The following is a 57387-nucleotide window of genomic DNA, read 5'->3' as shown; positions in this document are numbered from 1 at the left end:
AGCAGAAAGAGGGCTATCCTCAAACGATGATACTTAAGTTATTACGTTAGAGGAAATAGTTATGAAAAGTTCTTTAGTCCCAATGGCTACCGTCATCGGAATCACGATGGCCTTAGGAGCCACACCCTCTATTGCAGACGAAGTCGAGGCCTACCGGGAAACAACATTAGGTCTCTATGCCACGGCCATTGAGGCTCATAACCTCATGCAAGATAACGATCGTGCTGTACTCATCGACGTACGCGACCCCATTGAGATCAAGTTTACTGGCTTCGCCGAGCCCACCGATATCCATGTGCCCTGGGTGCTAGCCGAGCGCGATAATTTCGATGAAGAAGCGAAGACTTGGCCAATGGTCAAAAATGCTGACTTCGAAGAGCAAGTAAGAGCAAAAATAGACGCTCTAGGCGTAAACAAAGAAGATCCGATCATTGTCATGTGTCGCTCCGGTGCCACCCGCAGCGCTCCCGCTGCCGATGTGATCGCCGAGATGGGATACAGCGAAGTCTATTCCATGACCGACGGTTTCGAGGGTGAAAAGCTCAAGGAGGGTAATTCCCAGGGCGTAAGAGCGCAGGATGGTTGGCGCAATTCGGGCCTTCCATGGAGCTATGACATTAACCCTGATGTGGCATGGCGCCCTGCCCACTAAGATTCAAATAAATGGGCCACTGCTTGATAACCAGCAGGGCCAAGATATTGATCAAACCCAACGAGGTGGCCGCATGACTACAACACATAAGACCAGCAATACGATCTTGGTACTGGCAGTTGCTACTGCTGCTATCGGTTTCTCAAGTCTCCCAATGGCTGATAGCCATGGCAGAAACGAAGCTGAAGATCAGGCCTTAGTTATCCTTACTAGCGATTCACTGCAGACCCAAGGCATGGCCATGATTCTATCCAACGCCATGCAGCAGCAAGGTACCCACCTGCATATACTGCTTTGTGATGCTGCTGGTGATTTGGCCGTCGGGGGATACGCAAGTGCGGAAGCTATCAACACGCCACCGAGCAACCCGGCAGGCCAAGTCAAGCCGGAAGACATGCTTAATATGCTTTTAGAGAGTGGCGCAACGGTGGATGTATGTGCCATTTACCTGCCCAACAGCGAAAACGAAGAAGACGACCTTCTTGAAGGCGTGGGTGTGGCGGCACCTGGCCCCATAGCGGAAATGATGCGCGATCCGTCCATTCCTGTTTACAGTTTTTGAGTACCCAAATTGAAATTAAGGAGTCAATTATGAGTCGCAATGTCGGTGGTATCGATAAAATCTTACGCATCCTGATTGGGATTGCACTGATCGTACTGGCCCTAACAGGCACTATCGGGGTGTGGGGCTGGATCGGCGTATTGCCGCTAGCCACCGGGCTATTTAACTTCTGCCCAGCTTATAGATTAATAGGCTTCAATACCTGCAAAACCAAATAGTGCCTATTAAGCAAACAAGACCATAGAAATAGCGCTTGCCATGTTTATTAGAGCAAGCGCTTTTTTATATATGTGCGCTAAAAATTACCCTTGTCGCCATTCAATTGTTTAATGCTAAATGAAACTCCGCATACAGAACAAACACTTAGCCATTTAACATTAAGGGAGCATTAAGAGATACACCCTAACCCATTGACACGTATCAATTTTTTCCTTTAACAAAAGGCGTAACCTAAGCGTATTCCGACCATTCGCCCATGCGAATGCCGTTTAATTCGCCAAGGAGGCACTATGGACGCAATACGCCGTTCGCTCTTGGGTCAAATGGTACGTTTAAGCGCCGGCGCTGCGCTGATACCGTTTTCAAGCCTTGCCCAAGCTGGCATCAATCAGCAGCCTGCCCGCCATGAAGGCGACCCCACTAAACGCTACGGCATGCTTGTCGATTTACGCCAGTGCATTGGCTGCCAGGCCTGTACGGTGTCGTGTCATATCGAAAACGCTGCACCGCTGGGCCAATTCCGCACCACGGTTTCCCAGTATGAAGTACAGCACCAGGAAAGCGGCGAGCTAGCCACCTTTATGCTGCCACGGCTGTGTAACCACTGTGAAAACCCGCCCTGCGTCCCGGTCTGCCCCGTAGAAGCCACTTACCAGCAGCGGGATGGCATTGTGGTGGTCGATAGTGACCGCTGCGTGGGATGTGCCTATTGCGTTAACGCCTGCCCCTACGATGCTCGCTTTATTAACCAACGCACTCAAACCGCCGACAAGTGCACCTTCTGTGCCCATCGTCTAGAAGCCGGTCTATTGCCCGCTTGCGTTGAGAGCTGCGTAGGTGGTGCCCGCGTGATTGGAGATATGCGCGATCCTCAAAGCCAAATCAGCCGCATGATTCACGAACATCGCGATGCATTGATGGTGCTACAACCCGAAAAACACACCCTTCCTCAGGTGTTCTACCTAGGCATGGATGAGCGCTTCACCACGCGTCCTACGGCAGAACCCGTCGCGCTCGAAGTACTCGATCCCCACGGTCAGGAGATGGGCTATGAATTCCACCATTGAGCTACTGGCACCGCGCTATGACATCGCCTGGTACCCGTGGGCGGTGCAGTACTTTTTTATGATTGCGGTTTCCTACGCCAGCCTGTGGCTAGCCGCCCCAGCACTGGTACTCGGCAAAAAAGCCTGGCTGCCTACCGCGCGTCTGGCGCTAATCGCTTGCGTTAGCACTACGCTGGTCGCGCCCGTTGCGCTACTCGCGGATTTGCACCAGCCGCTGCGGTTCTGGCACTTCTACGCTTACGCCAATAGCCACTCGTGGATGTCGATTGGCAGCGTTGTTCTGCCGCTTTATTTGGTTAGTGTGCTTGGCCTTGCTTGGCTGGCATGGCGACCCGCGCTGCAGGCGCAGCGCAGCACACCAGGACTCAGCGGCATGATAGCTACTTGGCTTTCACTGGGCAGTGGCATTACGCCACGAGCACTGGTCGCCGTGGTAGGTCTGGCTGCGCTGGGGCTTTCCAGCGGCATTATGCTTTACACCGGTGCGGAGCTGGCAATTGTAAAAGCCCGCCCGCTTTGGAACACCGTATGGCTACCGCCTATGCTAGCGACCACCGGGTTTATCGCTGCCTCCGGGCTGGTATTAGTGCTGAACCGGGTTAGTAGGCTTTGCTCGCAAACCGCTATACGACAGATGCTGTATGTGCTGCTAGTGACCTGTGCGCTAGCAGGCTTGATTGCGATTAGCTGGTTTTTGGATGGCGTGAATGCACACGTAGGCTCAGTTGCCGCCGCATTGGAATCCGTGAGCCATAGCGACTCGTGGCGCAATACCGCCCTATGGGGAGGGATTACTGGCTTAGCGCTATTTGCCGCCGTGTTGTTTTTACTGACTCGCCCTACCCTGCGCCAGAAGCATGCGCGCGTTGTCCTAACCTCTAGCCAGCCAGCACTGTTTGCCTGGGCATGGTTGCTAGGCCTCGTAGCCATACACATGGGCTGGATGTTCCGCTGGGTGGTGCTGATGGATGTTCAGCATGTGGCCCGCAACAGCGCAGGCTTTCATCACTACGGCATTCCCGCGGGCTCTTCCGGTATTTTAGGCATTGTTGGCACCTTCGGCCTCTGGCTCGCCGCTATTCTACTGATTGAACTGTTTATTCCCTGGCGGCAGGCCCAACAGGGCGGCCTTATAGCAACGCCCACTCACGCTACCCAAGATGCTTCTACTCATTCTCTCACCGCGAAAAAAGGAGCGTCTAGTCATGCCTAAGTCTACTCAAGATCCGTCACGCCGCCGTTTTCTAAAAGGCGCTGCCGCCGCTGGTGGTGCAGCCACCTTTGCCGTGGGCTATGCCGACCCATTGGCAAAAATGGCTAAGGGCATTACTGGTAGCGCGGGTGAAAAACCCAGACACAATATTCATGGCAACTCGCTGACCCCAGAATACCGAGTCGATTTAGACACTGGCGAACTCACTTTGACCCCCGACCAGCGGGTCGCCTTCACTATTTGCTACGGTTGTACGACCCGATGCGGCGTGAGAGTAAGGGTCGATGACACCCTTGGCGAAGTACTGCGGGTATCAGGCAATCCCTACCACCCGCTGTCCGCCGACGACCATTTACCCATGCGTACACCGGTGGCGGATGCACTGCGCAGTGTTAGCGCCTATGGCGGACAGGGCCAGATAAACCGCTCCACCGCCTGCGCCCGTGGCAATGCCATGATGAGCCAAATTACCAACCCTTTCCGTGTCGACCACTGTTTAAAACGAGTAGGCAAACGTGGCAGCCGTCAATGGCAGAAAATCTCCTTTGAGAAACTCATTGAAGAAATCTGCGAAGGCGGCGACCTGTTTAGCGAAGGCCACGTTGATGGACTGCGCGATATTCGCGATCACGACACACTGATCGACCCTGACAATCCTGAATATGGCCCCAAGGCCAACCAATTAATGGTGATGGAAGCCACTGACTACGGGCGCTCAGATCTACTCAAGCGCTTTACCCTCAATGCCTTTGCTACCCGCAATTATGGTCACCATGGCGCTTACTGCGGGTTGGCTTTCCGCATGGGATCTGGCGCGGTGATGAACAATATCGTCACCAACGCCCACGTTAAGCCAGATATCCAAAACGCACGTTTCATCATGTATATCGGCTGTGCGCCCAGCCAAGCGGGCAACCCGTTTAAGCGCCAAGGCCGCTTGATTGCCCAAGCCCGTGCAGCCGGTACATTGGATTACGTGGTGGTCGACCCAGCGCTCAATGCTGCCACCTCCCACGCAGCTGACAACAACCGCTGGGTGCCTATTCGTCCTGGGACAGACAGCGCTTTTGCCATGGCAATCATTCAGTGGCTACTTGACAACCAGGGCTATGCTAGCAACTTCCTAGCCCTGCCCGGCAAAGCCGCCGCCGATGCAGCGGGCGAAACCACCCACTCCAACGCCACTCATTTGGTAATTGACACTTATGAACACCCGCGCAGAGGTTATTTTCTTCGCGCCAGCGACCTGGGCCTAGCGGAAGCGGGTAGCGATGCTGACTCGCCGGTGGTAGTGACCAATGGCGAACTCGCGCTAAGCGAAGAGGTGATGACCGCCGAGCTCTTAGCCGAACGTCCGGTTGAGCTTGTCGATGGCACCACCGTGACCGTCAAAAGTAGTCTGACGTTGCTAAGCGAATCTGCCCACGAGTACGACCTAGATACCTACGCAGAACATTGTGGCATTCCAAAGGCGACGATTATTGAATTGGCCAGCCGCTATGCCAGCCATGGCAGAAAAGCCGCTGTTAACTGTCACGGCGGCATGATGTCGGGTAACGGTTTCTACGCCGCGTTTAGCGTGCAAATGCTGAACCTACTGGCGGGCAACTACAACATGAAGGGTGGCAGCGCCGTGGGCGGCGGCACTTACAGCGGTACCGGCGAGGGCCCACGCTACGATTTAGCCAACTTTCCTGGTAAGCGCGCGCCGCAGGGGGTATTTCTATCCCGCTCGCGCTTCCCCTACGAAAAGTCTTCCGAGTATCAGCGCAAAGTCGCCGCAGGCGAAAACCCTTACCCGGCTAGAGCGCCGTGGCGCTCGTTGGCGCCGCCGACGCTCACAGAGCACCTACCCTCGGCACTAGATGGCTATCCTTACCCCATCAAAGCGGTGATTGGCTGTATGGCTAACCCGATTTATGGTCAGGCTGGCCTAAAAGGCGTCATTGTCGATAAGCTGAAAGACCCCAAACGGCTGGGACTCTTTGTTGCCGTGGATGGCTTTATCAATGAAACCAACCGCTACGCCGACTACATCGTCCCTGATTCTGTGATGTATGAGGTGTGGGGCTTTACCGGCGCGTGGAAAGGCACCCTGGGCAAGCTGACCACCGCCTGCTGGCCCGTGGTGGAGCCGCGCCAGCAAAAAACCGCTGAGGGCGAATCGGTGTCTATGGACAGCTTTTTTATCGCTGTGGCCAAACGGCTTGGCCTGCCCGGCTTTGGCGACAACGCAATTCCCGATGCCCAGGGCAATCTGCACCCGCTCAATCGCGCAGAGGATTATTATCTGCGGGCCGCGGCCAATATCGCTTTTCAAGAAGAACCCTTGCCAGAAGCCGACGATGCTGATGTTGCCCATGGAGGCATTGCCCCACTGGTGCCTAAAATCGCACGAACGCTAAAAACTGATGAACGCGCTCGAGTAGCCTATCTGTATGCCCGGGGTGGACGCTTTGAAGATGCCAGCGAGCACTTCATAGGTGAAAAATTGAAATACCAGTGGAAGCAAACGCTATGTGTTTACAACGAATCAGTCGGCACCAGCATTGATACCACTAATGGCCTGCCCAATAGCGGCGTCCCCTGCCATAAGCTACCTCAGATGGCGAACAAGCAACCCATGCGCGAGGTGTTTTCGGAGCAAGAGTGGCCGCTGTTGGCGTTCTCGTTCAAATCCAACCTGATGAACTCTTACGCTATCGGCAGTGAGCGGCTGCGTATGATCAAGCCTTACAACCCGATACAGATGCACCGCCAAGACGCAGAGCGCTTTGGTATCCAGCACGGCGATACCATTCGCATAGAAAGCCCTGGCGGAAGCGTGGTCGGGTTGGCGCTAGTCAGTGAAAGCGTAATACCTGGTGCCTTGGGCATTGAGCACGGCTATGGCCACCGGGATTTAGGCGCAACGCCACATATTATCGACGGTGAATCTCAACCGGATATGCCTTGGATGCGCGCGGGTATCAATATCAACGATCTAGGCTTTAAAGACCCCACGAGGAATGTGGATGGCACTTGGCTTGAGCCCATCAGCGGGGCCAGCGTGCGCCAGGGTTTGCCGGTAAGGGTTAGTCGAGTTTAGCTGATAATCGTTTTTCAGAGCTGATGGATCATTCGGTGGGAATTGCTGCAGAGCTTCCTACCGAATGAGTGATGAAGCTCATTGATACATTTTCAAAATCTACTTCTGACTGTTTATAAAGGGCATTTCTGTTAAGTAAGACAAAATGTTTATGGCTTTCTTACGCAAAAAGCACATAATGGAATAAGTATATTCCCAAAAGAAATATATCAGCACGCGTTGAAGGAGTCTTCCATGCAAAAATCACCGTTATTGACACGAAGAGAGTTATTGAAAGTTGGCTCTGGGCTGAGTGTGGGCAGCTTACTACCGTTCAGCGGGTTATCTGCTAGCACTCTGCGAACACAAGCACATATCGTGATTGTTGGTGGCGGTGCAGCAGGCATGGCAATGGTGAACCGACTCGCCAGACGCCTACAGGGAGGAACTATCACACTCGTGGAACCTCGCGAAACTCACCACTACCAACCGGGCTGGACAATGGTAGCTTCTGGGATATGGGCTGCAGAAAAAACAATGCGCCTTAATGCACAGTTTCTTCCACGAGGAGTCAAATGGTTGCGTGACTACGCAGACAGCATTGATGCTGACAGCAAGCGTATAACTCTCGTCGGTGGCGAAACGCTGGAATACGATTTCTTAATTGTGGCCTCTGGGATTCAGCTCAATTACCACTTGATCGATGGTATGACACCAGCGTTGGTTGGGCAGCACGGGATTGGCAGTGTGTATGCAGGTATCGAGGGAGCATCACGCACTAACCAAGCAATTCAAACGTGGCTCCAGAGCGGTCATGGAAGAGGGATATTTACCGCGGCCCCAACACCCGTAAAGTGCGCCGGGGCACCGCTAAAAATGACATTCACAACACTAAGTCGTTTAGAAGACACCGGGCGACGTGACGCTTTTGATGTGGACTATATGGCTCCCGGCGCTAGTCTTTTCTCTCAACCCTGGGTCGATGAGTTCGTTAAACAGCGCTTTGATAGCCAAGGTGTTAACCGACGTCACCACTATCGACTCTCCGCCATTGACCCTCAAGCCAAACAGGCTGAATTTGCTTTTGTAGGGCCTGAAAGCGAGTTCACATCCCACCACCAACTTCGAGAAGCTGAATTCAGACGCGATGACCAGCCAACAGTCATCGCAGACTACGACTTTCTTCATGTCGTGCCTCCCATGAGTGCCCATGATTTTGTCAAACAGAGTGCTCTCATCGCACAAGACGGCCCGTTTAGGGGCGAGTGGTTAGATGTTGATATCCACACGCTGCAGCACAACCGTTACCCCGAGGTATTTGGGATTGGCGATGTGATTGGTGCCCCAATTAATAAAACAGCCGCCAGCGTTAAAGCGCAAGCACCGGTAGTCGAAGGGAACCTACTTGCCGTGATGCAAGGGAATGCGCTTCCTGCAAGCCATAGCGGTTATACCTCGTGCCCCATGATTACCGGCATAGGCAAGGCCATGCTGGTAGAGTTTGGTTACGCCGATAACTTCGCATTTATGCCTTCATTCCCTTTCATTGATCCCACTGAAGAGTCCTGGGCCGTATGGGTAATGAAAGACCGCATGCTTCAGCCCGCTTACTATGCTGTGCTTGAAGGCAAAGCATAAGGAGAGCTGACATGTCCATTGACGGTATGCTGACCATATTGATGTACGCCTTAGCACCCTTTAAGTGGCTGCTCATAATGGGATTAATCGTTATCATCGCCCTGCACCTGCTCACTTATCTACGCGGCTATAAGATCACTCACCACCGTAGCCGTCTCACCAACCTATTAGCCCTATTAATCGGGCTAACAGCAATACTCTGGGTTCCTTGGCTCACTCACTCGACGCTTGGCTATGTAGCAACAGTATTTGACTGGATAGCGCTGTTAGGTGCTGCCACTGCCACGAGTGTTATTGCATTTATCATACTGCATCCCTTGAGCTATTTGATTAGCTTTCGGGACAAGGAATGACCTTACCAATGACAGCACGTGAAAGATTAGCGTTTGCTAACCCCAGTCAAACGGCTCATATAGAGTGATGCACCGTACCTTCGCGCCTCATGATGAGACAATACGCCATCACTCTTCCTTCTACTAATGCCATGTTACACATAGTGCCATGGGCACGACTTAACACCAAGCCTGGCACAGTACAGCGATGAATTGATTGCCTTTTTACAGAGATCTCTCGACTCGCAAAGAACAATATACCTCCCTTTTTAAGCTTTCAGTTCATCACCGTCTTGACGATATAGTATCTATCTCTACCGTATTACTGCAGTTATTATTCTATGGACTCAGGAATCAAGAAATACTGCTAGCGAATTCAAATCCCGAACCCGTCTAATGCTTTCCATGCATGGGGGTTGTCAGTCGCTCCTCAAGAACAACCAATTGCTGGCCCAGCTTCACAAGCTCGGTACCCGCCCAAATGATCAGTGCCACCAGCAGCACTTGGATTCCTGTCTGCATATGCCGCTCGAATACGGATGGTTTCACGTCGCGCTCCTGGGGCATTACGCCGCCCTCCGTAACTTGTCGCGCTCGTACCAGGTCTGGTCGTTAGCACACAGCTCACCTTGGGCGCGCTTAAACTCCAGCAGCAGGCGCTCTAATGAATGCTCATGTTGGCCGTAGCCTGCATCTGGCAGCGATGCCCAGATATTTCGGCACCGATGAATAGCCTCTGCAATCTCGCCTGCTTGAATGAGGGGCAAGGCGCGCTGTTCGCGGATTTGCTGAATGGCACAACGGTCTTGGCTGATTGGCCCGAAATCAGGCAAGCCAAGCTGGTCGCGGTAGTGAGGCCAAAAGCGGCTTAACTGCTGGTATCGGCTTGCTGCTGTTGAGTGCAGGCCTTTACGCACCTTCACGCTTAGGCGCGGGTGGTCGGTGTAATCATCTAGCAGGATCAACTTGCTAGGGATAGAGCCCACAATAACGCGGTAACCATCATCGCTGCGTGGGTCTTGCAGCATCGGCTTACCGATCTCGGCAAACGCCAACACATCGAGAAACGCGCAGACGTTCTTGCCGCCAGCGGCTTGGGGAGTAATACGGGGCATACGGACACCTGCTGTCTCACGACAGTAGAAAATAAAAGGCCCCACCAGAGTCTGGCAGGGCCTATTGGAAAATACTGCTGTTAGCTAAATTCAGTGCCGTGGCATCGAGGGCAAGGAGGCATCGTATCAGAGTGGTCATCTAGAGTGACTTTCTCATTACAATTCTTGCAAGTGTATGTACCTTTGCCAGGTTTTTCACCAGTAGTAGGCATAGATAGTGCTCCTCATCTTTTGGCTGTGAACCCCTGGGTGGGGTATTTTAATCCTAGATCACCAAATTAGATGTAGCCAACTTATAAAGCAAAACGCCCTGTCAAAGCCGAGGCGAAAATGGGATAGTGGGAATATACTAGCTATTCATGCATAGAGATCAAAACTATAAGTAAAGTTTTACCTCTACAGCCGCATCATAATCATCATCTAAGACATGAGTAACCCTCACTACTTCAAACTCTATTTCCTTAACACGTATATTCTCTTTAAACATAGGTACTCGTGACATTTCAAATGTAGTGTCTGCGCTTGAAAATGCTTCTTCGAAGCTATTTTTCGTCATCTCTGTGTCAATATTATGGTAGAACCGAATTTTTGGCATATATATCCTCTCCCTGAGTAAGCAAGTATTAAGTAGAAGTATTAGAAATAACGACATTTTTGTATTGTGTATTGAGGGTTGCCCAGTGAGAAATAAAATCGCCTAACAACGCCCCGACGAGCGTACCAACAACGGTACCGGTTATGGTCTACCAATTGTGGGTATTGGCGACATCGCTTGGAATATGTGGGTTTAAAAAAACCTGGCAGCAACGGCGGCGCTCGCAGGGCCTTATAGCAAAACGCCCCGGCTCAAAGCCAGGGCGTAGATGTAGATGATGTTTTTGCTTTAAACCAAAATGATGCAGGTTGCAAATCATACCAATTGCTTGCCGATGACGATTGCAAACGAGCTAGGCGATCTCTCCATTTGATACATAGGTAGACCAATTTGTTGACATATCTCTATAAGCTCTTTCTTAGTGCTTTCATTTGCGTTACAACCTAACAGTAGCCTCTTCGGTTTGAACGCTTTAAGATGTCTGCTCTCCTCGTTGCAGAGCAAGCAATAGCGCCATTCATCCTCATACTCCCATCGCTTTGACTTTACGATAGCACTTCCAATCACTGCTTTGCTTGCATTTTTACCGTCTGGAAAAGAGTCTTTCATAAACCCCGTCACGAACAGCGGCTTCTCCCGATATACTACAGGAAGAAGGAGGCCACCTTTTTGAGGGTGAATGTCTGGTTGCCCATATTCTAAGCAATATCCTTGGTGAGAGTATGTATAATGAGCCCACATAAGTTCATTGTCACATGTGGTTGTGAAGGAACATATCATTGACCTCTCTCTAACATGCTTCTCTAACTCGCTATCTAAATCTTTAGGCAATACTTTAATTATTTCATCGACTTTGCTCACAAGCCCTTTAACTTTAGAAGTAAGCTTTCCACCTTTTTTCCGAGCACCTTGCAATAACTGGTTGTCGAAGCGACCTGCGTTTAAATCAATCTCTTTAACTCCTATTATTTTTCTTGATACCTTTAGCTCGTCTTTATCAAGTCTCGAAACAAGTAAGCTATTCAATACATAATTGATTACATCATCAGCATCGTAAAAAAGCCTAGCATCAAATGGGTCGTTGTATTCATTAGGATATGACATCCATTCATAGCCATTACGCAAAGCATCTTTATTATTATCACTGAAAGCTCTATATCTGTAGAACTCCTCTGGCATAGATTCATTCGACATCTTTACATAAACAAATGGATCTAAATCTCCTTCACTACATACCTCATCTAAAAAACTCTCTCTAAAGCTCATACACTCACCAATATTTGTTCTAAAAGATTATGCAGCCATTCTAATAAGAACAGCAACTCGCTGAAGAACTCTCTGCTCCCATCGATCAATTATCAGCAACGCTTGACCCCATAAACACCCCCAAGTCGTTCTGCCTTTCCTTGTCCAAAATCGCACGTCAATCTCAGCACCTAAGTATTCATTAAACCACTTACGTACGGCATTAGGCGAGTGCAAACCCGGCCTCGAATACGGCCAAGTCACCTCGCTATGATGATACAGCGCCGCCATGCACAGGTATCTAAGCGCCTCAAGCTGCTGAACAGTCGGCTTACCTTTATCCTGCCCTGGTAGCTTCACACCCTCATGAATCATTTGCTGGTACAGCGCTATCTCGACAATTTCTCTATACCCCGCTAACTCGCCCTTGGTAAACGGCCCAAAGCAGTAGCGGGTCAGCGCTGCTAAGTGAACCGGCTGATTCTCAACGGCACTGATCACGCATCCGCTTCCAGTCCATTCACAATTCGTCACGTAGTTATTGCGCTGAGTCGTCTGCACCTGCGCACCCATCCGCGCTATCTCCTGCGCGTACGCCATCACACTGCCACGCTGCTCGTGATACGCGTCAAAAATCATCTGTCGAGCTGAGATATATCGCATCACTTCCCCCTACCGTTGCGTTTTCGTTGCGTTGTTGCGCATCTGTTGCGTTTTGTTGCTCTTAGCGTTGCGTTTTCTTTCATCAACGACTTGATCCCATACGCTTTTCACCTTATTCAGCTCACCCCATACGGCATCGTTTTACGCAGCAGCAATGCAGGCAAACAAGCTGTTATCCCCTGGGATGATGAGCTGAGGCGTTTAGTGCAGGAGATAAAGGCCGACAATCTCGGCCGGAGTAAGCAAGGCCCTATGCTGTTCTGTAAGCGGGACGGCATGCCTTACAACAAGGATAAGTTTCACAGTCGCTGGCAGTACGGGATGCGTAAGGCAATGCATGAGGGCCACATCGAACGGTTTACCGAGCATGATATACGCGCCAAGCACGCAACTGATGCAGATGACCAAGGCTATGACGCCATGACTAATTTGCAGCACAGCGACCGGCGAACGACGGAGGTCTATCTACGTGCTAAGCGAGTGTTGACGGTAAGCACGCTAGGGGCGGGAGAGTTCCTGAAGAATTAGACATTAGTCTATTATGCACTGGTCTGGCTGGAGCAGTATAACGGTAGGTGTTCCCCTCGTTATATTTTCGCCCTTTTCCGATGCCCAGACATAAAAAAAGGAACCAGCTAAGTAGCTGATTCCCTTGAATAAGTGGCGGAGGGACAGGGATTCGAACCCTGGATAGGCTATTAACCTATGCCGGTTTTCAAGACCGGTGCATTCAACCGCTCTGCCATCCCTCCGGCTTATGGGTGCGTATACTAACAGCTTTTCCTTGGAAGTCAACGCCTTTTAGTACAAACGTAACCCGACGCGGGTAATCTTTCCGCCTTCCATATCGCTGACCACCCAATGAATGCCGTGCCAATCTACGTCGTCCCCGATAACCGGGTGGCCCCCCACGCGCAGGGCGATAAATTCCGCCAGTGTCATGTCCTGCTCACCGGGGCTGAGCGTTAGGCCATAGGCTTGGGCGATATCCTGCATTTGCGCGCTGCCATCCAGGGTAAAGGTACCGAAGAAGGCACGCTCCTGCTTGAGCTTGGCATCGCCATTGAACAGTCGGTTAAGCGCGTACAAGTCCTCTGAGCGGCCGATCACACAAATCACATCGCCCAGCTTCAAGCGTGTGCTGCCCTTGGGGTGCAACATGGCGTGGTCGCGGAACAGCGCGGAAATCAAAGCACCTGAAGGAAAACGCAGCAGCCGGATGGGCACGTCCTCTAAATCCTGGTTCTCAACCCCGTACACAAACAGCTCAAAGTCGTTTTCCGGCAGGATGCCCAGCGGGCCGCGTCGGTTAGGCACGGTGCCTACCGGCACTTCCACCTTCAACCACTTGGCCATCAGCGTCAGTGAGCCGCCCTGAATCAGTAGCGACATCAATACCACGGCGAAGGCCACATTAAAGTAGAGCGAGGCATTTTCTACCCCACCGATGACCGGGAAAATAGCCAGCACGATAGGCACCGCCCCTCTCAAGCCCACCCAGGCAATGAAGAAGGTTTCCCGCCAACGGAATTTGAAGAACGGTTTGATGGTGATCAGCACCGCCAGCGGGCGGGCAATAAAGATGAGCGCCAGTGCCACCAAACCCGCGGGCAGTGCCACGTCCCATAACTCACTGGGTGTAACCAGCAGGCCAAGCACCAGGAACAAGCCGATTTGACTTAGCCACGCCAAGCCGTCGTGCACCGGCAGAATAAAGTTGAGGTGGCGCCCAGGCTGATTACCAATCATCAAACCAGCAAGGTAGATGGCCAAAAATCCGCTACCGCCCAGCACACTGGTTAAACCGAATACGCTGAACCCCAGAGCCAGCGCCAGCATGGCATAAAGGCCCGGGGCTAAATCGAGCCAGCGAAGCAGCTTGGCACTCAGCCAACCGCCCCCTAGGCCGACAATCAAACCAATACCAAACTGAGAAAGGAAAAACAGCAGGGTTTCAACGGGGCCGCCAATATCACCAACAAGCAGCTCAACCAGCATCAGGGTCAGGAAAATTGCCATCGGGTCGTTGGTACCCGACTCGATCTCCAGCGTCGCCCCTACCCGTTCGTTGAGATTAACGCCGCGACCGCTGAGCATGGAGAAAACCGCAGCAGCATCGGTTGAACCTACGATGGCGCCAACCAGCAGGCCCTGTACTATAGTTAGGTCAAAAATCCACATCGCGATAACGCCAACAATGGCGCTGGTGATAAAGACGCCAAAGGTCGCGAGGGAAAGCGCGGGTTTAAAACCCACTCGGAAGGTTTTGAGGCGAGTACGTAAGCCACCGTCTAACAAAATCATGGCCAGCGCGAGGTGGCCGATGGCAAAGGCCATGGAGTAATCGTCAAACACTACGCCCAGTACGCCCTCTTCACCTGCTAGCATGCCTAGCCCAAGGAAGATCAGCAGCAGCGGCACACCCATCATCGACGATAAGCGGCTGGCCAAAATGCTGAGGGCCATAAGAGAACCGCCTACCAAAAAGAACGTATAAATTGTGTCCATGACTCTCCGTCTCTACATCAATACAGCGCTATTATTGCATGTAACCGTTGAATTTACTGTCTCTTCTCAGCGCCCCCTTATGCTCAAGGGGCTGGTCAGAAGCTTTCCCAGGCGGCTACACTTCGCCGTTACAACCCCTGGAGTTACTGACTATGTTGCGTTGCCTCTTACGCTGTTGGCACCCTATCCTGTTGAGTCTTATCGTCACCTTATTGTTTTCTAATTCAGTTATTTACGCAAATGAAGAGCGCGAAGAAAGCCCTTCAGAAACGGCCCCGCTGACGCTAGATACAGATGTTGAGGTGCCGGAAGCATTTTGGCGAAACATTGACAGCGAAAGCGTCGAGGAAGTGCCCACCACGGCGCAAACCCCGGCACCGCCGCTCGAACCACCGCCGGTTAAACACATCACGCTAATGCTGGATTGGTACTTGAGCCCGCAGCACGCAGCCTTGGTGATTGCTAAAGAGCGAGGGCTGTACGCTGCCCAAGGACTTGAAGTGGAGATTCAGTCACCGGCCGACCCCTCCATCGCTATCAAGCTGCTAACCGCAGGTGAAGTCGATTTGGCGCTGACCCGCCAGCCGCTGCTTCATATGCAGGCTCATAACGGCGCGCCAATCGTCCGCATCGCGACACTGATCGAAACCTCGCTGACGGCAGTCATTGTGGCGGGCGAGGAGCAGGCGGAAACCGAAAATACCTTGGCAGGGTTACACTACGGTTATACTACCGGAGAAGGCCGCGACCTGAGCATTCCGCGTTTACTCCCCCGCTCGGTACAGCAAACCGATGATTTCACCCCGCCCATCAACCTGCACTTCGACCCCATTCGAGCAATGCGGGAGGGTCAGATTGACGCGGTCGCCGATGGCTTTTACCACTACCTTCCTCAGCAGTTGGCGACTGAAGGCATTAACACTCACGTCATTCGCTTCGATGAGTTAGATATCCCCCGTAATGACGGCCTGGTGGTATTGGCCAATAGCGATACGCTTGCGCGCCGCGCTGATACCTGGTCTCGCTTCGTGCTTGCCGTTGAGCAAGCCAGCCACTGGATTATCGACAACCCTGACGCCGCCTGGGAGCTGCTGATTAGCGCGCACCCTGTGCTCGATAATGACATTAACGCCAACGCCTGGGAGGACATCCTGCGCCGCATGGCGCTGAGCCCCGCGGCGTTAGATAGCCGCCGTTACGCTGACTTTGAAACCTTTCTACACAAAATGGGCCTTACTGACGAGACGCTGCCCGTATCGCGTTTAGCAGTAGATCCACACACTTTATAACCAAGTATTAATAGCTCTCCATCCACTACCATGGCGGCCCATGAGCGAAACAGCTTTAATTTTTGCAAAAGGTAAGGGGCGTTGTTTTGCCAATCAGGAGGGCAAGTGCCGTGTGGCGCGTGCAATGGTCAGGAGTCGATAGCAGCGCATACCCAGCGGGCGCAGGAAGCGCTCACCCAGCTTCAGGTCAATGTTTGGCCGTGGCCGGGCAGCATTGCTATTGAGGGGCAGTCAGCGGGCGCTACAGCAGCGCCCGCAAGCTTTGATGTGGATAGCTACCGAATTTTGAACCGTTCCCTGCATTACCCAGAGCAGCACGGCTTAACGGTCACGCCACTCTGATAAAACAGCGCTTCTTAAGTATTTGAACACGCATCTATTGCGCGTCTAGAAACGCCGTCACTGCCTGCTGGAAGGCTTCCGGCTGGTCGGCGTGTAGCCAGTGGCCGGCATTTTTGAGCGTTACCACACGAGCGCGGGGTAACACTTCACGCAGCGCGGGGATCATATCGTCAGCCACATAGTGAGAATCGCCGCCGCGTAGCACCAACGCCGGGCCTTCAAAAGGCTGCTCGCCATCGGGCACGCCGATAATGTCGCTATAACCGCGCTTGATCTGATCTAAGCCCACCCGTATCGCCATCACGTTATCGTCATTGCGCACCAGATTAGTGGCCAAGAACAGCCGTGTGGGTCGCGACTCAACATGCTCGCCCAGCAGATCATCGGCTTCACGACGACTTTTGGGTTGACCTTCCCGCACATTATCGAGCGCGGCAAACACATCATCGTGGCCATGCTCATAAGCCACCGGGGCAATATCCGCCACAATCAACGACGCCACCCGCTCAGGTGCCAAGCGCGCCAAACTGATCGCCACTTTGCCACCCATGGAGTGGCCCAGCACATGAGCGCGCTCGATCGAGAGCTTGTCCAATAGCGCTATCACGTCATCCGCCATGGTGGCGTAACGCATTCCCTCTGCATGGGGTGAGCGGCCATGGTTACGCAGATCCAGCGCAATCACCCGGCGGCTGCCCTGCCACACTTTTAAGTGCGAACGCCAATTATCGGCACTCCCCAGCAAACCATGAATCACCACCAGCGGAGGTGTATCCGCGGCGGCTTCTTCGGCGGGCATATCGATAAAGTGGAGATCAACGGTGGCAACGTCAGTCATGCTAGCTCCTCAGCCTTGCGGACTCTGTGTGTTTACGCGATTACGCCGTACGGGGCTCGGCATCCACCTGGCCTGTCCAAACCACCAAGCGGCGCGTTAGCCAGGCAAGCAGCAAGCCATACAGCGGAAGGAAAAACAGCAGGCTGATAGCGAGCTTAATGGCATAGTCGACGGCGGCAATTTCTATCCAATTGGCGGCCATAAACGGGTCTGGGCTGTTATAGAACGCCGCCGAGAAGAATGCAAAGGTGTCGGCTAGGTTACCCAACACCGTTGAGCAAACGGGTGCCACCCACCATGCCCACTGGCGCAAGCGGTCAAACACTTGTACATCCAGCAACTGGCCAATCACATAGGCCAGGAAGCTGGCGAGGGCGATACGGGCGACAAACAGGTTCCACTCCGAAAGTGCCTCAATCCCGGCAAAGCTGCCGCGGGGAAATACCACGGATACCACATAGGAGACCAGCAGTGCGGGAAGCATAACGCGCAGAATAATCGATCGCGCCGGCCCTTTGCCAAACAGACGTACCGTTAGGTCGGTGGCTAGAAAAATAAACGGGAAGCTAAACGCGCCCCAGGTGGTATGAAAGCCAAACAGCGTAAACGGCAGCTGAACGAGATAGTTACTGGCGGCAATAATGCCGATATGGAAAGCCACCATCACCATTAGGCAACGGCGGTGTTGAGTCTCACTCAATGCAAACATGCGGGTAGACCTTTTTTTAATAGATAAGAGGGGTTAGGGAACCCTCGGGTAGTAAGCGCATCGCCAAATCAACGTTGATAAAACTGGCGCTGTTCTGGGGAGCGCATTATACGGCTTATACATGATATTAAAAGCCAAGGGATGGAAGCCGCCACCCCTTGGCAATCTGCATGCCCTCGCACTTGGCTAATAAAAAGTAGCCGCATCAATCCAGCGGTGTGGCTTTATCAGCGGCACCTACCGAGCGTTCACGCATGGCGGCGTGAACATCGGTCAGGCTGGTGGGGTCATCAATGGTGGAGGGAATACCAAACTCTTTGCCATCGGCAATCGTGCGCAGTAGCTTGCGCAGAATTTTACCCGAACGGGTTTTGGGTAAGCGGTCGACCACTAACACCTGCTTGAAGCAGGCAATTGGGCCAATATGCTCGCGAACCCGCGCAATGAGCTCGGCCTCCAGCGTCGCTTCATCGCCATTAAAACCATCTTTAGGAATCACCAAGCCAATCGGCAATTGCCCTTTAAGATCGTCATGAATCCCAATCACCGCGCACTCGGCCACCGCGGGATGGGCGCCAACCACCTCTTCCATTTCACCGGTCGAGAGTCTGTGCCCTGCCACGTTAATAACGTCATCGGTACGGCCCATAATGAACAGATAACCCTGCTCATCAAAATAACCGCCATCGCCGGTCAAATAATAACCGGGGAACGCCGCCATATAAGCGCTATGAAAACGCTTCTCGTCGCGCCAAACGCCGGTCAAACAACCTGGCGGCATGGGCTGTTTGATCACTACACTGCCCTGCTCCATGGGTTTGGCCTGTTCACCATCACGGTTGAGCACCTGCACATTGAAGCCAGGAACGGGGAACGTTGCGGATCCCGCTTTGGTGGGCACGGCCTCTATGCCGGGCAAGTTGGCGGCGATGGGCCAGCCGGTTTCAGTTTGCCACCAGTGATCAATCACCGGCACGTCCAAAAGGTCATCCAGCCAGTGAAACGTGGGTGGATCGAGGCGTTCTCCGGCCACATAGAGGTGCTTTAGGCTGCTGATATCGTAGTTCAGTAACAGTTTAGCATCAGGATCCTCTTTCTTAATCGCACGGAAGGCCGTGGGCGCAGTGAAGAAACTCTTCACCCGGTACTCCTCGATCAAGCGCCAGAAGCTGCCCGCATCGGGAGTTTTTACCGGCTTCCCTTCGTATACCACCGTGGTGCAACCAAGTAGCAAGGGGGCGTAAACAATGTAGGAATGCCCAACGACCCAGCCCACATCCGAGGCGGTAAAGAACACTTCACCGGGCTCCATGGCGTAGATCGCCTGCATCGAATAGGCCAGCGCTACCGCGTAGCCACCCGTATCGCGCATAACACCTTTGGGTTTTCCGGTGGTGCCTGAGGTATAGAGGATATACAGCGGGTCGGTTCCCTTCACCGGCACGCATTCAGCAAACGGCGCCTTCGCAACCAACTCTTCCCAGTCGTAATCGCCCTCCTCCAGTTCAGCCCGGTGCGCTTCACGCTGATAAACGACGCAGGCATCCGGCTTATGGGCGCTTAATTCAACGGCTTGGTCTACCATTGGCTTATAGGGCAACACCTTGCCCAGCTCGATACCGCAGGAAGCGGCAACCACCACTTTAGGCTCGGCGTCTTCAATCCGCGCCGCCAGCTCATGGGGAGCGAAGCCACCAAATACCACCGAGTGAATAGCGCCAAGCCGCGCGCAGGCGTACATGGCCACCAGCGCTTCGGGGATCATTGGCATATAAATCACCACGCGATCCCCCTTAGTGATGCCTAGTTGCGTTAGCGCCCCCGCGAAATACGCCACTTTATCGCGCATTTCGCGGTAGCTAAGGGTGAGCTTGGCTTGTGCGGCAGGCGAATCCCAGAAAATCGCCGCCTGATCACCGCGCCCATTTTCGACATGATAATCCAGTGCAGCGTAGCTAAGATTCATTTCACCGTCGCTGAACCAACGAGCATGCTCTTTCCCAGGGCTCTGCTCATCGTAGCTGAGAATGGTTTTGGGCGGCGTATACCAGGGAATACGTTTGGCCTGCTCGGCCCAGAACGATTCAGGGTGTTCGATGGAGCGTTGGAAGGTGTGTTGGTAGCGGCTCATGGTGTCCCTATCTTTTTTGTAGTAACGATCAAGGAGAATTGTTGACACTTTATAAAGGAAACCGATATTTCTCCCTCATACTATGGGCTAAATAGCGACCAAAGCGGTAGACAGGTACCAACATTGTCGACAAGATGTCGAATGACTACCATTGATTAACCGTTAAACAGAAGTTTGGACAAAACTCGCTAAATTACTGATCATTAAACAACATGGTCCTCGCGACGCGACGATGCCTCGACAACGTACAGCAATGCCTTTAAAACGACGCCTTTAAAACAATGCTTATAAAACGCTGATGTAACAGTGTAGGCAAGGAGATCATTATGTCTGCTTCTACAAGCGCCGCTACACGCCTGCTTGAACATAACTGTCGCGCTATTGAGGCGGGAACCAACCTGCTAAAAGCGTTGGCCAATGAAAAACGGCTGCAAATCCTCTGCCTTCTTGCCGAGAAAGAGCTGTCAGTGACGCAAATTAATCAACAGCTTGCGTTAAGTCAGTCGGCACTTTCGCAACATCTGGCTATTTTGCGGCGTGATGAGCTCGTCGATACCCGACGGGAGTCACAAACCATCTATTATTCGTTAAGCAGCGAAAGCGCCAAGGCCGTGATTGACACCTTGGCACACCATTACGCTGCATAACGCTTCAGGGTTTAATCTCAGCGCCGCTGCCACCCAGCGGCGTCGATTAGACCAAGCGCTTTCAGCGCTGCTTTTTCAACACCTTCTGAAATGGCCAACCCCAGTTTACGACTGACGGTTTTAGGGGCTTCTAGCTTCACTGTGAATACTTGCGCCTCGGTCATACGTTCTACCAGATAGGCTTCGCTAGTCCCTACGCTGTCGACAAGCTGTAAAGATAGCGCCTCGCTACCGTACCAAATCTCGCCTGTGGCGAGGGTGTCAATATCCATGCTGGGACGCCGTTCTGCCACATAGCCTTTAAACAAGCGGTGCGTATTCTCTAAATCCTCCAAGAACTTCGCTTTACCCTCTTCGGTATTTTCACCCAGCACGGTTAAGGTACGTTTGTATTTACCGGCGGTAAGCAGTTCGACGTCAACATCATGGCGCTTAAGCAGGCGATGAATATTGGGAACTTGTGCCACCACGCCGATGGAACCAATCACTGCGAAAGGCGCGGCCTTGATGTGCTGTGCAGTACAGGCCATCAGGTAACCACCGCTTGCCGCCACCTTGTCGATACAGACGGTTGTGTTTAACCCCGCCGTACGCAGCCGGTCTAACTGCGCCGCTGCCAACCCATAGGCATGCACCAGGCCACCCGCGGACTCAAGACGCACCACTACCTCGTCTTCCTTAGCGGCGACACCGATGATGGCCGATACCTCTTGAGCAAAATGCTCGGTTTGCGAGGCTTTCAGATCGCCATGGAAGTCGAGCACCCAAACCCTTGGCGCTGAGGCGCCGTCTTGCTCCGTTTTGTGCTCCTTGTGACGCTTTTTATCTTCACTGCGAAATAGTTTCAGCAGTTTTTTGCGCGCACCAGGGAGCGTGGCAGCCAGCCGCAAACGCCGGACACGGCGGCGTCGTTGATCGTTAAGTGGCTCGATCGTGAGTTTCAGCTCGCTCTCTTTGTCCTGCTTGGTTCGTGCAATCAGCAGCAGGCCAAAGCCTATCAGCGCCATCACGATGGTGGTTTGCACAACAAAGGTGCCTATCTCTGCTACCCATTCACTCATTGACGTTCTCCATTAGAGGATTAATTCCTTTATAGCTCGTGCGTTGTATATGCGTATGCTGATAGTGACTAGCGCGCTTGATTGGAACGCCCGTATGAAATAACCTCGCTTGCCTTTACGATTGTTTCTTTTGGCTCTGGTCGCTAGCCTTAGCCTGATCTACTTAACCGAGAGATATGTTATGTCAAACAACACCCTTGAGAAGTTAAAAGCGCGTTTTAATCCGGAAGCGGCAAAGGGCATGGATGAAGTTTTCCAGTTTCACTTTACCGATGCGGGCAGCTACTACTTAAATATCCAAGATGGCACGCTGGACGTACAAGAAGGTGAGCACGACGATCCTTCTGTCAGCTTAAGCCTAACCACTGACACGCTAAAAGGCATTATGAGCGGTGAGATCAATGGTATGACGGCCTTTATGACCGGTAAGCTAAAAGCGACTGGTAATGTCATGCTGGCCACTAAGCTGACTAGCTTATTCCCTAGCGAGTAATCGTCATATCGGCACGCGGCGCCGCTTACTCTTCGCGCCAGCGTGCCAAATGGGTTTCGATTAGTTCGCGGGATATCGAGTAAGGCGGCGGCAGAGAGGGCAACTGACGAGGTGAAAACCACGCCGCATCGCTAATTTCCACCCCATCGATGCGAATGCGCCGGGTGGTGGCTTCGGCGAAGTAACCAAACATCAACGAGTGCGGGAATGGCCACGCCTGACTTTGGTGATAACGCAGTTGATCGATATGCACGCCCACTTCCTCAAACACTTCACGATGCACCGCCTCTTCCGCTGACTCCCCAGGCTCGATAAAACCCGCCAAGGTGGAGTAGCGCCCGGGTGGAAAGCGCGGACTGCGGGCAAGCAGCATCGCCTCCCCGCTGGTCACCAGCGTGATAATACACGGTGAGATACGCGGATAGTTGCGGTGCCCACAGGCGTGGCAGTGCATAGCAAATTCCGCAGTTAGCTTGGTGGCCGGTGCACCACAGCGGCCGCAGAAACGGTGATTCTCTAACCAAGCACCTACCTGCAGCGCCGTGGAAAGCAGGCTAAACCAAACGGTTGAAAGCTCGCTCATCCATTGACGACCATCAATCCAATCGTTTCCAGCTTTGGATTCCACAAGCAGCGCCACCGGTTCATCATCCCAGTAACACAGCGGCTGCATCTGCTCTGTCCAGGGTTGATAGGGCTGCAGCGGGGTCAACTCTTCACTACCGTTTAACGGTGCGGGCGCCAATAGGCTACGCGACAGCCGAATAACCCGACCAGCTTGTTCGTGATGGGGGATTTCTCGCCTAAGCATCGCTGGCCGCACCCTCCTCAAACCAGTTCAATTGATGCGCCTCGCACTTGGCCTGATGGGCCGCTCGCTCTTCGTCTGTTGGCCGCACCACGCGCAACTGGCCCGGCGTTAAAGAAAGCCGCTGAATCGACATTCCCTCATTGGAGGTATCCGCCTGTTCCTGTTCCGCTGCGGAGGCCGCGTCCAAGGTCAGCGCGGTCTGCCCACCGGTCATCGCCAGGTAGACTTCGGCGAGGATTTCAGAGTCTAACAGTGCGCCGTGCAGTACCCGGTGGCCATTGTCGATATCGTAGCGTTTGCACAATGCATCAAGACTGTTGCGCTGACCGGGGTGCATCTTCCGCGCCATGGTCAGCGTATCTAATACGCCGCAATGATCGCTTACCGGCCCCAACACAGGGGATTTACGCTGCCGATTCAACATGCCCAGCTCGTGGTCAATAAAGCCCACATCGAAGGGGGCGTTATGAATCACCAGCTCCGCGCCTTCGATAAATGCCCAAAACTCATCGGCAATTGCCGCGAATACCGGCTCGTTAGCGACTCTGGCATCATCAATCCCGTGAACGGCGACTACTTCAGCATCGATATGCCGCTCAGGATTGATGTATTGGTGATAAGTGCGACCAGTGAAGCGTCGATTGACCATCTCAATAGCACCAATTTCGACTAGGCGATGGCCATCTTTGGGGTCAATACCCGTGGTTTCAGTATCCAAGATCACCTGACGCATCATGCTCTCCTCTTTTGGTGCTCATCAATCGCTTCATTGGCCAGCGCATCGGCGCGCTCGTTGCCAGGGTGGCCGCTATGCCCTTTTACCCAGTGCCACTCGACTTGGTGGCGCTGGGTCTCTTCGTGCAGGGTCTTCCACAGTTCGGCATTTTTGACCGGCTGCTTGGCAGCGGTTTTCCAGCCGCGCTTGATCCAGTTATGAATCCACTGGGTAATCCCCTGGCGTACATATTGGGAGTCAGTCCAAAGCGCCACTTCACAAGGGGTATTGAGGGTGCGTAGCGCCATAATCGCAGCCATTAACTCCATGCGATTATTAGTGGTATCTGCTTCATAGCCTTTCAAGGTTTTCTCATGCTCGCCACTCGCCAGCACGACGCCCCATCCGCCGGGCCCTGGGTTGCCCCTACAAGCCCCATCGGTATACACCGTTACCCGAGGTAGATCTCCCGCCGCCTCTTTAGTCAATCTCCTGATCCCCCGGTCTATGTAAAACAGATTTATGTAAAACAGGCTTCTGTGGATCAGCTTTATTTGAATCAGCTGTGTGCCTATCCTTTTGCCGTGTTTTGGCTTGCGATGTTCTAGCGGGAGGCGTTTGATAAGCTTGGTAGTGGGTGGATGAGCCTGAGCGGGTAACTCCCAACGACGCCGGGGACACTGGCGCCTTCAAACCAAATTTCAAACGCTGCACTGGCGCTTGGCGCTGCTGTCGGCGTGCTTGAATCATATAACTTTCGCCCAGCGGCAGGTTATGCCGCCGCCCTAACGACTCCCAATACTCACCGCACTTGGCGTTCATCCGCCCCCTGAAACAGCAATAGTCTACCCGCTCCACCTCAAAGTCGACAAACGCCAACCAGTCCCGCAGGCGGCTAGCCGAGCGCCAGGTACCGCTCAAGGGAAACGTCTGTTGGCGCTTTCGCAACTGCCGGGTAAGACCACTCACACCGACAGGGTTAAAACCAAACAGCACCATAATGCCGTTGTCAGCAGTGACACGCGCAGCCTCCTGAAGCGTAAAGTGGGCATCGGTTAAGTGCTCAAGCCAGTGGTGGATGACCATCACATCTAAACAGCGATCCGGCAGCGCAAGCTGATCCGGTGGGCATACCAAGGTGCTATCGTTTTCGGCTAACTGACGCGTAGGCAACCAGCGTATGGGGTGCGCAATGGCCGACATGGTCATCAGTGCCGGCCCCATGCTCATTTCCAAGCTGTGGCCGCCCACACGCGATTCCACAACGGGCCCTAAGCAGGCACGCTGTGTTTCCCACAGCGAACGCCCCGCCTCTGTTTGCCAATAAGGCTGGCTACTTTGTAAGCGCTTAGCCAGTGTCGTGGCCATCGTCGAATTTGACATGAACAGCGCTTCCCTCCACAGTAACGGCTTTTTAACGCCTTTTACGCACCGATTTAGCGCTAATAAGCGCAATGTTTGATGTGTTTTTTCGTAACTTAAAGGATCTCGCCGATGATGAGCGTGACACCGATCCCCGCCCTTAGCGACAACTATATTTGGCTATTAAGACAAGATACCAGTCAAAGCGTTTGTGTGGTGGATCCCGGTGAAGCTGCCCCGGTGATCGAGTTTCTTGAGCGTGAGTCGCTCACCCTAAGCTGCATTCTGATTACTCACCATCATCATGATCATACCGGTGGTTTAGCAGAATTAATTAAACGCTACTCTCCGCACGTTATCGGCCCCGACAATCCCAAGATTGAAGGCATCGATGAAACCGTGGGTGATGGCGACGAAGTCCGCATTATGGGTCGCTTGTTTGACGTCATGGCGACCCCCGGCCATACGCTGGATCATATCAGCTACTTCACAGCGGGTATCCCTGCACTACTGTTCTGCGGTGATACCCTTTTTTGCGCGGGTTGCGGTCGTTTATTCGAGGGTACCCCGGAGCAAATGTACACCGCGCTGAAAAAATTTGCGGAACTCCCTGAAGATACACTGGTCTTTGCAGCCCATGAGTACACTCAGGCAAACCTAACGTTTGCCCGTGCTGCGGATCCTGAAAACGAAGACGTCAAACACGCCTTGCAGGAGTGTGAAAAGGCGCGGGCATTGGATCGCCCCACCTTACCCAGCACGATAGGACGCGAGCTGAAAATTAATCCCTACCTCCGTGTGGGCACTGATAGCGTGCGCCAAGCGGCAGGCACCCAGGGTGTTAATAATGATGATCTCGCTACGTTCACCACTCTACGCGAGTGGAAGAACCGTTTTTAAGAACGCTATCGAAACCAAACGAATGCAACTATGACCTATCGAACGATTCGCCAGCGCTTGATGCTGAGCGCTGGCAGTACCGTAATAATGGGCCTAATGTTAGCCGCTGCGGCAAGCTCACAAGCCTCTGCGACAGCCTATGAAGGATCTACGGCATCAACCAGTAAATCAGTAGACGCTACAAAACCACGCCCCACGCCGTTCCGAATCCATTTTTGGGAGGCGCTGGAGCTGGAACCTCAGGACGCTTGGACAACGCTGCGTAAAAGCTTTCAGTGGCAAGAGAAGTCACTGCCAGACGAGGCCCAAGCACGGGTAGACGAATGGGTTGAGCACTACCGTTCCAGCCCCGAAAACATTGCTACTATCACCGAACGCGCCTCTCCCTGGCTTGCCTGGATTACCCAGCAAGTTAGCGAGCGTGGCCTGCCTGGTGAAGTCGCGTTAATACCCTTCGTCGAGAGCTCCTTTGACCCAGGCGCGCGAAGTCATCGCGGCGCTGCTGGGCTATGGCAGTTTATGCCCGGCACTGGTGATGCATTGGGTTTGGTACGCAACGGAAACTACGATGGCCGGTTAGACGTTTTAACCTCCACCGAAGCGGCGCTGGACTACTTGGAAATGCAGGCCGATCAGTGGTATGAAGGCGATCTGATGCTTTCATTAGCGGCTTATAACGCCGGCGCAGGCACCGTTAACCGCGCTCGACGCCAGGCCCAAAGCCAAGGCCTAAACGGTGATTACTGGGATCTCTCGCTGCCCTATGAAACCATGCAGTATGTGCCCAAACTGAAAGCCATCGCGACCATCATTAACGACCCTGAGCAGTACGGTGTCAGCTTGCCGGAAATACATGTTGATCCGGCCTTCGCTAAAGTTAAGTTGGCCCAAGCAGTGACGCTCTCAGAAGCCTCTCAACTGCTGGGTGTCAGCCAAACCGCGTTAGCCGAATTAAACCCTGGCTTGCTCAATGGCAGCATTGACCCCCGTAGTGCTCAGACACTGCTGGTACCTGAAGAAGTGGATACCCAGATGCTAGCGCAGCTTTCTCAAGGCGGCAGTCAAACACAAGACAGCAACCAAGCGCTTGCGCAAAACAGCCGTGGCAATACCCACCGCGTTGAAAGAGGCGACAGTCTCTCTGCGATTGCGGCCCGGTATAATATTGACCAGCAAGACCTTATACGCTGGAATGCGATTGACCGCCCCAGCACTCTGCAACCAGGCCAACTGCTGACACTTTCAGGGCGTTAAACCGGGTTAACTAGTTGGCTTTGTTCACATGGGATGTCTCAAATGCCGCGTGGTTTGTTTTTTGCGAAAACGCTTCTACTCATCAGTGGCCTGCTGTCCAACGTTTCAATACTGGCTTCAGACGCCGAAACAATAGCGTCAGAGTCGACGTCTATCACCGCCACCAACACTAATGTGGTGGGTGATTTGAACACCGACGCAAACAACGTGGTTCCTATTGAAACAGTTCATGGGTTATCGCTTTACGATAGCCCCGAGCTGCCAGCCGACTTCCCCTACTTCCCTCACGTAAACCCACAGGCCCCCAAAGGCGGCACCATTACCCATACCGCCGTGGGGAGCAGCTTTGACTCGACCAATCCGTTTATTATTCGCGGCACGCCAGTTACCGGCATTTCACAAATTTATGACACCCTTATGGCCAGCAACCCCAATGAGCCCTTTAGCCTCTACGGCTTGCTGGCCGAAGGCGTGCGCCTTGACCCTGACAGGGAGTGGATTGAGTTCGACCTGCGCCCTGAAGCGCGTTTTCAAGACGGGGAACCTGTCACGGCCTACGATGTAGTGTTCTCGCTTAACCTGCTCCGCGAAGAGGGAAATCCGTTTTACGCCAGTTACTACGCGGGGGTGGAAGAAGCCATTGCCCTCAATGAGCATCAGGTACGGTTCACCTTCAACGACACTCAATCCCGAGAGCTGCCGTTAATCGTCGCCCAGTTACCCATACTCCCCCGCCACTACTGGGAACCCCGCGAATTCACCTCCCCCACCCTTGCGGCACACCCAGGCTCCGGGCCCTATCGCATTAGCGAAGTAGACCCAGGTAGGCGAATTGTTTATCAGCGCGATGAAGATTATTGGGGTAAAGATTTGCCGGTCAACGTTGGCCGATACAATATTGATCGCATCATTTACGACTACTACCGTGATCGGGATATTGCCTGGGAAGCGTTTAAAGCGGGTCTCACCGACTTTCGTACCGATGCCCGCGCCGCCACCTGGGCAATTGGCTACGACTTCCCAGCTTATGAAGAGGGCTTGGTAAAGCGGCTAACGGTACCGGACGTTAACCCTTCGATGATGCAGGCGTTTGTTTTCAACCTGCGTAAAGAGAAGTTCCAAGACCCCAGGGTGCGGGAAGCGTTGAGCCTGACCTTCGACTTCCCGTGGCTCAACACCAATATTTTTTACGGTACCTATCAGCGCACCGAGAGCTTTTTCCAAAATTCAGAGATGGAAGCCACCGGCTTACCCTCTGAGGAGGAACTGGCGCTGTTGGAGCCCTTTCGGGAGGAGTTGATTGCCTCTCATGGTTCTGACCGTTTGTTCACTCAGCCCCTGCCTATCGATCAGCCCATCGAGCTGCGTGAGCGGCTTCGTAAAGCGCTCGATCTCCTCCGCGAGGCAGGTTATAGCGTTGAAGACGGCATACTGGTTAACCAACAAACCGGGCGGCCTTTAAGCCTGGAAGTGCTGCTCTACGACTCAGGGCTTGAACGGGTGGTGCAGCCAATGCTCCGCAACATGGCCCGTTTAGGGGTACAGACGTCGCTGCGTATCGTTGATATTAATCAGTATTTAAACCGACAGCGTAATTATGACTATGACATAGTGATCAGTCATTTCCCTCAGTCGAACAACCCGGGCAATGAACAGCGCGACTTCTGGACCAGCGCCGCCGCCGAAGCACCGCAAAGCCGTAACCGGATGGCGCTGGCACATCCGGCGGTCGATGCACTGGTGGAGGAGATCATTAGTGCTGAGGGCCGTGAAGAGTTGGATACCGCCACGCGCGCGTTGGATCGGGTGCTGCGCTGGGGGTTCTATGTGATTCCCCACTACCACTCTGGGGAGACCCGCATCGCCATTTGGGATAAGTTTGGTTACCCCGAACCCTTCCCCAAATACGCCATGGATCTGGATGCGTGGTGGGTAGACACTGACCGTGAAGCAGAACTGCAGCGCCGCCAGCGCGGCCGTTAACTTTGGCCCGATTACAACTTCTTAAATGCAACGGCTTGTCCTCAACGGTTTCATCGTCATAAACCTCGGAGTGCTCTGTGGCCCGTTATACCCTACGCCGACTGCTGCTAATGATTCCGACCCTTTTCGGGATCATGCTACTCAATTTTATTATTGTTCAGGCGGCGCCGGGTGGGCCAATTGATCAGATGCTGGCGCGTTTTGAAGGCGCCGACGCCATGGCCAGCACTCGCTTGGATATGGGGGGCGCCGATGTCCAGGTCAGCGATGACTCCCGGGGAGCCCGAGGTATTGACCCACGCTTTATCGAGCAGCTGGAGCAGCAGTTTGGTTTTGACAAACCCGCCCACGAACGCTTTATCGGCATGATGGCGGATTACCTCACCCTCGATTTTGGCACCAGTTTCTTCCGCGACCGCCCGGTCACCGAGCTGATGATCGAGCGGCTGCCGGTTTCCATATCACTGGGGCTCTGGACGACACTGCTGGTCTATTTAATCTCTATCCCGTTAGGCATTAAAAAAGCGCTACGCCACGGCTCCCGGTTTGACGTCTGGTCGTCGGGGTTAGTGATTGTCGGCTATGCCATTCCGGGCTTCCTGTTTGCCATCCTGCTCATTGTCCTGTTTGCCGGGGGCACCTACTGGGACTTATTCCCTTTACGCGGTTTGACCTCACCCGACTTCGACCAGCTTTCAGCCTGGGGCAAGGTCAAAGACTACTTCTGGCATATCACACTGCCGGTTATCGCCGCCTCGATTGGCAGCTTTGCCACGCTGACGATGCTAACCAAAAACAGCTTTCTCGATGAGATTCACAAGCAGTATGTAATTACCGCCCGCGCCAAGGGGGCCGACGAGCGGCGCGTGCTTTACGGCCATGTGTTTCGCAATGCCATGCTGATTATTATCGCGGGCCTACCCGCCGCCATGATCGGTATTTTCTTCACCGGCGCGCTGCTTATCGAAGTGATCTTCTCCCTGGATGGGCTAGGCCTGCTCGGTTTCGAAGCGGTCATGCAGCGGGATTACCCGGTGATTTTCGGCACCCTATTCCTGTATACCGTGATCGGCTTAATCCTCAAGCTGATTTCCGATTTGACCTACGTGTGGGTAGACCCGCGTATCGATTTTTCGACTCGGGAGTCGTGATAATGGCCTCTTTATCATCACGTTTATCGCCTATCACTCGCCGTCGACTGTCCGCTTTTAAAGCCAATCGCCGTGCCCGGGTGTCACTTTGGTTATTTGCCACGCTGTTTATTCTTAGCCTGTTTGCCGAGCTAATTGCCAACGACAAACCGATCATCATGCAGTACGACGGCCAGTGGTACTTTCCCATGCTGGTGGACTACCCAGAAACCGAGTTTGACGGCTTTCTACCGACCCGAACGGACTATCTGGATCCCTTTGTTCAGCAACAAATTGATGATCATGGCTGGGCGCTATGGCCCATTATTCCGTTTTCATATCAGACCCTGGACATGAATATGACCCGCCCTTCTCCGGCCCCGCCGGATAGCCGCCACTGGCTGGGCACCGATGACCAAGGGCGGGATGTGACCGCACGGGTGATTTATGGCTTTCGACTCTCGGTAGCCTTTGCACTGGCACTCACCGCAGGATCACTAGTCGTCGGTGTGGTAGTGGGCGGTGTGCAGGGCTACTTTGGCGGCAAAATTGATTTGATCGGTCAGCGATTCACTGAAATTTGGTCCGGCTTACCGGTGCTATTCCTGCTGATTATTTTAGCCAGCTTTGTTCAGCCGGGATTTTGGTGGCTGCTGGGGATTATGCTGCTCTTTTCGTGGCTGGGCCTGGTCGATATCGTGCGCGCCGAGTTCCTGCGTGCACGCAATTTGGAGTATGTGCGCGCGGCCAAAGCCATGGGCTTGCCGTCACGTTTAATCATGTGGCGTCACGTGCTACCCAATGCCATGGTCGCCACGCTGACGTTTATTCCGTTTCTGTTTACCGGCGCCATTGGCACCTTGACCGCTCTGGATTTTCTCGGCTTCGGCCTGCCGCCGGGTGCTCCCTCGCTGGGTGAGCTTGCTGCCCAAGGCAAAAATAATCTACACGCCCCTTGGCTGGGCATCACGGCGTTTATGACCTTGGCGATCATGCTGTCACTGCTGGTATTTATCGGCGAGGGCTTGCGCGACGCCTTTGATCCCCGCCACGTACAACAGCGCCAAGCAGGCCCAGCTCAGGAGACTCAGCATGCCTAATCCCCTGCTGCGCATTGAACACCTTGATGTCACTTTTGATAGCACCCCGGTGGTTCACTCACTCTCACTCACCCTCCATGCAGGTGAAACCCTGGCCATTGTCGGTGAGTCCGGCTCGGGTAAATCGGTATCGACGCTGGGCATGGTGAATTTGCTGCCCAGTAATGCCAGCGTTCAAGGCGAACGCTGGCTAGGTGATACCAATCTGGCCACTTTAACGGAAACTGAGTGGAACACGGTGCGTGGCAATCGCGTCGGTTTTATCTTCCAGGAGCCGATGACCTCGCTCAACCCCCTGCATCGGGTGGGCAAGCAGATTGGTGAGGCCTTGCGGCTGCATCAAGGACTGCGGGGCCAGGCGGCCCGGGAACGCTGCAAAGAACTGTTGGAACAAGTGAAACTACCGCGCCCGGACGAATTGTTGGATGCCTGGCCCCACCAGCTCTCGGGTGGGCAGCGCCAGCGGGTGATGATTGCCATGGCGATTGCCAACAATCCCTCACTGCTGATTGCCGATGAGCCCACCACCGCGCTGGACGTCACGGTACAGCAGGAGATTCTCGCCCTGCTGCGTGAACTACGCGATCATCATGGCATGGGCATGCTGTTTATCAGCCACGACTTAAACCTGGTGCGCCGCCATGCCGATCGCATTTGCGTGATGTACCAGGGACGTATTCAAGAAATCGGCCCGGTGGAGCAGGTCTTTCAGCACCCTCAAAGCGATTACACTAAAGCGCTACTGGCCGCTGAGCCGGAAGGTAGGCCCCAAGCTATAGAGCATACAGCGCCGCTACTGACCGCTCGTCAATTAAGCGTGAGCTTTAAGCGCCCTAAGACCGGCTTATTTAAGCGCCAGCCCCCTGCTTTTGTGGCGGTGCATCCAATAGATTTCCAAATCGCGCCAGGGGAAACCCTGGGCATTGTCGGTGAATCCGGCTCAGGTAAAACCACGCTGGCGTCAGCGGTCATGCGGCTGGTCACTAGCCAAGGCGATGTTACCCTTGGCAAGGATAAACTAAGCGCCCTAACCGGCGATGCGTTACGCCGCCACCGCCATCGCCTGCAAATGGTGTTTCAAGACCCCTATGGCGCGCTTTCACCGCGTATGCCAGTGTTTGATATCGTCAGCGAGGGGCTGCGCTTTCACTACCCCCATCTCACCACTGAAGAAGTCACCCAGCGGGTTAATCAAACGCTGCACGAGGTAGGTTTGCCCGAGAGCTGTGCCGCGCGCTACCCCCACGAGTTCTCCGGCGGTCAGCGCCAGCGCATTGCCGTGGCAAGAGCGATTATCTTAGAACCGGAACTATTGGTGCTGGATGAGCCAACCTCGGCGTTAGACCGTACCGTGCAGAAGCAGCTAGTCGCCCTGTTGCGCGATTTGCAGGCACGCCGTCAGCTAAGTTATTTATTCATAAGCCATGACTTAGCCGTTGTGCGTGCCATGGCACACCGTATTATGGTGCTCAAGGATGGCGAAGTGGTCGAACAAGGCCCCTGCCTAGAGGTGCTTTCAGCGCCACAGCACGCTTATACTCAAGCGTTGATTGCCGCTGCGCATCTGACTCACTAGTTCTGACTTACTAACTTTATCGAGTCACGATACTTGCTATTGTTGGTGGCAGAACTAAGATAACGGTATAAATATCCAGATAAAATAAAGCCGCTTACCCTTTTGGGAAGCGGCTAATAGAGACCTTAAGCAAGGACTCAGAAAAGCGCGATTTCGTCGGCGGTTAATTCTCGCCACTCGCCGGGCGCCAGGTTGGCATCCAAAGCCAAATCACCGATAGAGCTGCGGTGCAGTGAGTTCACGTGATTGCCCAAGGCGGCAAACATACGCTTCACCTGGTGATAGCGCCCTTCGGTAATGGTGAGTTCTGCCTGGGTGGGCGAAAGCAGCCTAAGCGTTGCGGGCTGCGTCGGGGTCTCCTCCCCATCCAGCATCAGGCCATCGGCGACTTGACCAATCGCCCACTCCGCCGTCGCACCTTCCATCGGTTCCGCTAGCTCGGCGATATACACCTTGGCGCAGCGATGGCGCGGTGACGTGACACGGTGCGACCACTGGCCATCATCGGTTAATAGCAGCAGTCCCGTGGTATCCACATCCAACCGCCCTACCGGCTGTAACCGATCGGCTTTGGGCAGATCTATCAGGTCTATCGCGCGCTGATAGAGTCCGCGGCGGGCATTGCATTCAACGTCAACGGGCTTGTGCAGCATAATGTAGCGCAACCCTACCAGCGCCAACCGCTCGCCGTTGAGCACCACCACATCGTTATCGGTATCGATCTGGGTCGCCGACTGCTTGATCGGCTCGCCGTTGAGGGTTACCTCACCATTTTTGAGTGCCCGCTTAGCCAGGCTACGGGTTAATGGCGTGGTTTCACTCAAAAAGCGATCAAGGCGCATCATTAACCCACTCCTGGCAGCAGTTGAAAGTGGTCGGCATCTTGCCAGGCAGGAAATTTTTCACGAAAAGCATCAAGGGCAGTTTTATCCAGCGTGCCCGTCTCTATAAACGGGGTATGGGCAGGTTTATCAATTAACGCTTCACCTTTGAAGTCGACCAACAGGGAGTCGCCGCTGTAGGCAAGCCCTTTGGCATCTTCTCCAACGCGATTAACGCCAATCACATAGCTTAAGTTCTCTACCGCACGGGCTTGTAGCAGCGTACGCCATGGATGACGACGCGGTGCTGGCCAGTTGGCGATACACAGCAGCGCATCATACTCGAAATGCTTCCCTTCTGCTGGCTGCTGACGCATCCACACCGGAAAACGCAGGTCGTAGCAAACGCTCAGCAGCAGCTTAAAGCCATTGAGCTCTACCACTTTACGCTCACTGCCCATACCGTAGCGCTCATGCTCACCGGCCATACGGAATAGGTGACGCTTATCGTAGTGGGTTAACACCCCCTCCGGCGTTGCCCAAATCAAGCGGTTATAAAACTCACCGTCCTCTTCGACCGCCACGCTGCCGGTCATCACGCAGTTGCGCGCCTTCGCCTGGGCCTGTAGCCAGGCAACGCTTTGACTTTCCGCCATCGGCTGGGCCATTTCGCGGGAATTCATGGTAAAGCCAGTGGCAAACATCTCAGGCAATACAATAAGATCCGTGTCGCGGCTATCCAGCTCGCCCAGCAACTTCTCAAGATGAGCGTGGTTGGCCTGGGGATCTTCCCAGCGCAGATCACACTGCACTAGCGTGTTCCTAAGTTGACTCACTTAACACCTCCAATTCGTCAGTCTCAAGACAACGTTTATGCTAGATTAGCATCTTTAAATAATGAGGCTGCTATGCTTCCTACTCCAACACGCGATCCAGATGCCGTCAAAGGCGTTATGTATGGGCTAACCGCCTACACCATGTGGGGCTGCTTTCCGCTATTTTTTGCCCTGTTTGACGGCATTCCCGCCTTTGAAATATTGATTCACCGTATCATTTGGGCGTGTCTATTTCTGGTCGGCTTGATTACCCTTCTGCGCCGCTGGCCGCCCGTTGTCACCGCATTGGGGGAACCCAAGCGGCTTGGTCGGGTGTTGGCCTGTGCGCTATTGATTGCGTTTAACTGGGGTATCTATATTTATGCAGTGGAGTCGAAGCAGGTATTGCAGGCGAGCCTGGGCTACTTCTTAACGCCATTAGTGAACGTCGCGCTAGGCATGCTGGTACTTCGGGAAGTGATGGCCAAGCTGCAGCTGGTCGCCTTGGGCTTGGCCAGCGTGGCCATTGCCACGCAGTTTGTGATGCTGGGTGAACTGCCCTGGCTTAGTCTACTACTGGCGTTAAGCTTCGGCAGTTACGGCCTGTTTCGTAAGCAGGTGCCACTGGACGGATTATCGGGACTGTTTGTGGAAACCCTGTTGCTATTCCCACTCGCCCTGATCGCCTTGACCTGGTTAAGCTGGAACGGCAGCTCGCATTTTCTTCAAGATACGTCATCGACTGGCCTGCTGATCGCCAGTGGGGCTTTGACCGCGCTGCCGTTAATGGCCTTTGCCGGCGCGGCACGCCGGTTGCGTTTGGCAACCCTGGGCTTTTTGATGTACATCAACCCCAGCATTCAGTTTCTGATTGCCTTAACCGTGTTCGGCGAGCCCCTGGGCCTTATTCAGTTGGCAACGTTTGTGCTTATTTGGATCGGGCTCGCGCTCTACTCCTGGTCGGCATGGCAATCACGCCCGCGCTACGCTACGGCTGGTTAGTGCAAGCGGTGGTACTGGGGCGGCCTCTGACTGCAACGCAGGGGGCGCAGGGGGAGTCGCTATATCACGCTCAGGCTGGTAGCCAACCCGGAATCCGCCCCAGTGCTTACCCTGCACATACACCGGCACAGAGAGGTCGTGCATGATTTCGCCGGTATCGCGCTTGTAGGTTTGCAGTAGCAGCGGCTTTTCATGAGCCCCACATCGGCTGCCCGTCGGGTCATCGAAAATGCGTTTGTTGCGGCAGAACTTTAAATCGTGCGCGTAGTCACCGGTTGGTGCAAGACTGACCGCTTTGTTATGGGTCGGCACATAGCCTTTACGGTCACAGGCAATGGCATAGCTTAAGCTTAGCTGCGTGAGCAAAGGCTCTTGCAAATCGGGCAGGTACCTATCAGTGAAACTATCAAAGCCGGTTTTATATTGCGGCGGCTGCGTACCCGGAATCTGTTCATAATGGGGCTGGAACAGGTGGGTGTCTGAAAGCTCCCCGCGGGCAATCGCTTTTTCCAGCAGCTTACCCAACTTATCGGCGGTTAATCGTGCAGCGTGGAATACCTGCTGGTGGCGACCCTCCAAATGCTGTTGAGCCAGTTCACCATCGACCCCTTCGGCAGCCTCCATCAATGCCCGGGCCTGCTCGGCCAAATCATGCATATTACGATTGCCTTCATCGACATCATCTTCCAACTGGCTCAGGCTGTCCGCCACGGTTTGACTATGTTCGCGAGTGTTTTCCATGGCATCGGCAACACGGGTAATTTCCCTCTGCACTTGGTCGAATTCTTGAGTCATCGTACCCAGACTGTTGCCGACCACTTGTAGCCCCTTGGAGCGCTTGCTGATACGGGTCATTAACTGGCCCATAGTGGCGACGACCGACTGGCCGCTCTGATGCATATCCTTAACCAGCTCATCGACACTTTGCGTTGCGGTAGAGGTCTTGAGTGCCAGGTTGCGCACTTCGCCGGCGACGACTGCAAACCCTCGCCCGTGTTCACCCGCTCGGGCCGCTTCAATTGACGCATTGAGCGACAGCAGATGGGTTTGTTCGGCGATATCCTCAATCATGGAAGTAACGTTACGTACACGCTCAATTTTATCGTTCAGCGCGGTCAGCATTTCCAGCGCTTGGTTTGAGCGGTCGGCAACATCGCTCATGTCCTGAATAATATCGTCCAGTTCAGCATGGTTGTGATGACTGGCCTCCCGGGCGCTCTCTGCCAGCGCTGCCACTTGGCTGGCGCTGGCACTCACCTGCATAATGGCTGCATTAATGGCCGTCATGCTCGATGAAGCTTCACGAGCCATGGTTTCTTGCTTTGAGAGGCGCTGATCCATCAGATCGGCATAGTGCGACACTTCTGCCGAGGCAATCGCTGTGCTGCTAGCGCGGTTCATTAACCTGTAGGCCATGGCGCGAAGCGAACGGTAATCACGCAGCGGCTTAAAGCCAAGCCGATGCTGTTCCAGGCGACGTTGGTCGGCTCGGTAGACGCCTTCCAGTACGCTGAGTAGCATAGCGCCACCGCCTAGCGCGGCGAATAGAAGTGCCAGATAACGCCAGAGCCCTCCTTGTATGGCAAGCCCTATCGACAGCACTACAAACAGCACCGGAACACACAATCGCAGTAAGCGCATGAGCTGTACTCTTTTATTGATGTTATTGAGTATCGAAAATACTACTTCTGAGGGGTTCAACCCCCTTTGCGACTAAGCTTAGCGTGTAACGCTTATGAAAGAAGTAGCACTTTGGGGGAAGGAAGTAGCACTTTTGGCGAAGACACAAATCCTATAAGCGCTTGGTCATCATTGGGTTACCGCAGTAAAAATGAATATAAGCACTGCAATGAAATGGAATATCCCTTACTCTCTTGGTTCTGCCACTTCTACAACACCAGGACCCCATGCTAAAGCGCTACTTGCCGATCCTGACATGGCTCCCCCACTACCATAAACGCCTATTGGGGGCAGACCTTTTGGCGGGCTTGATCGTCACCGTGATGGTCATTCCCCAATCGCTGGCCTATGCGCTGCTAGCCGGGTTACCTGCGGTGGTGGGTCTCTACGCCAGCATCCTGCCTCAACTGATCTATACCCTGTTTGGCACCAGTAAAACCCTCGCGGTCGGGCCGGTGGCAATCATCGCGCTGATGACCGGTGCCGCGCTCTCCTCAGTAGCAGCCGCGGGTACGGAGACCTACTTACAGGCAGCGCTGATCCTGTCACTGCTTTCCGGTGGCATGCTGGTCGTGATGGGGCTGCTGAAAATGGGCTTTTTCAGCAACTTTTTAAGCCACCCGGTTATCTCCGGCTTCTTAACGGCGTCGGGTATTTTGATTGCGGCCAGCCAGCTTGGCAGCCTACTGGGGGTTGAGAGCAGTGGCTTTACCCTGGTGGAACGTCTTATCACCCTGGTACCAAACTTAACCACCTTTAACTTACCCACCCTACTGATTGGCAGTGGAACCCTGCTGTTTTTGATTGCCATGCGGCGCCACGGTAAAGCCGCCCTGCTCACGCTGGGCCTGCCACGCACTCTGGCGGACTTGATCGCCAAAGCGGGGCCAGTCTTTGCGGTCGTGATTACCACCCTGGTGACCTGGCATTGGCAGTTGGCCGATAAAGGCGTCTCCGTAGTAGGGCAAATTCCCGGTGGTTTACCCTCGTTAAGCTTTCCTTGGGCGGACTACTCGCTATGGCGGGCACTGCTAATCCCAGCGCTGCTGATTAGCCTGGTCGGCTTTGTGGAGTCGGTCTCCATGGGCCAGATGTTGGCCGCTAAACGGCGCCAGCGCATCTCTCCCAATCAGGAACTAGTGGGCCTGGGCGCCAGCAATTTAGCCGCCGGGTTTTCCAGTGGTATGCCGGTAACCGGTGGTCTGTCCCGCACCGTTATTAACTACGATGCGGGTGCGCAAACACCTGCCGCCGGTGCCTTTGCGGCGCTAGGTATTGCGCTGGTCACCATGTCGTTTACCGGTTGGCTCTACTATCTGCCCATCGCGACCCTGGCCGCAACAATCACCGTCTCGATTTTGACACTGGTAGACATCCCCATGCTGCGCCAAACCTGGCGCTACTCCCGCAGCGACTTTGCCGCCATGGCGGTGACGATTCTACTCACGCTGTGCGAAGGCGTTGAAGCCGGCATCATTAGCGGTGTGACACTTTCTATTGCGCTATTTTTGTACCGCACCAGCCGCCCCCATAGCGCCTTGGTAGGCCGTGTGCCCGGTACCGAACATTTTAGAAACACTACCCGCCACGATGTCGAAACGGTCAATACCGTTGCCCTCTTGCGCATCGATGAGAGCCTCTACTTTGCCAATGCACGCTATTTGGAAGACACCGTTTATAACCTGGTGGCGAGCCAACCCGAGCTTGAGCACGTTGTGCTGATCTGTTCGGCGGTCAACCTGATCGATGCCTCGGCGCTAGAGAGCCTGGATGCGATCAACGCCCGTTTAAAAGACTCCGATGTAAAACTGCATTTATCCGAGGTCAAAGGCCCGGTAATGGATCAGCTTAAGAAGAGTGACTTTCTGGATGCACTGACCGGACGGGTATTTCTAAGCACCTACGCCGCTTGGCGTGAGTTTTCTTAACAGTATTGCTCTCGCTACCGCTCTGAAAAACCAGGCTTTTGCCTGGTTTTTTTATGCCTGTTGTTTACTAACGGACACCTCTGATGACAACGGCATTGACAGCCACCCAGCGGCTTCTCTACTATCACCCGACCATTAAGCAAAATACAATACCGCACAGCAAAACACATTCAATCAAATAACCAGCAACTAAACGTCACCATCAACGTCACTACAACCACAATAAAGGAGCATCCCAATGCGTCCCTTCGCTCAACGCCTACTTATTGCCGCCTTACCTCTATCGCTACTCGGCGCAGCCGTCAGCCACGCCAACGAAATTGAACTGCCCGGCACCATGGCCTGGACGGCCTATGGCACCAACTCAAGCGGCTATGCCCAAGCCGTCGCCATCGGCAATATGTTGCAGAACAAATACGATTCGTCTGTACGTATTCTGCCGGGTGATAACGATGTATCACGCATGACGCCGCTCAAGCAGGGCCGCGTTGACCTTTGCGCCTGTGGGATCGCCAGCTACTACGGAGCGGAAGGTGTGATGATGTTTGCCGACCGTGACTGGGGCCCTCAGCCGCTGCGCGTGATTACCACTTCCACCGCCTCTTTTGGCCTCTCCCTTGCGTTCGCGGGCGACCTGGATGTTGAAACGCCCGCTGACTTGGCGGGCAAACGCATCGCCTATATCCGTGGCGACGATGCGCTCAATAAAGGCACAGAGGCGTACCTCGCCTTTGGCGGTTTAACCTGGGATGACGTAGAGCGGGTTGATTACCCCGGCTACGGCCGCTCGTTCGACGGCATTATCGCTGGCGATGTGGATGCCTCCTTTACCACAACGGTCACCCCGCCCGCCCAGCAGTTGGCCAGTAGCCCTCGCGGCATTAGCTGGCCAGTGCTAGACCCCAACGACGAAGCCGGCTGGGAGCGCATGGCCGCCGTTGCGCCCTACTTCCGCCCGCACGAAGTCACGTCTGGGGCTGGTGGCATCAGCGCCGAAAACCCGGTGCCCAGCGCTAGCTACCCATACCCCATTGTGGTCGCCAACCAAGACCTGGATGACAACGTCGCTTATGGCCTAATCAAGGCCATGCAGGAAAATTTCGACGACTACAAAGATAACGCCCCAGGGGCGCTTGGCTACGCCTTGGAACAGCAAGATCTTCAATGGGTAGTGCCGTTCCACGATGCGGTCGTGGAGTACTACAAAGAGATCGACGTATGGACTGATGAAATGCAGGCCCATCAGGATAAGCTAGTTGAACGTCAGGATGTACTGCTAAGCGCCTGGGAAAGCTTTATGCAAGACGCCCCCAGTGATGACGAGGCGTTTACTGCCGACTGGATGGAAGCCCGAGCCACCGCGCTTAGCGATGCCGGTTTCGAACCGATCTTCGAGTAATACGCCACGGGGCGGCACTTGCCGCCCCCTGCTGATTGACGGATGCCCTCATGACCACAGATACCTCACCTGCCAATAATCAGCAGGTTAAAGAAAAAATCAGCCAAATTCGTCAGCTTCCCCCTGCGCTGCGCTGGATCCCCGCCACGGTCACCGTCATCTTGATGGCGATGACGCTGGATTATCTTTTCAACGTTGGCTTACTGACGTTCGTAACCGGCTTGGAAACACAGTTCTACTATGCCGTTGTGGCACTACTGCTACCGCTGGTTTTCTTGCTTTGGCCCATGCGGAGTCGCCAACAAGAACAGCCTATCCCTTGGTACGACTACCTATTGAGCGCTATAACGCTAATCGTTGGCGGCTATTTTGTTTATAACGCAGTCCCTATTTTAGAGCGCGGCTGGGCGTTTTCTGCGCCTGAGATCGCTATTTATGCCAGCTATGCCTACTGGCTGCTCATTATCGAAGCGGCCCGCCGGGCAGGCGGTTTACCGATTGCTATCATTGCGGGGGTCTTCTCTCTTTACCCGCTGGTGGCGGATATCGTCCCCGGCCCTATCCAGGCGTTTCCTTCGACGCTTGAACAGACCGCTATGTACCACACCATGAGTACCGAAAGCATCATGGGGGTGCCGCTGCAGGCGTTCGCGGGCCTGGTGATCGGCTTTTTGATCTTTGGTGTCGTGCTGCAAAAAAGCGGCGGCGGTAAGTTTTTTATCAACCTGGCATTTGCGCTGCTGGGCCATGTGCGCGGCGGCCCCGCTAAGGTGTCGATTTTCTCCAGCGGCCTGATGGGCTCGATGAGCGGCAGCGTTATTAGTAACGTACTAACCACCGGTGTTTTGTCGATTCCCGCCATGCGTCGTATCGGTATGAGCCGCTCCTTTGCTGGCGGTGTGGAAGCCTGCGCCTCAACCGGCGGTGTATTGATGCCACCGGTGATGGGCGCAACCGCTTTCGTCATGGCCATGTTTCTCGACATTCCCTATTCCGCGGTAGCACTGGCTGCCGTCATTCCTTCAATTCTGTATTTCTTGGGTCTGTTTATTCAGATTGATGCCTACGCGGCCCGCCACGACATTAAAGGCTTGCCCGCCGTTGAACTGCCTTCGCTATGGCAAACCCTCAAAGAGGGTTGGTACTTTATTTTTGTCTTTGCTTTATTAGTTTGGATGCTGCTGATTATGCAGCGCGAAGCCGTGGCACCTTTCTACGCCACCGCGCTGCTGTTGGTGCTCAACCAGCTTTCCAAACATAACCGCTGGGGCTGGAAGAATGTAGCCGATACGCTGTCGTCTGCGGCCAAGCTGTTTGCCGAGTTAATCGCTATTTTGGCTGGCGTGGGCATGCTGGTGGGCGCACTTTCGATGACCGGCCTTTCCGGCACCATCGCTAACGACTTTATCAATATTGCCGGTGGCAGCGTGCCGCTGCTGCTGATTATGGGCGCAGTTACCAGTTTTGTGCTGGGTATTGGCATGACCGTGACGGCTGCCTATATCTTCCTCGCCGTTGCTCTAGCCCCTGCACTGATTCAAGGCGGCGGACTGGATCCCATGGCCGTACATATGTTCATTCTCTATTGGGGCATGCTGAGCTTTATTACCCCGCCAGTGGCACTGGGTGCCTTTGCCGCGGCTACCGTGGCCGGAGCCCGGCCCATGGAAACGGGCCTGCAGGCGATGCGTCTGGGTAGCGTGATCTACTTTATTCCCTTCCTATTCGTACTCAACCCCGCGCTGATTATGCAGGGCGCGCCGCTGATGATCGTGGCTGTCTTTATCCAGGCGGTCATCGGCATCATCCTGTTTGCTTCTGCCATGCAGGGTTACCTGATGGGGGTTGGTCGACTGGGCTATGGCGCACTGCAAGAGATCGTGATTCGTGCCTTGATACTGATCGCTGGCCTACTACTGGCGCTACCGGGTGGTGGGATGGTGCCGCTTAGCCAGTGGGAATTGATCGGTCTGGCCGCAGCCGCGCTGGTACCCGGTGTTTTGATGGCACGCTTAAGCCAGCGCCACCATCGGCGTTCGCAAAGCGCCTCTGTTGCGTAACAGATGGGGCGCCAAGCGTACTCTTTTCAATTCACTATCATGCGAAATACGAGAGCCTAACTATGTCCGTTCATTATCAGCGTCACGGCGATGTAGGCGTTATTCAAATAGCCAATCCGCCGGTCAATGCCTTAAGTCACGCGGTACGCGGTGGCTTAGTCGATGCGCTTAAAGAGGGTGTTGCTGACACAGATGCTAAAGCGCTGGTCGTGCTCGCCGATGGCCGCACCTTTATTGCCGGGGCAGATATTCGTGAGTTTGGTCAGCCGCCTCAAGCCCCTCTGCTGCCCGATGTGATTAACCAACTGGAAGCCTGCCCAAAACCGCTGATTGCCGCCCTGCACGGCACAGCCCTGGGCGGTGGATTGGAAGTGGCTTTGGGCTGCCACTATCGAGTGGCACTGGCGGGAACCCGAGTGGGTCTTCCGGAGGTTAAGCTGGGTCTACTGCCCGGCGCTGGTGGCACCCAGCGTTTGCCGCGTTTAGTAGGCGTTGAGCGCGCCTTAGAGATGATCACCAGCGGGCGTTTTGTGGAAGCAGAAGAAGCACTTGAGGCAGGCATTATCGACGCCATTAGCAGTGCTGAAACGCCGCTTGAAGCGGGTTTAGCGGCCGCCCAGGAAGTGCTGGCAGGCGCCCAAACGCCCCGTATCACCGGCCAACTTCCTGCCCCGGCGGCGAACCCCCAGGCCATCACTAAGACGTTGGATCAGCTTAACCAACAGTCTTCCGAACTGTTCTCGCCGTTTCGCATTGTCGAAACGATTCAGGCCTGCGTGGATGCCGAGTCACTGGAGGCTGGGTTACGCCGCGAGCGGGAGCTGTTTCTAGCCTGTATGGACTCCCCCCAGCGCGCCGGGCTTATTCATCTGTTTTTTGCCGCACGCAGCCCGCACCTAGTGCCCGACGTTGAGAAAGCCAGTGCTTTTAAACACGTTGCGCTGATTGGTGAGCATCCGCTCTTTGAACGCCTGCAAAAGGCCGCGCAAAAGGCAGGCATTAGCTTAACCAACGCATCCAACGAGGCCACCGAGCTTTGCCTACTGGGGCCAAATACGACTCAGGATTCCCTCGCGAATTGCCCGGTTGTTACACTGGAAGAGATTGGCAGTGCCTGCTCCACCGCTAGTGCACTAAGCCTGATCATTGCTGAAAATGGCCAAATAGGTGAGTTAGTCAATGTAAGCGCAGAGCCACTTACTCAGCAGCGAGCCGCACTGACCCTTAAAGCATTGCGGCTAAACATCGTGGTCAGCCAACAAAAAAGCATACTTCGCGCGATGCATGATGCCATTCAGCAAGCTTCAGCCAGTGAAAAGCAGTCAGCGCTTGAACAGGCAAGTATCAATATAGCGGAACAGGGCTTCTGCTACCGGGAAAGTGACATCGATTTACTCGCGGTGGAAGCGTTTGGCTACCCGCGTCACCTAGGAGGGCCACACCGCCAGGCCACGCTCTCAACTGCTGCTAAGGATGTATAGACCATGAACCTCACCTTTAGCCCCGAAGAGCAGGCATTTTGCGAACAGGTACGCCGCTTTCTAGCCGATGCACTGCCCAGCGATATCAGCCAGCGCGTGCGCTTGGGCCGCCATCTGCGCGCTGATGACTACCTGCGCTGGCAGAATATTCTTAGCGAACAGGGTTGGTTGGCGTCTAACTGGCCAAAAGAGTTCGGCGGCCCAGGCTGGGGGCCGGTACAGCGGCATATTTTCGACGAAGAGTGTGCTGCTGCCCATGCACCTACAGTCGTACCCTTCGGCGTTAACATGGTGGCTCCCGTCATCATGAAATTCGGCAGTGTCGAGCAGCAACAGCACTACCTGCCGCGCATTTTGAGCAATCAGGATTGGTGGTGCCAAGGCTACTCAGAGCCCGGCGCTGGCTCTGATTTAGCGGGCCTAAATACCCGCGCCGTGCGTGATGGCGACCACTATATCGTCAATGGTCAGAAAACCTGGACTACCCTGGGCCAGCACGCCAACATGCTGTTCTGCCTAGTGCGCACCGACCCAGACGCCAAGAAGCAGGCTGGCATCAGCTTTCTGCTGATTGATATGCAGAGCCCCGGTATCACCGTGCGGCCAATTATCACTTTGGATGGCGCCCATGAGGTCAATGAAGTCTTTTTAGACAATGTTCGCGTGCCGGTTGAAAATCGCGTTGGTGAAGAGGGCCAGGGCTGGACCTGCGCTAAGTTCCTGCTCACCCACGAACGTACGGGGATTGCGGGGCTTGGTCACGCCAAGCAGGCGCTGCGCCACTTGAAGTCGCTGGCGAGCCGGATTCAACATCGTGGCAAGCCGCTGCTGGAATTACCCAGCTTCCGCCAGCGGGTAGTGAAAGCGGAACTCGAACTTATGGCGCTAGAAGTGACCAACCTGCGCGTGATTGCCGCGGCCCGGGATGGCGGCGTACCCGGCGCAGAGAGCTCGCTGCTGAAAGTACGTGGCTCAGAGCTTCGCCAGGAGCTAAGCGAACTCACCCGCCGTGCCCTTGGCCCCGCCGCACTGCCATTTTTCCCCGACTTCCTGCATGGCGAAGGCAGCCTGGATGACGAGCGCGCCCAAAGCGCGGCCGCCAGCGCCCAGTACTTCAACCGTCGCAAGCTGTCGATTTATGGCGGTGCCAACGAGATACAGAAAAGTATCGTCGCCAAAACCATTTTAAACATGTGAGGTCACCATGGATTTTGCTTTAACCGACGAGCAGCGCATGCTCGAAGAAACGCTCACCCGTTTGGTGGCCGACCAGGTTTCCCCCGAGCAGCGCCGCGCTATGCTAGCCGCTGCTCCAAACCGCGCTTCTGCACTATGGCGCACCTTTGCCGAGCTGGGTTTGCTGCATATGTCCTTCAGCGAAGACGTAGGCGGGCTAGGCGGCGATGGCACCGACCTGATGATTATTATGCAGGCATTGGGACGAGGCTTAGTGCCCGAGCCCTATCTGGCTGGCCTAGTGCTGCCCGGCCAACTGCTGGCCGTTACCGCCAACAGCGAACAGCAAACCCGATGGCTAGCCCCACTACTTGAAGGTGAGCATCAGTTGGCGCTTGCCTGGCAGGAGATTGGCGCCCGTTACGACGCCTTTACGGTATCTACCCAGGCTACCCAGCAAGGCGACCAATGGCAGTTAAATGGTAAAAAACACGTGGTACTTAACCTTGAAGCCGCTGCGGGTACGCTGGTCAGTGCCCGATTAGCTAACGGCAAGCTAGGGCTGTTTATTGTGCCCGCTGATGCACCGGGCACATCGACGCACCTATATCGCACTATCGACGATCAGCCCGCCGGTGACCTGACCCTGGACAGCGTCAAGCTGCCGTTAACCAACTGCCTGAGTGAAGATGTTAGCGATAAGCTAGCGGAGGTGCTGGCCGTTGGCCGAGCAGCGCTCTGCGCCCAAGCCATCGGCGCAATGGAGGAGGCCTGCGACCAAACGCTCGCTTATTTAAAAGAGCGCAAGCAGTTTGGCGTACCGCTTTCGACCTTTCAGGCCCTGCAGCACCGTATGGTAGATATGCACCTGCACCTGGAGCAGTCCCGCTCCATGGCGATTTTAGCCGCCACTAGCCTCGCACTCCCTGCCAGCGAACGGGATTACAAAATTGCCGCGGCCAAAGCCTACTGTGGCGAGTCGGCTCGCTTTATTGCCGAACAGGCGATCCAGCTGCATGGGGCGATGGGTATGACCGAAGAGTGCTATGTCGCGAACTACGCCAAGCATCTGGTAATGTTCGATCACTACCTGGGCGACAGCGACTATCATCTCGAAACGGTCAGCGAGCTGTTAAAGGTTGCCTGAGAACGTTGCCAGAAAAGCTAATTAGGGAGCGATACATGCCAGATTACGTCGGCGAGTTAGTGACTGTCAGCGCTATTGAAAACGGCATCGTAGAAGTGGCCATTGCACGCCCCGAAGTACGCAATGCGCTGAATGAAGCCACCGCCCTGGCACTCAACGAGGCGCTGGCGGTGGTGGCAGACAATGAGCAAGTTCGCTGTGTGATTCTGCGAGGTGAAGGTAGTGCGTTTTGCGCCGGCGCTGACCTGGCAGAGTTTGAGAAGGCAACGTCTCAGCCTGCGAGCGAACGGCTGGAAACGCTCTTTCTGCCTGCCCTGCGTAGCCTAATGGCAATGAATAAGCCGGTGATTGCAGCGGTTAGCGGTGCGGCTGCGGGCATCGGTGTTTCCTATGTGCTCGCCAGCGATATGGTGGTGATGGGCCACTCCGCCTACCTGAAGCTTGCCTTTATCAATATTGGGCTCATCCCCGACGGCGGTGCCTGCTGGCATCTGGTGCGCCAGCTTGGCCATGCTAGGGCATTTGAAATGGCTGCCCTAGCGACGTCCATTTCGGCAGAGCGATGCGTGGCACTGGGCCTGGCCAACCGGGTTGTCGAAGATAACCAAGTACTAATGGAAGCTCGGTCGTTGGCGCAAGCACTTGTGAGTCAATCGCCCCAGGCGCTAAGCGCTACCAAACGCGCCTTACGGGAAGCTGCCCAGCGCCCGCTAAATGACACGATGCAATTAGAGGGCGAGCTTCAAGATCAGTGCAAAGCGTCGGAAGATTTTCACACCCGGGTGGCGGCGTTTCGTCAAAGCCGCCGTAAATGATCTAACGCTTTCTGGTAATCCTGGCGCAGCGTGGCCACTTCTTCGGCCACGCTGTGCATAGAGGCAATAGCGCCTACGCCCTGCCCCGCGCCCCAGATATCCCGCCACGCTTTTGCCTTACTGCTCCCCCCTGAGCCATAACGCATAGCGGTTTTATCACCTTCAGGCAGCGCATCAGGATCCAATCCCGCCTGCTCGATACTTTGCCGCAGATAGTTACCGTGCACGCCGGTAAACAGGTTGGTATAGACAATGTCGCCTGCCGCTGCGTCCAGCACCATCAGTTTATAGGCCGCTTGAGCGTTTGCCTCTTGGGTGGCGATAAAGCGCGTGCCCATATACACCAAGTCCACGCCTAGCGCCTGGGCGGCAACGATCTGTTCACCTTTGCTAATCGCCCCCGCCAGCACTAACGGGCCATCGTAAAAGCGGCGCACCTCCGCCACAAACGCAAAGGGGTTTAACCGCCCGGCATGGCCGCCCGCGCCGTGGCAGACCAGTATCAGCCCATCAACTCCCGCATCGATCGCTTTCTTGGCGTGCCTCAACGTGGTCACATCGTGAAACACCAGCCCGCCATAGGCGTGCACCTTTTTCACCACCTGATTAGGCGCATGCAGACTGGTAATCACCAGCGGCACCTTGAACTCGGCGCATAATGCGACATCGTGCTCTAGGCGATCATTGGTGGGGTGCACGATTTGGTTCACCGCAAAGGGCGCTGAGGGTTGTTCGGGGTGCTGCTCGTCGTAGTCGGCCAGGGTTTGAGTGATCTGCTGTAGCCAATCACGTAATACATCAGCAGGTCGGGCGTTGAGCGCGGGGAAAGCACCCAGAATGCCCGCTTGGCACTGGGCAATCACCAGTTCTGGCCCGGAGACGATAAACATGGGTGAACCGATCACCGGCAGGGTTAATGAAGCGGTTAGGCGCGTTAGCATGGGAAACTCGCTGGTTGTTATTGTGCGGTGATACTGCAAAAGGCCCCTCTGGGCCTTTCAAGAAGATGTCACACTGCAATGGCATGGTCGGAACAACCCTACGCGGGGGCGCTGTGAACCCATCCATGGGCGCTACTTTCGCCATCCCTGGCGAAAGACCCCCGCTACGGGTTGTTCCGACCAATACGTGGATGCCAGAAGCATTTACAGCTTGCTCTCAAGCTCCGGCAGGATCTCAAACAGATCCCCCACCAGGCCGTAATCCGCCACCTGGAAGATCGGTGCTTCGTCGTCTTTGTTGATCGCGACGATCACCTTGGAGTCCTTCATGCCCGCCAGGTGCTGGATGGCACCGGAAATGCCTACAGCGATATACAGATCCGGGGCAACGATCTTGCCGGTCTGACCGACCTGCATATCGTTGGGTACAAAGCCGGCGTCTACCGCGGCACGGGAAGCACCAATAGCGGCGCCCAGCTTGTCGGCAATGCCGTCGAGTAGCTTGAAGTTTTCGCCGTTGCCCATACCTCGGCCACCGGAGATCACCACCTTAGCACCGCCCAGTTCAGGACGATCCGACTGCGCCAGTTCCTCCTTCACAAAGCTGGACTGGCTGTTGTCCACCACTACGTCGACGGTTTCAATCGTCGCGCTGCCGCTGGTGCCGACCGCATCAAAGCCGGTGGAGCGCACGGTGATCACTTTCAGCGCGTCGTCGCTTTTAACGGTGGCAATGGCATTACCGGCGTAGATCGGGCGCTTGAAGGTATCGGCGCTATCCACAGCGATAACGTCCGACAGCTGGCTAACATCTTTTAGCGCCGCTAAACGCGGCAGGACGTTTTTGCCGGTAGTGGAGGCGCTGGCCAGCACGTGGGTGTAGCCATCGGCCAGTTCGACCAGCAGCGCGCCCATGGGCTCGGCCAGTTGGTGGGCGTAAACGGCGTTATCCGCAACGCGCACTTTGCTTACACCGTCAAGTTTGGCGGCGGCTTCGGCGGCGGCTTGAACGCCTTCACCGGCCACCAGAACGTCAATATCGCCACCGATGGCTTGGGCGGCCGCCACGACGTGGGCGGTGGCGCCGGCCAGCTGGCCTTCGTGTAGATCCGCAAGTACCAGAATGCTCATGGCATCAACTCCTTTCAAAGCTCTTTTCTTAAAGTATGGTTTTCAAAGCACTTATCTTAAAGAGCTTATCTCAAAGAACTTTGGCTTCGTTTTTCAGTTTGTCGATCAGCTCGTCTACCGAGGCGACTTTGACGCCGCCTTTGCGCTCGGCGGGCGACTCTACTTTGAGCAGACTGACCTTGGAGGCGACCTCGATGCCGTAGTCGGCGGGGGTTTTCACATCCAGCGGCTTCTTCTTGGCCTTCATGATGTCGGGCAGCTTGGCGTAGCGAGGCTCGTTGAGGCGCAGGTCGGTGGTGACGATCGCCGGTAGCGTCAGTGCGATGGTTTGCAGGCCGCCGTCGATTTCACGCGTCACATTAACCTTGTCCCCGTCCACCGCCACTTCCGAGGCAAAGGTGCCTTGCGGCAGGCCGGTCAGCGCGGCGAGCATTTGGCCGGTCTGGTTGTTGTCGGTGTCGATGGCCTGTTTACCCAACACCACCAACCCCGGCTGCTCTTCTTCGACCACTTTGGCCAGCAGCTTGGCCACGGCCAGGGATTCGGCGCGCTCGTCGGTTTCGATATGAATGGCGCGGTCGGCGCCCAGCGCCAGCGCCGTACGCAGCTGCTCTTGGGCGGCTTTGGGCCCTACCGTGACGGCGACGACTTCTGTCGCCACGCCCTTCTCTTTCAGGCGTACCGCCTCTTCCACGGCAATTTCGCAGAAGGGGTTCATGGCCATTTTGACGTTGGTAAGATCCACGTCCGAATGATCCGCCTTAACGCGGATTTTGACGTTATAGTCGATGACGCGTTTCACCGCGACGAGTACTTTCATAAGGCGTGCTCCTGGCGATTAAAAATATTCAACCTAGATGATTTCGCATAGCAGAATTATGTTTCACTTTATAAAAAGAACAATAAAAAAACACTGCACAAAGGTCAAGCGCTTCCTCATTCTTACCCCCCTTTAAAAGGGTGCCCATACAAACCTCGCTGCCAATAGCGGAATCGAGGCGACCAGAAATCTGCCGTTCCAGCGGTAGCCGATACGCGTGGCGGGCACACCGGTAAATCGGGATAAAATCAGCATTGATGCCGTCATCGGCGACGACATTAGCGCCAGCGCCCAACCCACCATCAGCGATGCACCTATCAGTGCGGGTGTTAGTCCCTCGATAGCTAACTGCGGTAGCAGCCCCACCAGCAGCGTTACCGTCACGATAGGATTAACGCCGACCTGGGCCAGCCCCACCACCATCAGCATCGCCAGCACGGCATTGAAGGCGCCCCACTGGTTCAACACGGTTAGTAGCGGCGCCAACTGTTGAGTGTCCACCAGTCCAACGCATAAGTGCCCCAAATAGCCCGCCGCCCCTAGCACCACGATCTCATTGGCACTGGGCGAAAGTAGCCACGGCAACTGACGATGCACCGCGCTAACCGCGGCAGGCAGCCCACCGAAGCCAAGCCTACGCCGCTGCCAGGCAAGCCAAACCAGCGCCCCCGTGGGCGCACCTAACAGCGCGGCAATGGGTAAGCGCAGTTCTAATAGCCAAGCAAGGCTAAACACTAGCGCCACAATCCCTAGCAGCAACACACTGAACTGGGCCAACGGGCGTAATGAAGGGGCAGCTACCAAGGCTTTATTGGCAGGGGGATGTGGCCCGGTGAGAAAATCCACTGCCCAACCCGCCAGAAAAATCAGCACTGCGGCACCCAAAATATACGGCGCAAGCGCCAGCCAGGTAACCTGAGGAAGGCTCGACAGCACCACCGCCACCCCAATGCCCATAGGGGAGATCAGTGGCGCCAGGGAAAACCCACGTAGCAGCGCCAACATCATGCGCCGCTGGCGAGCTTCTCGCACCCAGGCACGCCCTTGGGCCGCGCCTAGGGTGTTACTCTTCTCAATCATGGCAGCAAATAAGTTAAGCACACCGATATTGAGAATAATGCCAAACAGCGCAGAACCGAGCGATAAAATCGGGTAGCGGCGGCTAGGCGGTTGAAGCAGCATGCTCTGCCCACAGCGGCGCACCAGCCGTGAACGGTAGGCAGGCAAACGTAGCATGCTCAACGCCACCACAAAGGTAGCAAAAAACGCAAAACGTCCACTGGCTTCAAACAGCAGTTGGCTTGGGTTTGGTGAACGCCAGAGCGCTAGCAGCGACATTATAAAGGCTACTAGCAGTAACCCTTTGGCCATACGTGTTAGCTTGCCAGCAAGCGTTAATAGATAGAGCGCCAGCGCGGCAATGCCAACGGCTTGCCAAAACAGGCTGCCAACCACCAGATGATACAGCGTTGCCAAGGTGACCAGCAGTAACAGAGAAACCCGCAGGCGGGCTGGGCTCACTCAGCCTTCTCCATGGGTATTTTTTTCCGGGAAGCCTTCAGACGATTCACTGCCACTGCGGCGCCGAAATGAACCTTCACCCATGGCCACTAAATTGCCTTTCTCATCAACGATCTCACCGCTGCTCATATAGGTTTTCTGTCCGCCGCCGCGCACCGTGCCTATTGCCTTCAACACACCTTGCCGGGCGGGGCCCACAAAGGTCGTGGTTAATGAGAGCGTCATTCCCCGGCGTATATTGCCCGGTACGTCGCAGTGCAGACCGGCAAGGCTTAAAGCGCTATCCAGCATTGAAGCCAATACACCGCCGTGAACATTACCGCTGCGGTTTAGATGTTTGGGCTCGATAGTGAGCTCCACCACGGCACGATCTTGCTGCCACTCAACCACCTGCATACCTAGCAACTCGTGATAGCCCATAAGTGCTTGTTGAGGCGTATCTGGCCTGTGTATTTGCGAAGAACTCATGAGGCGCTCTCCTGCTGGGCTAAATCCCGCAGCCGCCCTTTAAGAATTTTGCCGCTGGCAGTGGAAGGTAGCGTATCCATCAATACAATTTGAGTAGGTCGTTTGTAAGGCGCCAACCGTTCGGCGATAAACGCCTTTAGCTCCGCCACATCAACGTCAACGCCTGGCTCACACTGCACAAACGCCACGACTTCTTCATTACCGGCGATTTGACGCCCCACTACGGCGGTAAGCGTTACCGCAGGGTGCTCGTTAATCACCGCTTCCACATCCGGCGGGTAGATATTGAAGCCAGAGCGGATAATCAGCTCTTTGCTACGCCCTACAATATAGAGTTGGTCATGGTGATCGAGTTTGGCGATATCACCGGTATTGAGCCAACCATCTTCGGTTAGGGTGGCGCGGGTAGCTTCCGGCTGGCGGAAGTAACCCTTCATAATATTAGGCCCGCGCACCCATAGTTCACCCACTTCATCTCCAGGCTGCTCGGCAGTTCCGCTGTCGCTAAGCGGTTCCAGGCGGTACTCAAGTAAAGGCAATACCCGGCCAACGGTGCTAGTTGCATGGTGGTCATCGATGCGGGTCTGGCTGATGGTAGGGCTGGCCTCGGTTAAACCGTAGCCGTTATGCAGCGTCAGCCCAAAGGCGGCCTCTACCCGCACTTTGGTGTCGCTATCTAACGGTGAACCTCCTGCTGACATATAAATTAGATCAGGCGCTTCTAACGGGCGCTGTTCACGTTTTAAAAACTCTAACGCCCGGGCATACATCGCCGGCACTCCCTGGAGAACGGTAATGTGCTCCTGCTTTAGCGTCGCCAACATATGGGCGGCATCGAAGCGCGGCACGGTATACAGGCAGGCGCCGTTATAGAGCGACCCCATACATACCGAAGAGAGGCCAAACACATGAGACATGGGCAGCACGCCGTAGACCCGCTGCCCTTCGCTTAAATGACGCATGCCCCCAGAGATTGAGGCAATATACAGAATGCCACGATGGGTCAGCATGACGCCTTTAGGTGTGCCAGTGGTGCCTGAGGTGTAGATCATCGCCGCCACCTGCTCGGCCCCGCTCGCGCAGACCGGCTCGGGCTCACTGTCATACAGCGGCGAAATGGCCAGCCCACCCAACTGAGGGTGTTGGTAGCGGTCAGCCGCGTGGCGCTCGGCGTGCTGGCACGCCTCTGGGGATGCTTCACAGGTATAGAAGACTCGCCGGGGCAGGCAGTTGCCCTGAATCAGGTCAACTTCCTGTGCTGACAGGCGCGAGTTCACAATCGCTACCCAGACATCCAATTCACTGGCGGCCAGCAGCAGCACGACCAGAGCGCGACAGTTTTCACTCACCGTCATAATCCGGTCGCCAGGGCGAATGCCCAATGCGCTTAACCAGCCATAAGCGGCGTGTATTTCTTGACCAAGCTCCGCATAACTCCAGCGCACAGTGCCATCCACTATAGCCGGGTGCTCGCCAAGCAGCTTGGCATTTTCAAGCACGCGGGTACTGAGGCGCTCGGGAAGCTCGGCCACCAGCTCGCTGGCAAGGCGCCCAAAAATAGCCTCGTCCGGCGCTTGGTAGGAAACCGATAAAGCCATTAGGACGCCTCCCGCACCATGTTGCGAGCAATGACGATTTGTTGAATCTGGGTGGTGCCTTCGTAAATACGGAATAGCCGCACATCGCGGTAGAAACGCTCAACCGCGTATTCCGACATGTAACCCGCCCCACCGTGAACCTGCACCGCGCGGTCTGCGACACGGCCCACCATTTCGGCGCAGAACAGTTTGCAGCAGGAGGCCAGTGTCGAAACATTTTCGCCATTGTCTTTACGCCGTGCAGCGTCCATCACCATGGTTTTGCCTGCATAGGCTTCGGTTTTGCTATCCGCCAACATGGCTTGGATCAGCTGATGCTCGGCAAGCGCCGCGCCAAACTGCTTACGCTCCATGGTGTAGCGCAGCGACTCTTCCACTAAGCGCTCGGCCACGCCTACACAGACCGCCGAAATATGCAGCCGCCCACGATCCAGCACCTTCATCGCCGTTTTAAACCCTTGTCCCTCTTTCCCGCCAATAATATTTTCAGCGGGCACCCGGCAGTTGTCGAAAATAATATCGCAGGTATGGGCGCCCTTCTGGCCCATCTTGTTATCCGCAGGGCCGCGTACCAGCCCTGGCGTGTTACCTTCGACGATAAAGGCTGAGATCCCGCCCGCACCTTTATTCTCTGGGTCAGTACGCGCCATCACGGTAAACAGATCGGCTTCTGGGCCGTTGGTGATATAGCGCTTGGTGCCGTTCAAGATATAGTCATCGCCATCCCGCACCGCCGTCGTGCGCAGGCTGGCGGCGTCGGAGCCGGAATCGGGCTCGGTGAGACAAAACGAGCTAAGAATCTCGCCCGTGGCCAAGCGTGGCACATACTTGGCTTTCTGCTCATCAGTACCATCAATCAAAATACCCTGGGCGCCAATGCCATTATTAGTGCCAAACACCGAGCGAAAGGCAGGCGAGGTTTTACCAATCTCCATCGCCACCAGCGCTTCTTCCTCCATCGTCAGGCCTAGGCCGCCGTACTCTTCTGGAATCGATAGCCCGAAAAGCCCCATCTCTTTCATTTCCGCAAGAATTTCCGGGGGCACCGCATCCTCTTCGGCTAGGCGTGCCTCATTAGGAATTAAGCGCTCACGGACAAAGCGGGCGATGGTATCGACAAGCTGGTTAATCAATTCGGGATCGCGAATCATGACGGCTCCTGGTGGCAACGGGTTTTATGGTTAGAGTTATCATTCGAAGTAGCGCTGGGCGTGGACAGTACATGCATTTTGCATAGCAAAACTATTGTCCACTATTCTTGTCAGGCACTTTTGCATAGCCTAGGATGGCAGTCAATAATTGAAACACCATTTTGCAATGCAGAATCACAATGCTAAATATACACCCATTTGCAGAGAGGACTTAGCGTATGGCTAGCGAATCAACACCTTCCCCCTTTACCACGCTTGGCATCGTCGGCACCGGCGCCATGGGGCGTGGCATCGCACAGTTGGCTGCCCAGGCCGGTCTAGACGTCATGCTTTTCGACGTTAAAGAGGGTGCTGCACAAGAAGCGAAAGCCTTTATTAATGGCTTATGGCAGAGAAGTGTCGAAAAGCAGCGCATTAACGCAGAACAGGCGCAGCACTATAGTGAACGGTTGATTGAAGCCAGCGAGCTTGCCGCGCTCGCTCCCTGCGATATTGTGGTGGAAGCCATTGTCGAGAAGCTGGAGGCCAAGCAGGGGCTGTTTAGCGATTTAGAAGCAATCCTCAGCCAGCAGGCTGTGTTGGCGACCAATACCTCTTCACTCTCCGTCACGGCCATTGCCGCCGCCTGCCAGCACCCTGAGCGGGTTATTGGCTTTCACTTCTTTAATCCAGTGCCGCTGATGAAGATTGCCGAGGTCATCCCTGGCTTGCGTACCACCGATGAGGTGACTCAGCGGGTCAATGCTCTAGGACAAGCCATGGGCCACTTTACGGCCCAAACCACCGATACACCTGGGTTTCTGGTTAACCATGCCGGTCGTGCCTTCGGCACTGAAGCGCTGCGACTGCTAGGCGAAAGCGTCGCTGACCCGGCCACTATTGACCGTATTATGGTTGATCAGGGCGGATTCCGGATGGGGCCCTTTACCCTGCTTGATCTTACCGGGCTGGACGTTTCCCACGCCGTGATGGAGTCGGTGTATCACCAGTATTATGAAGAAGCGCGTTTTCGCCCTTCACCGTTAACCCGACAGCGCTTGGCCGCGGGCTTGCTGGGGCGTAAAACCGGCGAAGGCTTTTACCGCTATGTGGAAGGCAAACAGCAGATGCCGGATGAGCCGGTCATCAAGCCTGCCTCACCTTGCCCGGTATGGATTAGCCAGGAAGACCCCGAGAGTGCCAAGGCACTCACCGCGCTGGTGCATGCGGCGGGCTGGCCATTAGAAACTGACCCTCTACCCACTGCCCAAGCGCTATGCCTGCTGACTCCCTTTGGAGAAGATGCCACTAGCTGCGCCCTGCGCCAGGGGCTAGACGCTGAGCAGTGTGTAGCGGTGGATATGCTCGCAGGGCTCGATAAACGCCGCAGCCTCATGGCCACGCCAATCACCCACTCCGCTTTCATTCAAGCAGCGCAAAGCCTGCTCAATCATGACGGCACGCCGGTAAGTACTCTGCAGGACAGCAACGGCTTCGTTCTTCAGCGCATTATTGCCTGCATCGTCAACGTCGGTGCCGACATTGCCCAGCAAGGCGTGGCAGAACCCACGACTATCGACCGAGCGGTTGAGCTGGGTTTGGGCTACCCTTTCGGCCCGCTACGCATGGGCGACCATTACGGAGCCACGCGCATCATGACGATATTGACCAACCTGCTTGAGGCCACCGGCGACCCACGCTATCGGCCTAGCCCCTGGCTGCGCCGCCGCGCCGCGCTGCAAATGTCGTTAACCGCCGCTTAACCCTACCAATAACAAGGAGCATCACCATGCAAGACGCCTATATTTACGACGGTTTACGTACCCCTTTTGGTCGCCACGGTGGCAGCTTAGCGGCTATTCGCCCAGATGAGCTGTTGGGGCTGACGCTTAAAACACTGGTAGCCCGCAACCCATTCGCGCCAGCAAGCTATGAAGAGGTGCTGGCAGGCTGCACCAACCAAGCGGGGGAAGACTCCCGAAACGTAGCCCGTCACGGCGCACTGTTGGCAGGTCTGCCCATCGAAGTGGCAGGGCAAACCGTTAACCGGCTTTGCGGCAGTGGCTTGGCAGCGATGATGGATGCGGCCCGGGCGGCACGGCTAGGTGAAGGCGAGCTGTTTTTAGCAGGCGGCGTTGAGTCCATGTCCCGTGCACCTTATGTGTTGGGTAAAGCGGACTCCCCCTATGCCCGCAACCAGCCGCTGTACGACACGGTGATTGGCTCACGCTTTCCCA

The 57387-nt window shown here is 54.9% G+C and carries 54 protein-coding genes and 1 tRNA gene (1 of these 55 cut by a window edge); 29 read left to right on the top strand and 26 right to left on the bottom strand.

All coding sequences use genetic code 11. The features are described 5' to 3' along the window. Positions 1 to 61 precede the first annotated feature (61 nt). From HALTITAN_RS17065 to HALTITAN_RS17030, 8 genes are all read left to right on the top strand, one after another. A complete protein-coding gene (locus HALTITAN_RS17065; RefSeq protein WP_039859858.1) occupies positions 62 to 652 on the top strand; it encodes a rhodanese-like domain-containing protein in 591 nt (196 codons plus the stop codon). A gap of 73 nt (positions 653 to 725) precedes the next feature. Next, positions 726 to 1214 carry a DsrE family protein gene (locus HALTITAN_RS17060; protein ID WP_051052105.1) on the top strand — a complete coding sequence of 163 codons (489 nt, stop codon included), beginning with the start codon at positions 726 to 728 and terminating at the stop codon, positions 1212 to 1214. A 29-nt stretch (positions 1215 to 1243) separates the two neighbouring features. Continuing rightward, positions 1244 to 1432 (top strand): YgaP family membrane protein, encoded by a 189-nt coding sequence (locus HALTITAN_RS17055; protein WP_039859856.1) that lies wholly within the window; start codon positions 1244 to 1246, stop codon positions 1430 to 1432. A 291-nt stretch (positions 1433 to 1723) separates the two neighbouring features. Next, positions 1724 to 2500, top strand: a complete 777-nt coding sequence (gene dsrO, locus HALTITAN_RS17050; RefSeq protein ID WP_039859855.1) for a sulfate reduction electron transfer complex DsrMKJOP subunit DsrO — start codon at positions 1724 to 1726, stop codon at positions 2498 to 2500. Next, positions 2484 to 3713 (top strand): NrfD/PsrC family molybdoenzyme membrane anchor subunit, encoded by a 1230-nt coding sequence (nrfD, locus tag HALTITAN_RS17045; RefSeq protein ID WP_039859853.1) that lies wholly within the window; start codon positions 2484 to 2486, stop codon positions 3711 to 3713. The genes dsrO and nrfD overlap by 17 nt, the downstream gene beginning before the upstream one ends. Continuing rightward, positions 3706 to 6801 carry a molybdopterin dinucleotide binding domain-containing protein gene (locus HALTITAN_RS17040; RefSeq protein WP_039859852.1) on the top strand — a complete coding sequence of 1032 codons (3096 nt, stop codon included), beginning with the start codon at positions 3706 to 3708 and terminating at the stop codon, positions 6799 to 6801. The genes nrfD and HALTITAN_RS17040 overlap by 8 nt, the downstream gene beginning before the upstream one ends. A 234-nt stretch (positions 6802 to 7035) precedes the next feature. Beyond that, a complete protein-coding gene (locus HALTITAN_RS17035) occupies positions 7036 to 8418 on the top strand; it encodes an NAD(P)/FAD-dependent oxidoreductase (RefSeq protein ID WP_039859849.1) in 1383 nt (460 codons plus the stop codon). An 11-nt stretch (positions 8419 to 8429) separates the two neighbouring features. Then, on the top strand, positions 8430 to 8771 hold the full coding sequence (locus tag HALTITAN_RS17030; protein ID WP_039859848.1) for a DUF5368 family protein: 342 nt from the start codon (positions 8430 to 8432) through the stop codon (positions 8769 to 8771). Positions 8772 to 9143: 372 nt separating this feature from the next. On the opposite strand, the gene HALTITAN_RS25605 is transcribed toward HALTITAN_RS17030, so the two are convergent. The 6 genes from HALTITAN_RS25605 to HALTITAN_RS17010 all read right to left on the bottom strand — a co-directional run bounded on the left by HALTITAN_RS25605 (position 9144) and on the right by HALTITAN_RS17010 (position 12278). Next, the gene (locus tag HALTITAN_RS25605) at positions 9144 to 9299 is read right to left on the bottom strand and encodes a hypothetical protein (protein WP_155705866.1); all 156 of its coding nucleotides are present in this window, start codon (positions 9297 to 9299) and stop codon (positions 9144 to 9146) included. A 17-nt stretch (positions 9300 to 9316) separates the two neighbouring features. Beyond that, positions 9317 to 9865: a glycoside hydrolase family 24 protein gene (locus HALTITAN_RS17025; protein ID WP_039859846.1), complete on the bottom strand. Its 549-nt coding sequence runs from the start codon at positions 9863 to 9865 to the stop codon at positions 9317 to 9319. 80 nt (positions 9866 to 9945) lie between these two features. Then, the gene (locus tag HALTITAN_RS26390) at positions 9946 to 10077 is read right to left on the bottom strand and encodes a zinc ribbon-containing protein (RefSeq protein WP_083868822.1); all 132 of its coding nucleotides are present in this window, start codon (positions 10075 to 10077) and stop codon (positions 9946 to 9948) included. Positions 10078 to 10241: 164 nt separating this feature from the next. After that, positions 10242 to 10460: a hypothetical protein gene (locus HALTITAN_RS17020; protein ID WP_039859845.1), complete on the bottom strand. Its 219-nt coding sequence runs from the start codon at positions 10458 to 10460 to the stop codon at positions 10242 to 10244. Positions 10461 to 10775: 315 nt separating this feature from the next. Beyond that, on the bottom strand, positions 10776 to 11726 hold the full coding sequence (locus HALTITAN_RS17015) for a DUF2971 domain-containing protein (RefSeq protein ID WP_009287836.1): 951 nt from the start codon (positions 11724 to 11726) through the stop codon (positions 10776 to 10778). Positions 11727 to 11753: 27 nt separating this feature from the next. Continuing rightward, on the bottom strand, positions 11754 to 12278 hold the full coding sequence (locus HALTITAN_RS17010) for a hypothetical protein (protein WP_141441065.1): 525 nt from the start codon (positions 12276 to 12278) through the stop codon (positions 11754 to 11756). Between the two features lie 135 nt (positions 12279 to 12413). Between HALTITAN_RS17010 and HALTITAN_RS17005 the strand changes: the two genes are divergently transcribed. Beyond that, complete coding sequence (locus HALTITAN_RS17005) at positions 12414 to 12896, top strand: tyrosine-type recombinase/integrase (RefSeq protein WP_230805702.1); 483 nt, start codon at positions 12414 to 12416, stop codon at positions 12894 to 12896. Between the two features lie 133 nt (positions 12897 to 13029). Here HALTITAN_RS17005 and HALTITAN_RS17000 read toward each other — a convergent pair. Further along, a tRNA-Ser gene (locus HALTITAN_RS17000) sits at positions 13030 to 13120 on the bottom strand. 49 nt (positions 13121 to 13169) lie between these two features. Next, entirely contained in the window at positions 13170 to 14876 is a 1707-nt protein-coding gene (locus HALTITAN_RS16995; RefSeq protein ID WP_009287833.1) for a potassium/proton antiporter, read from the bottom strand. 152 nt (positions 14877 to 15028) lie between these two features. On the opposite strand from HALTITAN_RS16995, the gene HALTITAN_RS16990 reads away from it, so the two are divergent. Together HALTITAN_RS16990 and HALTITAN_RS16985 are read left to right on the top strand one after the other, a co-directional pair. Next, positions 15029 to 16165: an ABC transporter substrate-binding protein gene (locus HALTITAN_RS16990; protein WP_027959544.1), complete on the top strand. Its 1137-nt coding sequence runs from the start codon at positions 15029 to 15031 to the stop codon at positions 16163 to 16165. 105 nt (positions 16166 to 16270) lie between these two features. Then, entirely contained in the window at positions 16271 to 16507 is a 237-nt protein-coding gene (locus tag HALTITAN_RS16985; protein ID WP_039859839.1) for a hypothetical protein, read from the top strand. 34 nt (positions 16508 to 16541) lie between these two features. Here the strand turns inward: HALTITAN_RS16985 and HALTITAN_RS16980 are convergent, their stop codons facing one another. The 3 genes from HALTITAN_RS16980 to HALTITAN_RS16970 all read right to left on the bottom strand — a co-directional run bounded on the left by HALTITAN_RS16980 (position 16542) and on the right by HALTITAN_RS16970 (position 20233). Continuing rightward, on the bottom strand, positions 16542 to 17345 hold the full coding sequence (locus tag HALTITAN_RS16980; RefSeq protein WP_009287832.1) for an alpha/beta fold hydrolase: 804 nt from the start codon (positions 17343 to 17345) through the stop codon (positions 16542 to 16544). A 40-nt stretch (positions 17346 to 17385) separates the two neighbouring features. Then, the gene (locus HALTITAN_RS16975; RefSeq protein WP_009287831.1) at positions 17386 to 18054 is read right to left on the bottom strand and encodes a 7-cyano-7-deazaguanine/7-aminomethyl-7-deazaguanine transporter; all 669 of its coding nucleotides are present in this window, start codon (positions 18052 to 18054) and stop codon (positions 17386 to 17388) included. A gap of 205 nt (positions 18055 to 18259) precedes the next feature. Next, a complete protein-coding gene (locus tag HALTITAN_RS16970; RefSeq protein WP_009287830.1) occupies positions 18260 to 20233 on the bottom strand; it encodes a propionyl-CoA synthetase in 1974 nt (657 codons plus the stop codon). 278 nt (positions 20234 to 20511) lie between these two features. Here HALTITAN_RS16970 and HALTITAN_RS16965 point away from each other — a divergent pair, with 278 nt between their 5' ends. Then, complete coding sequence (locus HALTITAN_RS16965; protein WP_022523354.1) at positions 20512 to 20832, top strand: ArsR/SmtB family transcription factor; 321 nt, start codon at positions 20512 to 20514, stop codon at positions 20830 to 20832. Positions 20833 to 20849: 17 nt separating this feature from the next. Here the strand turns inward: HALTITAN_RS16965 and sohB are convergent, their stop codons facing one another. Next, on the bottom strand, positions 20850 to 21893 hold the full coding sequence (gene sohB / locus HALTITAN_RS16960) for a protease SohB (RefSeq protein WP_022523353.1): 1044 nt from the start codon (positions 21891 to 21893) through the stop codon (positions 20850 to 20852). Positions 21894 to 22074: 181 nt separating this feature from the next. On the opposite strand from sohB, the gene HALTITAN_RS16955 reads away from it, so the two are divergent. Next, positions 22075 to 22386 carry an SCP2 sterol-binding domain-containing protein gene (locus tag HALTITAN_RS16955; protein WP_022523352.1) on the top strand — a complete coding sequence of 104 codons (312 nt, stop codon included), beginning with the start codon at positions 22075 to 22077 and terminating at the stop codon, positions 22384 to 22386. A 25-nt stretch (positions 22387 to 22411) separates the two neighbouring features. Here the strand turns inward: HALTITAN_RS16955 and nudC are convergent, their stop codons facing one another. The 4 genes from nudC to HALTITAN_RS16935 are packed head-to-tail and all read right to left on the bottom strand — an operon-like array spanning position 22412 to position 25295. After that, entirely contained in the window at positions 22412 to 23197 is a 786-nt protein-coding gene (gene nudC, locus HALTITAN_RS16950; RefSeq protein ID WP_039859836.1) for an NAD(+) diphosphatase, read from the bottom strand. Next, entirely contained in the window at positions 23190 to 23930 is a 741-nt protein-coding gene (gene dnaQ / locus HALTITAN_RS16945; protein WP_039859897.1) for a DNA polymerase III subunit epsilon, read from the bottom strand. The genes nudC and dnaQ overlap by 8 nt, the downstream gene beginning before the upstream one ends. Beyond that, positions 23930 to 24400, bottom strand: a complete 471-nt coding sequence (gene rnhA / locus HALTITAN_RS16940; RefSeq protein WP_022523349.1) for a ribonuclease HI — start codon at positions 24398 to 24400, stop codon at positions 23930 to 23932. Before rnhA ends, dnaQ begins: the two co-directional genes overlap by 1 nt. Then, complete coding sequence (locus HALTITAN_RS16935; RefSeq protein WP_039859835.1) at positions 24393 to 25295, bottom strand: class I SAM-dependent methyltransferase; 903 nt, start codon at positions 25293 to 25295, stop codon at positions 24393 to 24395. Before HALTITAN_RS16935 ends, rnhA begins: the two co-directional genes overlap by 8 nt. 111 nt (positions 25296 to 25406) lie before the next feature. On the opposite strand from HALTITAN_RS16935, the gene gloB reads away from it, so the two are divergent. From gloB to HALTITAN_RS16905, 6 genes are all read left to right on the top strand, one after another. Next, complete coding sequence (gene gloB / locus HALTITAN_RS16930; RefSeq protein WP_009287828.1) at positions 25407 to 26174, top strand: hydroxyacylglutathione hydrolase; 768 nt, start codon at positions 25407 to 25409, stop codon at positions 26172 to 26174. A gap of 30 nt (positions 26175 to 26204) precedes the next feature. After that, positions 26205 to 27428: a transglycosylase SLT domain-containing protein gene (locus tag HALTITAN_RS16925; protein ID WP_009287827.1), complete on the top strand. Its 1224-nt coding sequence runs from the start codon at positions 26205 to 26207 to the stop codon at positions 27426 to 27428. A 42-nt stretch (positions 27429 to 27470) separates the two neighbouring features. Continuing rightward, positions 27471 to 29411: an extracellular solute-binding protein gene (locus tag HALTITAN_RS16920; RefSeq protein WP_027959551.1), complete on the top strand. Its 1941-nt coding sequence runs from the start codon at positions 27471 to 27473 to the stop codon at positions 29409 to 29411. Positions 29412 to 29488: 77 nt separating this feature from the next. After that, positions 29489 to 30562, top strand: a complete 1074-nt coding sequence (locus HALTITAN_RS16915; RefSeq protein WP_007114307.1) for a microcin C ABC transporter permease YejB — start codon at positions 29489 to 29491, stop codon at positions 30560 to 30562. A gap of 2 nt (positions 30563 to 30564) precedes the next feature. Beyond that, positions 30565 to 31641: an ABC transporter permease gene (locus HALTITAN_RS16910; protein WP_027959552.1), complete on the top strand. Its 1077-nt coding sequence runs from the start codon at positions 30565 to 30567 to the stop codon at positions 31639 to 31641. After that, positions 31634 to 33217 carry an ABC transporter ATP-binding protein gene (locus tag HALTITAN_RS16905; RefSeq protein ID WP_039859834.1) on the top strand — a complete coding sequence of 528 codons (1584 nt, stop codon included), beginning with the start codon at positions 31634 to 31636 and terminating at the stop codon, positions 33215 to 33217. The genes HALTITAN_RS16910 and HALTITAN_RS16905 overlap by 8 nt, the downstream gene beginning before the upstream one ends. Positions 33218 to 33354: 137 nt before the next feature. On the opposite strand, the gene HALTITAN_RS16900 is transcribed toward HALTITAN_RS16905, so the two are convergent. Together HALTITAN_RS16900 and HALTITAN_RS16895 are read right to left on the bottom strand one after the other, a co-directional pair. Beyond that, positions 33355 to 34059, bottom strand: a complete 705-nt coding sequence (locus HALTITAN_RS16900; RefSeq protein WP_027959554.1) for a pseudouridine synthase — start codon at positions 34057 to 34059, stop codon at positions 33355 to 33357. Between the two features lie 2 nt (positions 34060 to 34061). Continuing rightward, positions 34062 to 34874, bottom strand: coding sequence for an amidohydrolase (locus tag HALTITAN_RS16895; protein ID WP_009287824.1), 813 nt, complete (start codon positions 34872 to 34874; stop codon positions 34062 to 34064). A 72-nt stretch (positions 34875 to 34946) separates the two neighbouring features. Here HALTITAN_RS16895 and rarD point away from each other — a divergent pair, with 72 nt between their 5' ends. After that, entirely contained in the window at positions 34947 to 35855 is a 909-nt protein-coding gene (rarD, locus tag HALTITAN_RS16890) for an EamA family transporter RarD (protein ID WP_022523340.1), read from the top strand. On the opposite strand, the gene HALTITAN_RS16885 is transcribed toward rarD, so the two are convergent. After that, entirely contained in the window at positions 35826 to 37496 is a 1671-nt protein-coding gene (locus HALTITAN_RS16885; protein ID WP_039859833.1) for a methyl-accepting chemotaxis protein, read from the bottom strand. The two genes, rarD and HALTITAN_RS16885, sit on opposite strands and share 30 nt — an antisense overlap. A gap of 266 nt (positions 37497 to 37762) precedes the next feature. Here HALTITAN_RS16885 and HALTITAN_RS16880 point away from each other — a divergent pair, with 266 nt between their 5' ends. The 7 genes from HALTITAN_RS16880 (at position 37763) to HALTITAN_RS16850 (ending at position 47541) form a co-directional block, all read left to right on the top strand. Further along, positions 37763 to 39463, top strand: coding sequence for a SulP family inorganic anion transporter (locus HALTITAN_RS16880; protein ID WP_027959558.1), 1701 nt, complete (start codon positions 37763 to 37765; stop codon positions 39461 to 39463). A 238-nt stretch (positions 39464 to 39701) separates the two neighbouring features. Continuing rightward, positions 39702 to 40862 (top strand): TAXI family TRAP transporter solute-binding subunit, encoded by a 1161-nt coding sequence (locus tag HALTITAN_RS16875; protein ID WP_009287820.1) that lies wholly within the window; start codon positions 39702 to 39704, stop codon positions 40860 to 40862. A gap of 50 nt (positions 40863 to 40912) precedes the next feature. Next, positions 40913 to 42922, top strand: a complete 2010-nt coding sequence (locus HALTITAN_RS16870) for a TRAP transporter permease (RefSeq protein WP_039859832.1) — start codon at positions 40913 to 40915, stop codon at positions 42920 to 42922. Between the two features lie 62 nt (positions 42923 to 42984). Then, positions 42985 to 44403 (top strand): enoyl-CoA hydratase/isomerase family protein, encoded by a 1419-nt coding sequence (locus HALTITAN_RS16865; RefSeq protein WP_039859831.1) that lies wholly within the window; start codon positions 42985 to 42987, stop codon positions 44401 to 44403. 3 nt (positions 44404 to 44406) lie between these two features. Next, complete coding sequence (locus HALTITAN_RS16860; RefSeq protein WP_009287819.1) at positions 44407 to 45600, top strand: acyl-CoA dehydrogenase family protein; 1194 nt, start codon at positions 44407 to 44409, stop codon at positions 45598 to 45600. Between the two features lie 7 nt (positions 45601 to 45607). Further along, positions 45608 to 46726: an acyl-CoA dehydrogenase family protein gene (locus HALTITAN_RS16855; protein WP_039859830.1), complete on the top strand. Its 1119-nt coding sequence runs from the start codon at positions 45608 to 45610 to the stop codon at positions 46724 to 46726. 35 nt (positions 46727 to 46761) lie between these two features. Further along, complete coding sequence (locus HALTITAN_RS16850) at positions 46762 to 47541, top strand: enoyl-CoA hydratase/isomerase family protein (protein ID WP_039859829.1); 780 nt, start codon at positions 46762 to 46764, stop codon at positions 47539 to 47541. Here the strand turns inward: HALTITAN_RS16850 and HALTITAN_RS16845 are convergent. The 7 genes from HALTITAN_RS16845 to HALTITAN_RS16815 all read right to left on the bottom strand — a co-directional run bounded on the left by HALTITAN_RS16845 (position 47523) and on the right by HALTITAN_RS16815 (position 55171). Continuing rightward, the gene (locus HALTITAN_RS16845) at positions 47523 to 48482 is read right to left on the bottom strand and encodes an NAD(P)H-dependent flavin oxidoreductase (RefSeq protein WP_039859828.1); all 960 of its coding nucleotides are present in this window, start codon (positions 48480 to 48482) and stop codon (positions 47523 to 47525) included. The two genes, HALTITAN_RS16850 and HALTITAN_RS16845, sit on opposite strands and share 19 nt — an antisense overlap. A 204-nt stretch (positions 48483 to 48686) precedes the next feature. Next, positions 48687 to 49613 carry an electron transfer flavoprotein subunit alpha/FixB family protein gene (locus HALTITAN_RS16840; protein WP_039859826.1) on the bottom strand — a complete coding sequence of 309 codons (927 nt, stop codon included), beginning with the start codon at positions 49611 to 49613 and terminating at the stop codon, positions 48687 to 48689. 70 nt (positions 49614 to 49683) lie between these two features. Further along, a complete protein-coding gene (locus tag HALTITAN_RS16835) occupies positions 49684 to 50433 on the bottom strand; it encodes an electron transfer flavoprotein subunit beta/FixA family protein (RefSeq protein WP_009287816.1) in 750 nt (249 codons plus the stop codon). Between the two features lie 132 nt (positions 50434 to 50565). After that, positions 50566 to 51954, bottom strand: a complete 1389-nt coding sequence (locus HALTITAN_RS16830; protein ID WP_009287815.1) for a hypothetical protein — start codon at positions 51952 to 51954, stop codon at positions 50566 to 50568. Further along, the gene (locus HALTITAN_RS16825) at positions 51955 to 52422 is read right to left on the bottom strand and encodes a PaaI family thioesterase (protein ID WP_009287814.1); all 468 of its coding nucleotides are present in this window, start codon (positions 52420 to 52422) and stop codon (positions 51955 to 51957) included. It abuts the gene before it with no gap. Beyond that, positions 52419 to 54020, bottom strand: a complete 1602-nt coding sequence (locus HALTITAN_RS16820; protein ID WP_009287813.1) for a class I adenylate-forming enzyme family protein — start codon at positions 54018 to 54020, stop codon at positions 52419 to 52421. Before HALTITAN_RS16820 ends, HALTITAN_RS16825 begins: the two co-directional genes overlap by 4 nt. Next, the gene (locus HALTITAN_RS16815) at positions 54020 to 55171 is read right to left on the bottom strand and encodes an acyl-CoA dehydrogenase family protein (RefSeq protein WP_022523327.1); all 1152 of its coding nucleotides are present in this window, start codon (positions 55169 to 55171) and stop codon (positions 54020 to 54022) included. Before HALTITAN_RS16815 ends, HALTITAN_RS16820 begins: the two co-directional genes overlap by 1 nt. 218 nt (positions 55172 to 55389) lie before the next feature. On the opposite strand from HALTITAN_RS16815, the gene HALTITAN_RS16810 reads away from it, so the two are divergent. Together HALTITAN_RS16810 and HALTITAN_RS16805 are read left to right on the top strand one after the other, a co-directional pair. Beyond that, complete coding sequence (locus tag HALTITAN_RS16810; RefSeq protein ID WP_009287811.1) at positions 55390 to 56913, top strand: 3-hydroxyacyl-CoA dehydrogenase; 1524 nt, start codon at positions 55390 to 55392, stop codon at positions 56911 to 56913. A 26-nt stretch (positions 56914 to 56939) separates the two neighbouring features. Next, positions 56940 to 57387 carry the 5' portion of a 3-oxoadipyl-CoA thiolase gene (locus HALTITAN_RS16805; RefSeq protein ID WP_009287810.1) on the top strand. 761 nt of this gene lie beyond the right edge of the window, so 448 of the gene's 1209 nt are visible here — the first part of the coding sequence; the start codon lies at positions 56940 to 56942; its stop codon lies beyond the right edge, outside the window.

The sequence above is a fragment of the Vreelandella titanicae BH1 genome, from assembly GCF_000336575.1.
Lineage (GTDB): Bacteria > Pseudomonadota > Gammaproteobacteria > Pseudomonadales > Halomonadaceae > Vreelandella > Vreelandella titanicae.
Note: the sequence above shows the minus strand (reverse complement) of the source record. Positions and strands in the feature narration are given on the sequence as shown.

Coding starts and splice junctions, on each gene's coding strand:
- HALTITAN_RS17065 (WP_039859858.1), top strand. CDS start 62: ATGAAAAGTTCTTTAGTCCCAATGGCTACCGTCATCGGAATCACGATG.
- HALTITAN_RS17060 (WP_051052105.1), top strand. CDS start 726: ATGACTACAACACATAAGACCAGCAATACGATCTTGGTACTGGCAGTT.
- HALTITAN_RS17055 (WP_039859856.1), top strand. CDS start 1,244: ATGAGTCGCAATGTCGGTGGTATCGATAAAATCTTACGCATCCTGATT.
- dsrO (WP_039859855.1), top strand. CDS start 1,724: ATGGACGCAATACGCCGTTCGCTCTTGGGTCAAATGGTACGTTTAAGC.
- nrfD (WP_039859853.1), top strand. CDS start 2,484: ATGAATTCCACCATTGAGCTACTGGCACCGCGCTATGACATCGCCTGG.
- HALTITAN_RS17040 (WP_039859852.1), top strand. CDS start 3,706: ATGCCTAAGTCTACTCAAGATCCGTCACGCCGCCGTTTTCTAAAAGGC.
- HALTITAN_RS17035 (WP_039859849.1), top strand. CDS start 7,036: ATGCAAAAATCACCGTTATTGACACGAAGAGAGTTATTGAAAGTTGGC.
- HALTITAN_RS17030 (WP_039859848.1), top strand. CDS start 8,430: ATGTCCATTGACGGTATGCTGACCATATTGATGTACGCCTTAGCACCC.
- HALTITAN_RS17025 (WP_039859846.1), bottom strand. CDS start 9,865: ATGCCCCGTATTACTCCCCAAGCCGCTGGCGGCAAGAACGTCTGCGCG.
- HALTITAN_RS26390 (WP_083868822.1), bottom strand. CDS start 10,077: ATGCCTACTACTGGTGAAAAACCTGGCAAAGGTACATACACTTGCAAG.
- HALTITAN_RS17020 (WP_039859845.1), bottom strand. CDS start 10,460: ATGCCAAAAATTCGGTTCTACCATAATATTGACACAGAGATGACGAAA.
- HALTITAN_RS17015 (WP_009287836.1), bottom strand. CDS start 11,726: ATGAGCTTTAGAGAGAGTTTTTTAGATGAGGTATGTAGTGAAGGAGAT.
- HALTITAN_RS17010 (WP_141441065.1), bottom strand. CDS start 12,278: ATGGGTGCGCAGGTGCAGACGACTCAGCGCAATAACTACGTGACGAAT.
- HALTITAN_RS16995 (WP_009287833.1), bottom strand. CDS start 14,876: ATGGACACAATTTATACGTTCTTTTTGGTAGGCGGTTCTCTTATGGCC.
- HALTITAN_RS16990 (WP_027959544.1), top strand. CDS start 15,029: ATGTTGCGTTGCCTCTTACGCTGTTGGCACCCTATCCTGTTGAGTCTT.
- HALTITAN_RS16980 (WP_009287832.1), bottom strand. CDS start 17,345: ATGACTGACGTTGCCACCGTTGATCTCCACTTTATCGATATGCCCGCC.
- HALTITAN_RS16975 (WP_009287831.1), bottom strand. CDS start 18,054: ATGTTTGCATTGAGTGAGACTCAACACCGCCGTTGCCTAATGGTGATG.
- HALTITAN_RS16965 (WP_022523354.1), top strand. CDS start 20,512: ATGTCTGCTTCTACAAGCGCCGCTACACGCCTGCTTGAACATAACTGT.
- sohB (WP_022523353.1), bottom strand. CDS start 21,893: ATGAGTGAATGGGTAGCAGAGATAGGCACCTTTGTTGTGCAAACCACC.
- HALTITAN_RS16955 (WP_022523352.1), top strand. CDS start 22,075: ATGTCAAACAACACCCTTGAGAAGTTAAAAGCGCGTTTTAATCCGGAA.
- nudC (WP_039859836.1), bottom strand. CDS start 23,197: ATGCTTAGGCGAGAAATCCCCCATCACGAACAAGCTGGTCGGGTTATT.
- dnaQ (WP_039859897.1), bottom strand. CDS start 23,930: ATGCGTCAGGTGATCTTGGATACTGAAACCACGGGTATTGACCCCAAA.
- HALTITAN_RS16935 (WP_039859835.1), bottom strand. CDS start 25,295: ATGTCAAATTCGACGATGGCCACGACACTGGCTAAGCGCTTACAAAGT.
- gloB (WP_009287828.1), top strand. CDS start 25,407: ATGATGAGCGTGACACCGATCCCCGCCCTTAGCGACAACTATATTTGG.
- HALTITAN_RS16925 (WP_009287827.1), top strand. CDS start 26,205: ATGACCTATCGAACGATTCGCCAGCGCTTGATGCTGAGCGCTGGCAGT.
- HALTITAN_RS16920 (WP_027959551.1), top strand. CDS start 27,471: ATGCCGCGTGGTTTGTTTTTTGCGAAAACGCTTCTACTCATCAGTGGC.
- HALTITAN_RS16910 (WP_027959552.1), top strand. CDS start 30,565: ATGGCCTCTTTATCATCACGTTTATCGCCTATCACTCGCCGTCGACTG.
- HALTITAN_RS16905 (WP_039859834.1), top strand. CDS start 31,634: ATGCCTAATCCCCTGCTGCGCATTGAACACCTTGATGTCACTTTTGAT.
- HALTITAN_RS16900 (WP_027959554.1), bottom strand. CDS start 34,059: ATGCGCCTTGATCGCTTTTTGAGTGAAACCACGCCATTAACCCGTAGC.
- rarD (WP_022523340.1), top strand. CDS start 34,947: ATGCTTCCTACTCCAACACGCGATCCAGATGCCGTCAAAGGCGTTATG.
- HALTITAN_RS16885 (WP_039859833.1), bottom strand. CDS start 37,496: ATGCGCTTACTGCGATTGTGTGTTCCGGTGCTGTTTGTAGTGCTGTCG.
- HALTITAN_RS16880 (WP_027959558.1), top strand. CDS start 37,763: ATGCTAAAGCGCTACTTGCCGATCCTGACATGGCTCCCCCACTACCAT.
- HALTITAN_RS16875 (WP_009287820.1), top strand. CDS start 39,702: ATGCGTCCCTTCGCTCAACGCCTACTTATTGCCGCCTTACCTCTATCG.
- HALTITAN_RS16870 (WP_039859832.1), top strand. CDS start 40,913: ATGACCACAGATACCTCACCTGCCAATAATCAGCAGGTTAAAGAAAAA.
- HALTITAN_RS16865 (WP_039859831.1), top strand. CDS start 42,985: ATGTCCGTTCATTATCAGCGTCACGGCGATGTAGGCGTTATTCAAATA.
- HALTITAN_RS16860 (WP_009287819.1), top strand. CDS start 44,407: ATGAACCTCACCTTTAGCCCCGAAGAGCAGGCATTTTGCGAACAGGTA.
- HALTITAN_RS16855 (WP_039859830.1), top strand. CDS start 45,608: ATGGATTTTGCTTTAACCGACGAGCAGCGCATGCTCGAAGAAACGCTC.
- HALTITAN_RS16850 (WP_039859829.1), top strand. CDS start 46,762: ATGCCAGATTACGTCGGCGAGTTAGTGACTGTCAGCGCTATTGAAAAC.
- HALTITAN_RS16845 (WP_039859828.1), bottom strand. CDS start 48,482: ATGCTAACGCGCCTAACCGCTTCATTAACCCTGCCGGTGATCGGTTCA.
- HALTITAN_RS16840 (WP_039859826.1), bottom strand. CDS start 49,613: ATGAGCATTCTGGTACTTGCGGATCTACACGAAGGCCAGCTGGCCGGC.
- HALTITAN_RS16835 (WP_009287816.1), bottom strand. CDS start 50,433: ATGAAAGTACTCGTCGCGGTGAAACGCGTCATCGACTATAACGTCAAA.
- HALTITAN_RS16825 (WP_009287814.1), bottom strand. CDS start 52,422: ATGAGTTCTTCGCAAATACACAGGCCAGATACGCCTCAACAAGCACTT.
- HALTITAN_RS16820 (WP_009287813.1), bottom strand. CDS start 54,020: ATGGCTTTATCGGTTTCCTACCAAGCGCCGGACGAGGCTATTTTTGGG.
- HALTITAN_RS16815 (WP_022523327.1), bottom strand. CDS start 55,171: ATGATTCGCGATCCCGAATTGATTAACCAGCTTGTCGATACCATCGCC.
- HALTITAN_RS16810 (WP_009287811.1), top strand. CDS start 55,390: ATGGCTAGCGAATCAACACCTTCCCCCTTTACCACGCTTGGCATCGTC.